The sequence below is a fragment of the Sinorhizobium sp. 22678 genome, from assembly GCF_052044265.1.
Lineage (GTDB): Bacteria > Pseudomonadota > Alphaproteobacteria > Rhizobiales > Rhizobiaceae > Sinorhizobium > Sinorhizobium meliloti_A.
The window spans coordinates 359,882-414,922 of record NZ_JBQEMS010000001.1; the positions used below are offsets into that span (position 1 = coordinate 359,882).

56 protein-coding genes, 1 tRNA gene and 1 pseudogene (1 of these 58 running past the window's edge) are annotated in these 55,041 nt (G+C 61.9%); 24 read left to right on the plus strand and 34 right to left on the minus strand.

The annotated features are described in order from the left end of the window. Nucleotides 1–107 precede the first annotated feature (107 nt). From ACTJKL_RS01850 to ACTJKL_RS01865, 4 genes are all read right to left on the minus strand, one after another. Nucleotides 108–341, minus strand: coding sequence for a hypothetical protein (locus ACTJKL_RS01850; RefSeq protein WP_411933730.1), 234 nt, complete (start codon nt 339–341; stop codon nt 108–110). A 124-nt stretch (nt 342–465) separates the two neighbouring features. Beyond that, nucleotides 466–1,647, minus strand: coding sequence for a YcaO-like family protein (locus ACTJKL_RS01855; protein ID WP_440852029.1), 1,182 nt, complete (start codon nt 1,645–1,647; stop codon nt 466–468). A gap of 28 nt (nt 1,648–1,675) precedes the next feature. Further along, a complete protein-coding gene (locus tag ACTJKL_RS01860) occupies nt 1,676–1,891 on the minus strand; it encodes a hypothetical protein (protein WP_100671978.1) in 216 nt (71 codons plus the stop codon). A 17-nt stretch (nt 1,892–1,908) separates the two neighbouring features. Then, nucleotides 1,909–3,735: an AfsR/SARP family transcriptional regulator gene (locus ACTJKL_RS01865; RefSeq protein ID WP_440852030.1), complete on the minus strand. Its 1,827-nt coding sequence runs from the start codon at nt 3,733–3,735 to the stop codon at nt 1,909–1,911. Nucleotides 3,736–4,284: 549 nt separating this feature from the next. Between ACTJKL_RS01865 and aac(3)-IV the strand changes: the two genes are divergently transcribed. Next, complete coding sequence (aac(3)-IV, locus tag ACTJKL_RS01870) at nt 4,285–5,094, plus strand: AAC(3)-IV family aminoglycoside N-acetyltransferase (RefSeq protein WP_440852031.1); 810 nt, start codon at nt 4,285–4,287, stop codon at nt 5,092–5,094. 47 nt (nt 5,095–5,141) lie between these two features. Here aac(3)-IV and ACTJKL_RS01875 read toward each other — a convergent pair whose 3' ends face one another. Further along, nucleotides 5,142–5,378: a hypothetical protein gene (locus ACTJKL_RS01875; protein ID WP_100671788.1), complete on the minus strand. Its 237-nt coding sequence runs from the start codon at nt 5,376–5,378 to the stop codon at nt 5,142–5,144. Between the two features lie 121 nt (nt 5,379–5,499). On the opposite strand from ACTJKL_RS01875, the gene ACTJKL_RS01880 reads away from it, so the two are divergent. The 3 genes from ACTJKL_RS01880 to ACTJKL_RS01890 all read left to right on the plus strand — a co-directional run bounded on the left by ACTJKL_RS01880 (nt 5,500) and on the right by ACTJKL_RS01890 (nt 8,119). Then, nucleotides 5,500–6,129, plus strand: a complete 630-nt coding sequence (locus ACTJKL_RS01880) for a hypothetical protein (protein WP_440852032.1) — start codon at nt 5,500–5,502, stop codon at nt 6,127–6,129. A 95-nt stretch (nt 6,130–6,224) separates the two neighbouring features. Then, nucleotides 6,225–6,809, plus strand: a complete 585-nt coding sequence (locus ACTJKL_RS01885) for a methyltransferase domain-containing protein (RefSeq protein WP_440852033.1) — start codon at nt 6,225–6,227, stop codon at nt 6,807–6,809. Nucleotides 6,810–7,780: 971 nt separating this feature from the next. Beyond that, nucleotides 7,781–8,119 carry a hypothetical protein gene (locus tag ACTJKL_RS01890; protein ID WP_198516694.1) on the plus strand — a complete coding sequence of 113 codons (339 nt, stop codon included), beginning with the start codon at nt 7,781–7,783 and terminating at the stop codon, nt 8,117–8,119. A 121-nt stretch (nt 8,120–8,240) separates the two neighbouring features. Here the strand turns inward: ACTJKL_RS01890 and ACTJKL_RS01895 are convergent, their stop codons facing one another. After that, the gene (locus ACTJKL_RS01895; protein ID WP_440852034.1) at nt 8,241–8,867 is read right to left on the minus strand and encodes a hypothetical protein; all 627 of its coding nucleotides are present in this window, start codon (nt 8,865–8,867) and stop codon (nt 8,241–8,243) included. Between the two features lie 644 nt (nt 8,868–9,511). On the opposite strand from ACTJKL_RS01895, the gene ACTJKL_RS01900 reads away from it, so the two are divergent. The 5 genes and pseudogenes from ACTJKL_RS01900 to ACTJKL_RS01920 all read left to right on the plus strand — a co-directional run bounded on the left by ACTJKL_RS01900 (nt 9,512) and on the right by ACTJKL_RS01920 (nt 14,698). After that, nucleotides 9,512–10,390 carry a helix-turn-helix domain-containing protein gene (locus ACTJKL_RS01900; RefSeq protein WP_440852035.1) on the plus strand — a complete coding sequence of 293 codons (879 nt, stop codon included), beginning with the start codon at nt 9,512–9,514 and terminating at the stop codon, nt 10,388–10,390. Between the two features lie 73 nt (nt 10,391–10,463). Next, nucleotides 10,464–11,456, plus strand: a complete 993-nt coding sequence (locus ACTJKL_RS01905) for a helix-turn-helix domain-containing protein (protein ID WP_440852186.1) — start codon at nt 10,464–10,466, stop codon at nt 11,454–11,456. A gap of 107 nt (nt 11,457–11,563) precedes the next feature. Then, nucleotides 11,564–13,099, plus strand: coding sequence for a DUF1254 domain-containing protein (locus tag ACTJKL_RS01910; protein WP_440852036.1), 1,536 nt, complete (start codon nt 11,564–11,566; stop codon nt 13,097–13,099). A gap of 407 nt (nt 13,100–13,506) precedes the next feature. Next, nucleotides 13,507–14,400, plus strand: a pseudogene (locus ACTJKL_RS01915) (DUF1254 domain-containing protein); the annotation flags it as partial. Further along, nucleotides 14,390–14,698 (plus strand): DUF1214 domain-containing protein, encoded by a 309-nt coding sequence (locus ACTJKL_RS01920; RefSeq protein ID WP_440852187.1) that lies wholly within the window; start codon nt 14,390–14,392, stop codon nt 14,696–14,698. The pseudogene ACTJKL_RS01915 and the gene ACTJKL_RS01920, both read left to right, overlap by 11 nt. A gap of 374 nt (nt 14,699–15,072) precedes the next feature. Here the strand turns inward: ACTJKL_RS01920 and ACTJKL_RS01925 are convergent, their stop codons facing one another. The 10 genes from ACTJKL_RS01925 to ACTJKL_RS01970 all read right to left on the minus strand — a co-directional run bounded on the left by ACTJKL_RS01925 (nt 15,073) and on the right by ACTJKL_RS01970 (nt 24,818). Continuing rightward, nucleotides 15,073–16,158, minus strand: coding sequence for a Gfo/Idh/MocA family protein (locus ACTJKL_RS01925; RefSeq protein WP_440852037.1), 1,086 nt, complete (start codon nt 16,156–16,158; stop codon nt 15,073–15,075). After that, nucleotides 16,155–16,607: a nuclear transport factor 2 family protein gene (locus ACTJKL_RS01930; protein WP_379938104.1), complete on the minus strand. Its 453-nt coding sequence runs from the start codon at nt 16,605–16,607 to the stop codon at nt 16,155–16,157. The genes ACTJKL_RS01925 and ACTJKL_RS01930 overlap by 4 nt, the downstream gene beginning before the upstream one ends. A 198-nt stretch (nt 16,608–16,805) precedes the next feature. After that, entirely contained in the window at nt 16,806–17,651 is an 846-nt protein-coding gene (locus tag ACTJKL_RS01935; RefSeq protein WP_127712776.1) for an SDR family NAD(P)-dependent oxidoreductase, read from the minus strand. A gap of 125 nt (nt 17,652–17,776) precedes the next feature. Beyond that, nucleotides 17,777–18,214: a DsrE family protein gene (locus tag ACTJKL_RS01940; RefSeq protein WP_440852038.1), complete on the minus strand. Its 438-nt coding sequence runs from the start codon at nt 18,212–18,214 to the stop codon at nt 17,777–17,779. Between the two features lie 127 nt (nt 18,215–18,341). After that, nucleotides 18,342–19,307 (minus strand): MBL fold metallo-hydrolase, encoded by a 966-nt coding sequence (locus ACTJKL_RS01945; protein ID WP_338282563.1) that lies wholly within the window; start codon nt 19,305–19,307, stop codon nt 18,342–18,344. 93 nt (nt 19,308–19,400) lie between these two features. Further along, a complete protein-coding gene (locus ACTJKL_RS01950) occupies nt 19,401–20,390 on the minus strand; it encodes an alpha/beta fold hydrolase (protein WP_440852039.1) in 990 nt (329 codons plus the stop codon). A gap of 88 nt (nt 20,391–20,478) precedes the next feature. Then, entirely contained in the window at nt 20,479–20,778 is a 300-nt protein-coding gene (locus tag ACTJKL_RS01955; protein ID WP_056584964.1) for a tautomerase family protein, read from the minus strand. Between the two features lie 46 nt (nt 20,779–20,824). Further along, nucleotides 20,825–21,823, minus strand: coding sequence for a zinc-dependent alcohol dehydrogenase family protein (locus ACTJKL_RS01960; RefSeq protein WP_100671802.1), 999 nt, complete (start codon nt 21,821–21,823; stop codon nt 20,825–20,827). Between the two features lie 171 nt (nt 21,824–21,994). Then, the gene (locus ACTJKL_RS01965; RefSeq protein WP_440852040.1) at nt 21,995–24,469 is read right to left on the minus strand and encodes an ATP-binding protein; all 2,475 of its coding nucleotides are present in this window, start codon (nt 24,467–24,469) and stop codon (nt 21,995–21,997) included. A 273-nt stretch (nt 24,470–24,742) separates the two neighbouring features. Further along, nucleotides 24,743–24,818: transfer RNA gene (locus tag ACTJKL_RS01970), tRNA-Ile, on the minus strand. Nucleotides 24,819–24,963: 145 nt separating this feature from the next. On the opposite strand from ACTJKL_RS01970, the gene ACTJKL_RS01975 reads away from it, so the two are divergent. After that, a complete protein-coding gene (locus ACTJKL_RS01975) occupies nt 24,964–25,752 on the plus strand; it encodes an SIMPL domain-containing protein (RefSeq protein WP_440852041.1) in 789 nt (262 codons plus the stop codon). Nucleotides 25,753–25,845: 93 nt separating this feature from the next. Here the strand turns inward: ACTJKL_RS01975 and ACTJKL_RS01980 are convergent, their stop codons facing one another. From ACTJKL_RS01980 to ACTJKL_RS02035, 12 genes are all read right to left on the minus strand, one after another. Then, a complete protein-coding gene (locus ACTJKL_RS01980) occupies nt 25,846–26,202 on the minus strand; it encodes a hypothetical protein (RefSeq protein WP_018095609.1) in 357 nt (118 codons plus the stop codon). Between the two features lie 259 nt (nt 26,203–26,461). Continuing rightward, entirely contained in the window at nt 26,462–26,866 is a 405-nt protein-coding gene (locus tag ACTJKL_RS01985) for a ketosteroid isomerase-related protein (RefSeq protein ID WP_411921652.1), read from the minus strand. Between the two features lie 94 nt (nt 26,867–26,960). Further along, a complete protein-coding gene (locus ACTJKL_RS01990; protein WP_324762103.1) occupies nt 26,961–27,383 on the minus strand; it encodes a secondary thiamine-phosphate synthase enzyme YjbQ in 423 nt (140 codons plus the stop codon). Nucleotides 27,384–27,506: 123 nt separating this feature from the next. Next, nucleotides 27,507–27,860 carry a DUF1428 domain-containing protein gene (locus ACTJKL_RS01995; protein ID WP_029956413.1) on the minus strand — a complete coding sequence of 118 codons (354 nt, stop codon included), beginning with the start codon at nt 27,858–27,860 and terminating at the stop codon, nt 27,507–27,509. A 95-nt stretch (nt 27,861–27,955) separates the two neighbouring features. Then, nucleotides 27,956–28,525 (minus strand): transglycosylase SLT domain-containing protein, encoded by a 570-nt coding sequence (locus tag ACTJKL_RS02000; protein WP_018095613.1) that lies wholly within the window; start codon nt 28,523–28,525, stop codon nt 27,956–27,958. Between the two features lie 201 nt (nt 28,526–28,726). Then, on the minus strand, nt 28,727–29,017 hold the full coding sequence (locus ACTJKL_RS02005; protein ID WP_003532955.1) for a GYD domain-containing protein: 291 nt from the start codon (nt 29,015–29,017) through the stop codon (nt 28,727–28,729). A 273-nt stretch (nt 29,018–29,290) separates the two neighbouring features. Further along, on the minus strand, nt 29,291–31,345 hold the full coding sequence (gene rpoD, locus ACTJKL_RS02010; RefSeq protein ID WP_018095614.1) for an RNA polymerase sigma factor RpoD: 2,055 nt from the start codon (nt 31,343–31,345) through the stop codon (nt 29,291–29,293). A gap of 438 nt (nt 31,346–31,783) precedes the next feature. After that, nucleotides 31,784–32,818 carry an L-threonine 3-dehydrogenase gene (gene tdh / locus ACTJKL_RS02015; protein WP_018095615.1) on the minus strand — a complete coding sequence of 345 codons (1,035 nt, stop codon included), beginning with the start codon at nt 32,816–32,818 and terminating at the stop codon, nt 31,784–31,786. 23 nt (nt 32,819–32,841) lie between these two features. Next, a complete protein-coding gene (locus tag ACTJKL_RS02020) occupies nt 32,842–34,029 on the minus strand; it encodes a glycine C-acetyltransferase (protein WP_440852042.1) in 1,188 nt (395 codons plus the stop codon). Nucleotides 34,030–34,168: 139 nt separating this feature from the next. Continuing rightward, nucleotides 34,169–36,079 (minus strand): DNA helicase RecQ, encoded by a 1,911-nt coding sequence (gene recQ, locus ACTJKL_RS02025; RefSeq protein ID WP_440852043.1) that lies wholly within the window; start codon nt 36,077–36,079, stop codon nt 34,169–34,171. A gap of 45 nt (nt 36,080–36,124) precedes the next feature. Next, nucleotides 36,125–38,128 (minus strand): DNA primase, encoded by a 2,004-nt coding sequence (gene dnaG, locus ACTJKL_RS02030; RefSeq protein ID WP_440852044.1) that lies wholly within the window; start codon nt 38,126–38,128, stop codon nt 36,125–36,127. Nucleotides 38,129–38,363: 235 nt separating this feature from the next. Then, a complete protein-coding gene (locus ACTJKL_RS02035) occupies nt 38,364–38,813 on the minus strand; it encodes a GatB/YqeY domain-containing protein (RefSeq protein WP_018095619.1) in 450 nt (149 codons plus the stop codon). 325 nt (nt 38,814–39,138) lie between these two features. Here ACTJKL_RS02035 and carA point away from each other — a divergent pair, with 325 nt between their 5' ends. After that, nucleotides 39,139–40,344: a glutamine-hydrolyzing carbamoyl-phosphate synthase small subunit gene (gene carA, locus ACTJKL_RS02040; RefSeq protein WP_440852045.1), complete on the plus strand. Its 1,206-nt coding sequence runs from the start codon at nt 39,139–39,141 to the stop codon at nt 40,342–40,344. 38 nt (nt 40,345–40,382) lie between these two features. On the opposite strand, the gene ACTJKL_RS02045 is transcribed toward carA, so the two are convergent. After that, nucleotides 40,383–41,273, minus strand: coding sequence for a LysR substrate-binding domain-containing protein (locus tag ACTJKL_RS02045; RefSeq protein ID WP_440852046.1), 891 nt, complete (start codon nt 41,271–41,273; stop codon nt 40,383–40,385). A 112-nt stretch (nt 41,274–41,385) separates the two neighbouring features. On the opposite strand from ACTJKL_RS02045, the gene ACTJKL_RS02050 reads away from it, so the two are divergent. Beyond that, on the plus strand, nt 41,386–42,147 hold the full coding sequence (locus tag ACTJKL_RS02050; protein WP_018095622.1) for an SDR family oxidoreductase: 762 nt from the start codon (nt 41,386–41,388) through the stop codon (nt 42,145–42,147). 24 nt (nt 42,148–42,171) lie between these two features. Further along, a complete protein-coding gene (locus ACTJKL_RS02055) occupies nt 42,172–43,038 on the plus strand; it encodes an NAD(P)-dependent oxidoreductase (protein ID WP_440852047.1) in 867 nt (288 codons plus the stop codon). A gap of 119 nt (nt 43,039–43,157) precedes the next feature. Here ACTJKL_RS02055 and ACTJKL_RS02060 read toward each other — a convergent pair whose 3' ends face one another. Beyond that, nucleotides 43,158–44,360: a pyridoxal phosphate-dependent aminotransferase gene (locus ACTJKL_RS02060; RefSeq protein WP_440852048.1), complete on the minus strand. Its 1,203-nt coding sequence runs from the start codon at nt 44,358–44,360 to the stop codon at nt 43,158–43,160. Nucleotides 44,361–44,750: 390 nt separating this feature from the next. On the opposite strand from ACTJKL_RS02060, the gene ACTJKL_RS02065 reads away from it, so the two are divergent. The 6 genes from ACTJKL_RS02065 (at nt 44,751) to ACTJKL_RS02090 (ending at nt 49,083) form a co-directional block, all read left to right on the plus strand. Continuing rightward, nucleotides 44,751–44,948 (plus strand): hypothetical protein, encoded by a 198-nt coding sequence (locus ACTJKL_RS02065; protein WP_018095625.1) that lies wholly within the window; start codon nt 44,751–44,753, stop codon nt 44,946–44,948. Beyond that, the gene (locus ACTJKL_RS02070) at nt 44,941–45,225 is read left to right on the plus strand and encodes a hypothetical protein (RefSeq protein WP_440852049.1); all 285 of its coding nucleotides are present in this window, start codon (nt 44,941–44,943) and stop codon (nt 45,223–45,225) included. The genes ACTJKL_RS02065 and ACTJKL_RS02070 overlap by 8 nt, the downstream gene beginning before the upstream one ends. Before the next feature lie 125 nt (nt 45,226–45,350). Then, the gene (locus ACTJKL_RS02075) at nt 45,351–46,541 is read left to right on the plus strand and encodes a PQQ-dependent sugar dehydrogenase (RefSeq protein ID WP_440852050.1); all 1,191 of its coding nucleotides are present in this window, start codon (nt 45,351–45,353) and stop codon (nt 46,539–46,541) included. Between the two features lie 186 nt (nt 46,542–46,727). Next, the gene (locus ACTJKL_RS02080; RefSeq protein ID WP_440852051.1) at nt 46,728–47,630 is read left to right on the plus strand and encodes a DMT family transporter; all 903 of its coding nucleotides are present in this window, start codon (nt 46,728–46,730) and stop codon (nt 47,628–47,630) included. Nucleotides 47,631–48,299: 669 nt separating this feature from the next. Beyond that, nucleotides 48,300–48,515 carry a cold-shock protein gene (locus ACTJKL_RS02085; protein ID WP_003532915.1) on the plus strand — a complete coding sequence of 72 codons (216 nt, stop codon included), beginning with the start codon at nt 48,300–48,302 and terminating at the stop codon, nt 48,513–48,515. A gap of 142 nt (nt 48,516–48,657) precedes the next feature. After that, nucleotides 48,658–49,083: a BA14K family protein gene (locus ACTJKL_RS02090; RefSeq protein WP_100671817.1), complete on the plus strand. Its 426-nt coding sequence runs from the start codon at nt 48,658–48,660 to the stop codon at nt 49,081–49,083. Nucleotides 49,084–49,151: 68 nt separating this feature from the next. Here the strand turns inward: ACTJKL_RS02090 and ACTJKL_RS02095 are convergent, their stop codons facing one another. Then, nucleotides 49,152–49,793, minus strand: coding sequence for an MBL fold metallo-hydrolase (locus ACTJKL_RS02095; RefSeq protein ID WP_275597559.1), 642 nt, complete (start codon nt 49,791–49,793; stop codon nt 49,152–49,154). Nucleotides 49,794–49,902: 109 nt separating this feature from the next. Further along, nucleotides 49,903–50,058: a hypothetical protein gene (locus ACTJKL_RS02100; protein ID WP_080636519.1), complete on the minus strand. Its 156-nt coding sequence runs from the start codon at nt 50,056–50,058 to the stop codon at nt 49,903–49,905. Nucleotides 50,059–50,276: 218 nt separating this feature from the next. Between ACTJKL_RS02100 and ACTJKL_RS02105 the strand changes: the two genes are divergently transcribed. The 5 genes from ACTJKL_RS02105 (at nt 50,277) to ACTJKL_RS02125 (ending at nt 54,493) form a co-directional block, all read left to right on the plus strand. Then, nucleotides 50,277–50,906 (plus strand): DUF1236 domain-containing protein, encoded by a 630-nt coding sequence (locus tag ACTJKL_RS02105; protein WP_275597558.1) that lies wholly within the window; start codon nt 50,277–50,279, stop codon nt 50,904–50,906. 324 nt (nt 50,907–51,230) lie between these two features. Further along, entirely contained in the window at nt 51,231–51,497 is a 267-nt protein-coding gene (locus tag ACTJKL_RS02110) for a hypothetical protein (protein WP_100671820.1), read from the plus strand. Nucleotides 51,498–51,681: 184 nt separating this feature from the next. After that, a complete protein-coding gene (locus ACTJKL_RS02115) occupies nt 51,682–52,158 on the plus strand; it encodes a MarR family winged helix-turn-helix transcriptional regulator (RefSeq protein WP_026168663.1) in 477 nt (158 codons plus the stop codon). Nucleotides 52,159–52,375: 217 nt separating this feature from the next. After that, nucleotides 52,376–53,077, plus strand: coding sequence for a response regulator (locus ACTJKL_RS02120; RefSeq protein ID WP_013844742.1), 702 nt, complete (start codon nt 52,376–52,378; stop codon nt 53,075–53,077). A 33-nt stretch (nt 53,078–53,110) separates the two neighbouring features. After that, nucleotides 53,111–54,493: an ATP-binding protein gene (locus tag ACTJKL_RS02125; protein WP_100671822.1), complete on the plus strand. Its 1,383-nt coding sequence runs from the start codon at nt 53,111–53,113 to the stop codon at nt 54,491–54,493. A gap of 12 nt (nt 54,494–54,505) precedes the next feature. Here the strand turns inward: ACTJKL_RS02125 and ACTJKL_RS02130 are convergent, their stop codons facing one another. After that, on the minus strand, nt 54,506–54,847 hold the full coding sequence (locus tag ACTJKL_RS02130) for a tRNA-binding protein (RefSeq protein WP_018095636.1): 342 nt from the start codon (nt 54,845–54,847) through the stop codon (nt 54,506–54,508). A 124-nt stretch (nt 54,848–54,971) separates the two neighbouring features. Next, nucleotides 54,972–55,041: the 3' end of a pyrroline-5-carboxylate reductase gene (gene proC, locus ACTJKL_RS02135; RefSeq protein ID WP_440852052.1), read on the minus strand. It continues 749 nt past the right edge of the window; 70 of the gene's 819 nt are visible here — the last part of the coding sequence; its start codon lies off the right edge, out of view; its stop codon occupies nt 54,972–54,974.

Genomic DNA, 55,041 nt, shown 5'->3' on the forward strand with positions numbered 1-55,041 from the left:
GGGGTCTTCCCGCGGCGCGCTTTTTCCCCGCCCGACCATAGATCGCCTCACCGTTTCGCTGAACGGCGAAGCCGACCTAGCTATTTGCGACGCGGCCCGCGCCGCTGCTATTGCAGCGAGTGAGTTCTGGCGTCGAAGCCCGCTGCCGCAATGACGAGCTCGCTGCGATCCCGCAATTCGTTGGCAACGGCCTGCAGCGCCATCTCGACGCAATATTCGACGGCCTGAGCGTCCAATGCGCGGGCGCTATCGCGAATGTGGCTCAGCATTCTGGCGATGCTCGCAAGTTCCGTTTCAGTATCCGTCAAGGACGAAGGATGATTATTCATTTGAACCCCCATTCCGTGCGCTTCCCTGACGGCGACTATAGACGAGTTCGGATTTTCCGCGCGTTGCACGAGCGTTGCACTCGCACCGGTAGAGTACCGGAGTGGACCTCGCCAAATGCTTTGCGGGTCTGCTCCTTTATGACGCGAGCGCTTTGGAAAGCGCGCGCGGACCGAATCGGCGCGCTCTTTCACCGTCAGGGTTTTCAAGATCGGGAACGAAGATCTTGACGACCGCGAACGGCAGAGCTTCACCCGACAGGCGCACCACAATTACTGATTGCACGCCTGCATCCTCTAGATGACCGATGGTGTGCCGCAGCAGCCCGTCCGGATCGCCGCCGGCATGCGGCGCCGCCGGCGCTTGCAGGCACGGCGCCGCGAGGAAGGCCCGGCGGGTCGAGTCCGGCAAAGGCCGGCTGAAGGTTTCGGGAAAGACGTCGTCCCGCGCGCCGCTCATGAAGGTGAGCCGCGACTGCGCCGCTTCGGTCACCGCTCTGATCGCCGCGCGAACGGCAAAGACATGCGCCCCGCAGCCGCTTGTCACATCGACGAAACGACCATCGTCCCTGATGGCGATGTCGGAGGGGCCGAGCAGTGCCAGAAAGCAGGGAATACCGATGTCGCTGGTGATGTCGAAAAGCCGGAGATCGAGACCTGCGGCTCTGATGCGCTCGACGAGACTATTCAGCGCTGCATCGCCGAACCCCTCGGGAGCAACGCACTTTCGGTAACGGCTCTCCGGTCCTGACACGCCCCACAGGACATGGGCGTCGCGCTCGATGCGCTCCAGCAGCCCGTGCAATGTCGCTTCCTGAATGGAATTTCCCGATGCGAGCCCATCCGACGACATCCAGAAACGCGAAGGCCGGGTACGGTCCAACTGCGCCGCGTCGAGCGGTACGAGCACCTCGCGGCCGGAGATCAGGTCGGAGCCGGGAGCCCAGAGCAGTTCTTCGTCCGGACCGATTTCCTCCTGCCCGGCCGCAATCAGCCCCGGAAGCGGGTTCACGGTCCACCCGGACGCCCGCAGGGAGCGCATCGTGGCCACTATGGTTTCGACGGCGGGTTCGCCGGCAACAACGCGCTCCAGCGCCTCCATGACGGCGGAAACCTTCGCCTCCGCATCCGTCAGCCCTTTGCCCTGTGCAACCACGATGGATCGCGCATTCGGCGTATAGGCGCACCAGACCGGGATTCCGGTCCTGTCCAGTCCCGTGTGCCTGGCGATGCGGGTTATGCCGAAACCGGAAAGCAGAGGCCTTACACGGTCGAAGGTCTCTTCCGGACTCAGCACACGATCGGAATATTCATTGCGCAAGTCGGCCCCACCCCCATGCCGGGACCGGTCACCCGTCGAAATGGCCCGAAAACACCTTGTCGGCGGAGGACACAGCCACTGCGAGGTCGACATTCTTGACGATCGTCCCCCCTTGTGCACGGAGCTTGTCCGCCGCGGCCAGGTCGCCCGTCACCTGATCGAGCGGCCTCACGGTTCCGCTCCCCAGGTCCGCCAGCCACAGACCCGGCTCGCCGGGAATCCCAATCACAACAACCTTCGCCATATCGCTATCCCTCATCCTCAAAACCCCGCCTTTTTCAGCCCCTCACGATAGAGGTCCTTCTGCCATTGTTCCTTTATCGGAACGACGGCAAGCCACTTGTCGACGTCGAATGTCGGATTGCTCTTCAACGCCCGCATCCGGTACGCCCGTGCTTTCTTCTGGTCGCCGAGCATCGCCCAGCTTGCCGCAAGCAGCCTGTCGCCGGGCGACTTGTCCTTCATTCTCTGAACGTAGCCGATCGCGTCCTCATAGTTTTCGAGGAAATAGCTGGCACCGGCAGCGCTCCAGAAATACGTGTCGGGCGCCAGCGGATTGAGCGAAAGCGCCTTGGCCAGCTTGTCCAGCGCGTCGCGCGGACGGGAGACATGAACGAGCGTGTCGGCGTGGCTGTAAAGCACGTCGGCATAATGCGGGCTCAGATTTTCGGCGAGATCCAGCGCCGCAAGGCTCTCGTCGAGATCACCCTGATAGAGTTTGACGACACCGAACTCGCGGTGTGCTCCGGGCAGGTCCTCATTGCTTTCGATCGCCCCCTTGGCGTGATGCTCCGCCACCGACAGAAGTTCCCGATCGCCGCGGGCCGTCAGGATCCACTCGATTGCATAGGTGCGCGCCATCCCGCTCAGCGCCGGAGCGAAATCCGGCTTGTGTTTGAGCGCGGCCCTGAAATCGCGGCGTGCCCTGCGGATTTCGGGAAGCCCCACGCTGGAGAGGTTTCGCAGGCCGGCGAGGTAGGCGTAATAGGCCTCCGGATGGGCCAGATAGTCGATACGCGCGGCACGGCCGGTCTCGACCTGCTCCGTCACCGCCCGGGCGACATGAAAGGCGATTTCCTGGCGTTGCTGGAGCAGACCGACCGGAGATATCGCAAACCGCTCCGCCCAGACGATCGCGTCGGACGGCAGAAATATGAGCTGCGTGAAAAGTCCCTGGTCCGACATGCGGCAGTCGAGCGCATAGGTGACGCCATGCTTTTCCAGGAACGCAGCCTTGTCCGCGGCATCCCGTATCCGCTCCGCCGTGTAAGGAGCAACGACCGACATCGATCGTTGCGCACATAGCCCGATCGTGATGTCCTCGACCACGGCCACGCTGACCGCGTGAAGCATCGGATCGCTGCCGAAGGCCGCCGGCGGAAGCAGAGCGACACGGGGTGCCGGCGCAACCGGCGGAGCACTCGCCTCCCTTGCGAACTCCCTGCCAAACGCAGCCTGCGGCAGCCGGGCCCTTTCCGGCTTGCCGCCCCCGATGACCAGCCCCCCGCCGGTCATCCGCTCCAGGATCGCACGCACGGCCGTATCCATCGGATCGAGCTCGAGGAGGTGCATGCACGCGCTGCGCCGCAGAGACCTGTCGGCAAACCGCTCTTCGCCGCCGAGAAGCGCCGCACGCATCACCTGCGTGAACAGTCGCCGCTGTTCTCCGACCCAATCCGCATAGCGGCCCGGCGGCACATCCGCGCTTGCCAGAAACCCGTCGCGCCAGAGCGCAAGCCCGGTGCGGAACGCCTCTTCCGAACGTTCCAGCGCCTCGAAACCGTCGACGTCGCAGGTAATCTCCCCCAGCGTAACCTCGGTTTCCGTCGCCGTAATGAGCGGCCCCGACTCCGCAGCAAGGTGGCGCATGCGCCACAATGTCGACCGCAGGTTCTTGAAAGCGACGCTCTTTTCCCGCTCGGGCCAGATCAGCATTGCGAGCTTTTCACGGGAAGCCGTTTTCTCCCCGGACACGCAGAGATAGGCGAGTATCAGCGACCCCCGCTCGGGACACGCCACAACCACGCCGCCGGAATCGACCAGCCGCAACTCCCCGAATGTCTGCAGACGATAATGCGGCCCCGCCACGAAAACCTCAAATGGCTCGAATAGTGGAAGCGCCGCCGGCGACCGGCGAGACCGTCGACATCTCGTTCACCAACCCTCTCCTGCCCCTTCGGCACGAACACCAAAGCGCACGCTGCAACCAACGTCGCCCCACGGCTCATCGCTGGAGAAAGAAGGACGGACGCCGAACAGACCGGCAATCTGTGCAGGCGCAGCCACCGATCGGCACGGTTCATGCCTCCGGATGTGCGGCTGCGACGCCCGGAGCCATACCTGCCCGTCCCTTTGTTCACTCCCAGCCCGATGCGGAAACGCATGCAGCCCAGATGCGAACATGCTCGAAAAGCCGGAACATGGCAACTCATTGCCGCTTATATCTGTTAAGGACGCAACCCAAGACGGCGTCCGCGGAGCTTCCGCATCGTTGTTCGCCGGCCGTTTTCATGCTATGTTCAACGGGATCGATCGAGGGTGCCGTAACCCCGCTGCAGATCGTTCGCCGGAGCGCGCTTGGCCCAAACAAGCGCGCTTTTTGCTGTCGCAATGCCAGCGGTTACCAATAGGCAATCCATGACTCAACAATATGAATGGCGGACTTCGGAAATCGTTGATCAACTCATTGCGCTCGGGGTAAAGCCTGGAGGCGTTCTGCTCGTTCACAGTTCCTTTCGCAGCATCAGGCCTGTCGAAGGCGGGCCGCTCGGCGTGATTGCCGCTCTGCGTGCCGCCATTGGCCCGGAGGGCACACTCGTCATGCCATCATGGTCGGGTCTTGACGACGAGCCGTTCGACCCCGCGACGACACCTGCAACATCCGATCTGGGAATACTCGCCGACACGTTCTGGCGTCTGGAGAATGTGACGCGCAGCGACCATCCGTTCGCGTTTGCGGCAGCCGGCCCGCTTGCCGCACGCATCACTTCAGACACTCTGCCCCTGCCCCCGCACGCTCCCGCAAGTCCTATAGGGCGTATCCACGAACTAGACGGGCAAGTGCTCCTCCTCGGCGTCGGGCACGATTCGGACACCACGCTGCATCTCGCCGAGCTGATGGCGAAGGTCCCCTATGGAGTGCCGAAACACTGTACCGTCCTCGATAACGGCAGGCCGATCCGCATCGACTATCGCGAGAACGATCACTGCTGCCAGAACTTCAACCTTGCCGACACCTGGCTGAGGCGAAAGGGCTTGCAGCGGGAGGGCCCGGTTGGCCATGCCCATGCTCGCCTGATCCGCTCGCGAGACATCGCGAGGATCGCCGCGGATCAACTGGCCCGCGATCCACTCGTCTTCCTGCATCCGGTAGAGGCAGGGTGCGACGAATGCGATGCGGCGCGCCAGTCGGCCGGCTGCGCTCGTGGCGGCAGCCTCGCCGGGTGATCAGCTCGGCCGTCTCCTACGGCAATGTCTGACGACATGGGACGGTTTTACGAAGCCGAGTATTTGACCGTTACGCCGCGCTGCCGAAAGTAGGCCTGCATCAGCTTCCTGCCAGAACGGTTGTTCTGCGCGAGCCTGCCCGGATCAAAGACGGCCTCTTTCAACCCCTCGCGCGTCAACGCTGCCTTGAGAGTCGCGATATGCGCGTCGATGTCGGCATTGTCCGCCTGGAGCGATTCATAAATGCGGTTTATCGCATCTGCGACGGTCGGTTCGCTCACCATTATACTCCTGTTGTTGTCTGGCTGGCGCTTACCATACTTTTTCGCTTGACCCTAGAGGACGCTCTGTCTCCGACAGCATGACGTCATTGACGATCTAAAGAAGGCGACCCATCTAAGCCTGATGCCGAAACACGACAACAGTCGCATAGAGCTGCTCAAGACGTGGGTGCTGCCGCCAGCGGCGACATTGGGTTCATCCGTCCGCATGAAGGGCATCCTTCTGGAAATTCGCGCGCGGCTTCCGTCTGCCACGAAGAAATCGCTCAATCTCGATGGTCGCGAGCTCACGCTTATGATGTCCGCAAGCGAGAAGGCTGCGTTCCACGCCGCATCGGCTGTCGTCGCCGAGGCGTTGGTAAACATCGAGACCCTTCCGGTGATACCGCGCGAGATCGAGGACATTCTCACGATCAAGACGAGCGAAAGACATCGCTGGCTGGCCGACGGACGCTTGCCGAGTGCTGGAACGCGAACGGTCAAGCTGCGCGGACGCGCCAGGAAGATAACGTTTCATGTCTTCGACCCGAGGATTGTCGGAGACATTCTCGATCGAGGCGTCGTCGAAGATTGGCGCGAGGAAGACGCGGCGGCTGCCGCCGAAAACCGCAGACGGGCTGCGTACAAGGCGAAGTTGACGCGATCGTTGAGAAACACCGCCAAGGGCGGATCGAATTCCGAAGCCGAACACGGAGACGTCGCCTCCAACCTGGTCGGATGGGAGGAGTTCGGACGCGATGGACTTCTTCGGTAATCGGCAACCGACCGGATTGCGCCCGGACGCGGTCACCCCTTCTTTATAATTGCCGTCGATGATGACCGACACGAATTGGGGCGAGCGATTTTTTGATGACCGACGTAACACTAGGCTTTTACGACACGAATGCCGAGGAATATGCTGCCAACGGGGGGGCCCCAAATCCGAGGTTGTTCACCTTCCTCGACCGTTGCAGGCCAAAGGGTAAAGTCCTGGAACTGGGAACCGGTGGCGGTGTCGATGCAGCCGCCATCATCGAAAGAGGCTTTGATCTGGACGCCACTGACGGCTCATCCGAACTCGCCGCCATCGCTTCGCGCCGCATCGGACGGCCGGTCAAGACAATGCTCTTCAATGAGCTGGATGCCATCGGGATTTATGACGGCGTATATGCTTGCGCTTCCCTGACCCATGTACGTCGATCCGACCTTCGCGGTGTGATCGAGAAAGTTTACCGGGCGATGATCGAAAACGGGGTCGTTTGGGCGAGCTTCAAAACAGGAGCCGAGGAAGGTCCGGACGCACTTGGTCGTCATTATAACTATCTATCGCAAGACGAGTTGATACGGCTCTGGCGTGCAGCGGCACCTTGGCGGGCGATTGAAACGGAAGCGTGGTTGGGCGGCGCTTACGACCGGAAGGCAACGGAATGGATGGCGATTACTGCCATGAAGTAAATCCGCTAAGGCCTGTCGAGATTCATTTTGAGTTTATGACTGGGTTGCTTCGTGCGCCACTGCATGTTTGCTTTGATCGTAACCGATCAATGGACAAAAACATGCAGCCGCTTAAAAGGCTACAGCGGAGGACTGCAACCTCTCCTCGTTCCTCATTCCTGTGCTTGTCACAGGGATCCAGCAGCGCCGCGTCTGCGGCGCGGGAAGCGTTCTTTCAGCCCAAGGACTTGGGCTGACTGGATTCCTGTGACAAGCACAGGAATGAGGGCCGGGGATGTGAGGCTACTACAGATGGCGAGCATGCGAGGGAATGGTCTAACTGTCACGCAATGAAAGGTTACGTCCGCATTTTCGCATCGAAGTGAAGCGGGACGCTGTATGCGGGCGTGACCCGCGACCTTCCGCGCCGCCTCGCTATCTTCACAATTTATGCACGCGTCGAGGGACCGCACCCTCTCCTCCCTCATCCCTGTGCTCGTCACAGGGATCCAGCAACGCCGCGTCTGCGGCGCGGAAGAGCCTTTCCAGCCCAAGGACTTGGTCTGGCTGGATTCCTGTGACAAGCACAGGAATGAGGGACCGGGATGTGCGGCTACTACAACCTCCGTTGCGAATATGCGAGGGAATGCTCAACCTGTCACGCAACGTCTACATTCTCGCATCGAAGCGAAGCGGGACGCTGTACAGGGGCGTGACCCGGGACCCTCCGCGCCGCCTCGCTATCTTCACGGTTTATAGAACGCGCCGAGGGACCGCACCCTCCCCGCTCTCATTCCTTTGCTCGTCAAAGGGATGAGAGCAGCGCCGCGTCCGCGGCGCGGAAAGAGCCTTTCCAGCCCAAGGACTTGGTCTGGCTGGATTCCTGTGACAAGCACAGGAATGAGGAAATCAAACAAGTGGCGGCAATGCGGGTGACTTCGGCCGCACACGGTGTAAGTTGGCAGCCATCTACCACCACGAAGAGAGCGCCAATGCCCCGTTTTCTAGCCGTGTATACCATGAAGCCCGAAGACCTCGCCGCCTTCCGCAGTCTGCCCAAGGCAGAGCAGGACGCGATCGACGCGGTCGGACTGGAACAGTGGGCAGCATGGGAGGACAGAAACGCCGCATCCATCCTCGATCGTGGTGGCATGGTGGGCAAGACGACACGCGTAACCAGGGACGGTATCGCCGATGCCGTGAACCCTTTTTGCGGCTACCTTGTCGTCGAAGCGGAAAGCATCGAGGCCGCGGCGCGGCTGTTCCAGGACCACCCGCACATCACAGTCTTCCCAGGAGACGGCGTAGATATCATGCCCTTTCTGACCTGACGCCTTCGGTCAGCTATTCAAGCGAGATTGTGCCCAAACGGAAACGCGTTGCCCATTCTTGATTGGTGGCGCCGGCTTGCTTTTCGGCACCGGGTGTATGCCGCGAGCGGCCCTGCCACCGTCAATTGCTTGCGAAGCAGTAGAAGAGGCCGTCTCCGCCGGTTCCCTTGAATGCCTCGTTCGAGCAGCCGCCCCTCGTCGAATGCGACGAATTCCAGGATTTCGCCGCATCGGAATCGTCAAGGCCCGTTCGGTCGCTGTGGCCGACGATCGCCGCGCCCTCCGCGCCGCCCATTGTCCAATTGCCGCAGGTTTCCGGTGCGGCAGTTCCATCTGGTTTCGAGCCAGTCAGGATGTCGTGGCGGTTGGGGCTGTCGCCACGGCCGGGAATGACTTCGCCTTTCTCGTTGAGAGCAGTCTGCTTCGTCACGTTGTTGCCGTCGCTGTGAAGGGAGGCGACATCGTCGGCGATCTTCTCGCCCTTGGCGTTGTACCAGGGACCGTTTCCGATCCGATCCCTGGCGTTCTCGGTGTCGGTGGATAGATAGGCTCTCCAGGTCTTGCCCGTCGAACCACTCGCCGTCGCCAAGGAATTGCAGTGTGCGTCGGCTCCGGCCAGTCCTCCGAGGTCGCCACCCCTGCCCGGATTTGCGCTGGTGACGAAGAAGCTCATGGAGGTGTCCTGGGCGTATGCCGACAGTGGAGAGCAGGCCAGGACGGCCACTGTGAATGCAAGCGCGCGGTTCATGGCGATTCTCCAGCATTTCGTCAGTGAAGCCTATTGCTGAAAACGGCTGGCGTAAAATCGAAATCCTGTGATTGGAACCGGCAACCGATAAGTGAGCCACGCAGCAGCTCAAAGGGCTACGGCGACCTTTGCGCGTCTCATAAGATGCGCGGCTGTAGGAAAGTTTTCGGGGACTGCAACGTCTCCTCGTTGCTCATCCTGTGCTCGTCACAGGGATGAGAGCAGCGCCGCGTCTGCGGCGCGGGAAAAGGTCTTTCAGCCCAAGGACTTGGTCTGGCTGGATTCCTGTGACACGCACAGGAATGAGGAAATGAAATTAGCCGCGGCGAGCGGCCTGAACCTCAGCAGGCCTCGAACCGGGGACTATTGCCGTCAAGTTCTCGCATTGCGATGCCGATGAACACTGGCCCCCCGGCAAACGCTCCTCTATGTTTCAATCCTGGGTCGTGAAACGATCGACGAAGCTGAAGTCGTGGAATGCTTGCACCCAGGCCGTTTGCGGTATGAAACTTCTCCGAAAAGAGGATTGTTTCGGAATGGAAGGAATTCTCCAGCCGGTCCCGCCCCCCTGGCATCGTATCGAGATATCGCAAGTCGAAGACCTGTCCGATGCCGTGCATGGTGCCGGAATGGAAGCTACACAGATGGCGCGTGGCAAGCTGTCAGGGAGCCTCATATTCTCCGAGCAGGATGGCGTGACATACAGCGGCGGCTTCATAGAAGGCCGTGTGGCGCTTCGCGGACCTCTCTCCCCGGACACTCTTTCTTTGGGGCTTGGCCTTTGGCTTCCCGGATCATCCTGGCACTCGTTTACCGAGGTCAAAACTGGAGACGTGGCCATATATCATGGAGGGGACGAACACGATTCTCTCTACGCGCCGGGTTCCATGTACGCCGTAGCGACGCTTTCCGCCGATCAGCTCGAGCAGGAAGCCGGAAAAAACGGAATGGTTCTGGACAGGGCTGCGCTGGGCGGAACTGGGATCCACAATCGATCCATGACGCCGGAGGTGGTAACGGCGCTTGCGGCGGAATTTAGCCGCATCCACACGGGCAACTTCGCACGGCCCGGTCTCGGGAAGATGCTGCTGAGAGCGCTCATCAATCATCTTGGTCGCCCCCCTTACAACCACGGACGCCGGGCCAACACACATCTTCATGCGAGGATCGTGGCGCGTGCCAGAGCCTACATAGTCGAACACCTTTCTGAGCCGATAGCCCTTGATGACATCGCCGCTGCCGCCTTCGCCTCGCGTCGTACGCTCTACCGCGCGTTCGCGGACATCCTCGACGACACTCCCCAAACATACGTCCGGCGTCTAAGGCTGCACAGAATAAGACGGGGCCTCGCGACTGATCGGGAACGAGCGTGCACCATCGCGGTCGTGGCAAATGAGTGGGGCATCAGCGAACTCGGCAGATTGGCGGGATGGTATCGCGAATTGTTCGGGGAACTGCCGAGCGAAACATTAGCAGCGTTCAAGCAGTCCGAATCCGCACAGGAAGGCTCGACAGCCCACTAGATTGGCAAAAGGCGCATAGAGGGAACGCTTCCTTCCTGCCATCCTCGTATTTTGGGGATGCAAATTGGAGAGCGTGGTCCATGGCCATGTCGCAGCCTTGAAGAAGCTAAGCGGTGATCCGTTCCCGGATGCAAAGGCCGATCATTGGCAGCGCTTCCCGTTGCAAGACATCGAAGGCCTTCGAAATGCAGTACTGGGCGCCGACCTGGACGCAGTGCAAATGGCGGGGCGCAAGATCGGCGGCAGTCTCGCCTTCAGCACATACGACGGCGTGATTCTCAGTTCGGGCTTTATCGCGGGGAATGCGATGGCGAGGGGTGTCCTGTCGGACGCTGCCGTCACCGTCGGAATTGTGCTCTCCCAGGTCGGTGGATTTCGAGTCTGTCTGCGACAGGCCCCGGAAGGAACGGTGGGTATTCTCCTTCCGGGTTGCGAAGTCGACGTCCTATGCGCACCAGGATCGATGTATGTAACGGCAACTCTTGATCTGCGCCGGCTGGAGGATGGTCTTGGCCGCAGGTTTCTGCAATCCGCGGTTCATTCCAAGCCATTGGCCCAGGAAAAACTCAAAGAGCTGAGAGAAGCGTTGCTCCGGGTGCACCTGGGAGAAGAAACAGAGGCCGGCGTCCACATAGGAAGCACGATGTTGCGGGCCGTAATTTCTCACTACGCAAACGATCGTGGGACGACCACCGCAAGCCGGCCTTCGTCCTATGAAACCATCGTTCGACTGGCGCAACAATATATCGACCGGCATCTCGCAAGTCCTATATCGATAACCGATATCACGACGGCGTGCGGATCGTCCCGTCGCACCCTTTACCGCGCCTTTCTCGAGGTGCTGGGCGATACGCCCAACCACTATCTGCGCAGGCTTCGGCTGCATAGAATTCGCCACGATCTGATGGCTGTCGATCAACTGGCGACCATATCGGCAAGCGCCAAAAAGTGGGGCATTGCCGAACACGGGCGCATGTCCGGCTGGTATCAGGAGCTTTTCGGCGAGAAGCCCAGCGCAACCGTAGCCGCACAATCCCTCCGCGCGATTTCACGGGCCTGGCTCTGAGATTGGCAAAAAACGCATAGCCGCCTGCGGGCGCGGGGGTGCATATTCTGCCCGAAAATCCGGCATGTCGGCATTGGAACACCAACCACAGCAGAAGGCCGAGTATCATGAAACGCACGACCGCATTTCCATCGATAGCCGCTGCATTCCTTGCGTTGGGACTGACCGGTTCGGCAGCGGCCGAAGAGGCACGCTTCGATCGACTGGCCAACCTACCGTTCGAGCAGAACCGTCCCACGGCCGAGACTGCCAGGACACTGAAGGACGAGCTTCTCTTTCAGCAGGCGACCCAAGCCTATATCTGGGCCTTACCGCTGATCAACACGCTGGGCATGAGGAGCGGAGCCGAGGACGTCTTTGGCACCGGCTACAACGTGATGCCCGTCTGGAAAGAGAGGCTTGACACCAAGACAATGGTGACGACGCCGAACTCCGACCTGATCTATGCGATGGCTTTCGTCGACATGGGCGAGACGGGTCCGATCGTATTTGAGGCACCTCCGAAACTTCAGGGCATCCTGCTTGACTTCTGGCAGCGGCCGATCCCGATGGACGGCGGCGAGTTTTTCGGCGACGTCGGCCTGCCCGGCCCCGATGCGGGCAAAGGCGGTACATTCGTCATCACGCCGCCTGGCTATGACGGACAGTTACCCAAAGATGCTTATATCTACCGCTCGGGCACCAATAACCTCTTCGTATTCCTACGCGCATTCTACGACGATCCGGACAATCTCGAGCCCACCAACAAACTGGTGGAACAGGTCAAGCTCTATCCGCTGAACCTCCCCGAGAGCGAGCGCAAGCCGATGCAATTTCCGAATGCTTCCGGCGTGAACGCGAACATGCTGCCGCGCTCGGATATCTCGGCGTTCGAGCAGTTGAAGTGGCTGATCGACCGTGAAGGCCAGAATCTGGCGGGACCGGACGGTCTTGGTCTCCTCGCCAATGTCGGCCTGATCGCGAAGGAACCCTTCTCGCCCTCTCCGCAGACGCGGGCAATCCTCAACACCGCAGCGGACGTCGGCTATAAGATGAGCCGCGCCATCGGCCTTAGCGAGGAGGTCGGCGGTAAGTCGCTCCTCGTCTGGCCAGATCGGCGCTGGACCAATCCGATAAACACCGCCGCCGAACCAGGACCGGAGAAGTCGATCGACCTATCCTGGGTGAACCGGGAACACGGCTTCACGGACATCGAGCACCGGGCATGGATGTTCACGGATTACTATTCAATCAGCCCCGGCATGGTGTCGCTGACGCCGGGCCGCGGTGCCTTCTACGCAATCGCCTTCAATGATGCGGACCGCACGCCGCTGTCGGGGGACAATTCCTACAAGGTGACGCTGCCGCCTGATGTACCGGCCGAGTTGTTCTGGTCGCTGACGCTCTACGAGGCGGAGAACGCATCGGGCCTTGCGACCGAGGAGCGGCGCTACCCGTCGCTCGGCTCTCGCGACAAACCGGTCGTCAATGCAGACGGCACGATCGACCTTTACGTCGGGCCGAAGGCTCCCGAAGGCAAGGAAGCCAACTGGCTGGCGACGGCTCCCGGCCGAGGCTTCTTCGCCATCCTTCGGCTCTACGGTCCAGGCGAGCGCGCCGTCGACTACAGCTGGAAGCCGGGCGATTTCGAGAAGATCAAATGACAAAATCCCGTTCCAGGCGAGACGGCTGCCACGGCCGAGAATGCTAGCAAAATCAAAGTTCGGCGGGCCGATTGGCCGGCCCCGGACCGGAAACCAACCTGCAGGAGAACGATCATGACCGTGCTTTCCAAATTCTGACATCGGCTCTTTTGGGATCGGCATTGTGCAGCGCATCGGCCGCATGGGCTGAGGAGGCGAACCCCTTCGAAGGCGATGCCGCAGTCAAAACCCGCATCGGCGAGTTGAACTTCCAGAGCGGATATCCATCCGCCGAGACGGTGAAAAAGCTGTATGACGAGATGGACTTCCAGCGCGCATCGCAAGCTTATCTCTGGGGCATCCCGGCGGTCGGTATGAACGAATGGCGTCGCGCCCACTACAGCGTGTTCGGCGGCAAGAGCGGCGAGATGCTCACCTATCTGGACTTCGCCGAAAAATTGGGAATCCTGACGCCGAACTACACGACGCCTTACATCGCCACCTTTATCGACTTGAAGGAAACTGGTCCTTTCGTCGTCGAAGTGCCTCCGGGGTTGATCGCGGGCATGATCCTCGACCCGTGGCAGCGGGTGCTTGCCGATCTCGGCGTCGTCGGCCCCGACATGGGCAAGGGTGGAAAATACCTGATCATGCCGCCCGGATACGGACCGGTGGAGGCACCCGGCTATTTCGTGGTGCAGGCCACGAGCCGCGACGTCTTCGCCGGCTTCCGGCTGCTCGATGCCGACAAGGAAAAGGCGATCGCCGAGATGATCCCGCAGATCAAGACCTACTCCTGGACTGTCGAAGGCACTGGCGAGCCGATGCCGGCACGCGCCGCCGGTGACAAGAAGTGGAGCCAGATGCCACCACGCGGCATGACCTACTGGGACAGTCTGAACGAAGTCATCCAGCGCAACCCCATCGACGATCGCGACCGGCTGATCCTGGCTCAATTGAAATTCCTCGGCCTCGAGAGAGGGCGGCCATTCAAGCCCGACGAAAGACAGAGCAAACTGCTCCAGGACGGGGTTCTGGTCGGCGAGGCGATGGCGAAGGCGAACACCACCGACAAAAGGGTGGAGCCTCCTTTCTGGGAGGGGACCAATTGGAAGCATGCTTTGGTCGTGGCGACCGATCAGAAGGCAAACACCTATGATCAGCTCGACGAGCGCGCCGCGTGGTTCTACGAGGCCGTCGTGATTTCGAAGGCGATGCTGACCCAGACTGTGGGCGTCGGACAGCGCTACATCGCGTCCTACAAGGACGCGGACGGGGCATGGCTCTCGGGCGAGAACACCTACAAACTTCATGTCCCGGCCAATCCGCCGGCAAAGAATTTCTGGTCGGTCACCGCCTACGACGAGGCGACGCGGCAGATGCCGGTCACCGAACAGGGACGGCCGGACATCTCATCGCGCAAGGAAGACATCGTCGCGAACGAGGACGGATCGGTGGACGTCTATTTCGGCCCGAAAGCCCCCCGAAGGCAAGGAGGCGAACTGGGTGCAGACCAACCCCGACAAGGGGTGGTTCGCCTACTTCCGCTTCTATGGCCCGACAGAGGCGTTCTTCGACAAGTCCTGGGCGCTGCCCGACATTGAGAAGGTCAACCCGTAAGTCGTGAACTGTCGCCCTTCCTGTTTGACCACCATCCAGGAAGGGCGCACGCGGTTGCAGCGCAACGAATTCTTTCGATACTGGAGAGACCAAGCGATCGGTTTGCAAAACCGTCCATAAGTGGTCGAACCCTTGTTTGCATTGGGCCAACGGCCGTGCTCAGCCCGAGCCGAATCCAGCTGCTCGTGGTTGGTGGCGACTTCCTGCGCCTTCTGGTAGCTCTCGATCAGCAACGCGTAGGGCGGAAAGATTTTCGTGTAGATTTCCGCCCACTGCTGGGTATTACCGCGATGCCATGCGCGCTGTTCGCCACGTCCCGGACCTGCAGGACTTCGGGTCCTCCCGGCTCGTACATAACCAATGCCCTCATCGTCTCAGACATCGCGCGCCACTCCTCCGCTGTGCTCAACCGCATGGATAAGGCGGTGCAACTTGACGGCATCCCCGAATGTCGGGCTCTGGCGCGTGCCTGAGGTAATGTCGGACGCGAAGAGTTCGTAGAGTTTCTTGACGTTCCCCGTGAGCACGTTTTCGTCGGCACCGAAGTCGTCCGGTACGGAGAGCGAATGCAAGGTCTCGCCGTCCTGAGCGCCCATGAGTCTGAATCCACCCAGGCCCACGTAGCCCACGGGGCTTGTCAGCAACAGGTCGCCCTTGCTTCCGTTGATCTCCAGGTGAAAATTGGTCGCACGCGACAGCCCGCCGCGGAAGTGACTGGTGATCAGCGCGCCATTGGCGAGCTTGCCGGTGAAGGCGATCTGATCGGCGACCTCGAACGGGACGACCTCCTGGCTCTCGGTCATCCTGATCGTCGGGCGGCGACTGACGAGGGTGCCGGAGACCGTCTGGAAATCCTCGCCCAGAGCGAAAATCAGAGCGTCGATCGTATGCGCGAACGGCACGTGCAGCATGCTCGCGCCCTGGGAGGGGTCGAGCGTGTAGCGGAACGCTTCCTCGATCTCTTCGCCCCACGTGATCCCCGAGCCGATGACCGTCGCGGAGAGAACCTCGCCGACATAGCCTTGGGAAACGAGCCTCCGCATATGCCGGATGGTGGGGTTTGCCCGGGTCTGGAGCCCGACCATCGCCGAGACACCTTTCTCCAAGGCGAGCGCGTTCATGGTTTCCGCATCGCGCAGGTTCATACCGAGGGGCCACTCCGAGAACACGGATTTCCCGGCTTCCAGGCCCGCCGTCACCAGCCCAAGATGTTCCGGCACCCTAACCGTGACCACGACTAGGTCGACCTCAGGATGATTGACGAGTTCCTCCGTCGACGAAACGGCATGGTCGAAACCGAACTTCTCGGCCGATGCCTTTGCGATCTCCATGCGGGTGTGGCTCACTGCGGAAAGTCGAAACTGCTCGAGGTCACGCAACGCGGGCACATGGGCGGTCGATGCCCAACCGCGGTCCGGATGGACGCCGATGATGCCGACTCCGATGGGGCCCTGGGTCATTGCAAACGCTCCTTGGGCGAGATTTCCAGAATGGTTCGGCGAAGCTCCAGCTTGGCTATGCGCCAGTGTCCGTCCAGAAACTCCCAGGTTTCGTAATAGTGGCCGTAGCCGTGCATGCTGGCGGGGCGTTCATCGTTCGCGGGCGGGAAGACCAAGTAGTCCTCCATCGACCAGATTGCGTCGACCAGACCTTCCGCGACGCGCTCCATCTCTGCGTTGTGGACGTGATGAATCGTGCGCGCGCCTTCAAGGTAGCTGGCACTTGTCGTGACGAATTCGTCGACCGACGTGAAGGCATGGATCGTATGACCATCGGGATCAACGAAACGGATGGTCGGCGCGTCGGCGAAAAGTTCCCGGAATTTCTCCCAGTGCTTGGTGTCGACATATCGGCAATAGCGGGCTTTCCTCATTGCGATCTCATCGAATGCCTGTGAATTATCCTGCATTTGCATTCTCCGTTCGGAGGCCTACATAAGGCGCTCGCTCTGGACGTTTGAGGTCGATTAGTCCTGAACTGTTGTCTGATCGTCCAAAATTCACGGATCACACTCCGGCCATGTTCAAGAAGGCGAGCTCTGTCGCGCATCGGGGGAAGCCGCACCCGAGGTGATTTTCGTACATGGAACCCACGTGTTGGAGCGTGTTCATCGGCACTCTTCCAGGAATTTCAGCGCCATGTGCCAAAGTCTCTCCGCGTTGGAGGGGTCGAGCGCGTAGCCGGGAACGCCCTCCAACTTCAGCTGAGGACGGCTCTGGACGATCGGTGCCTCAGCGCAGTTCTCGAAGTAGCGCCCGTTGGTGCCCTCGACCAATGGGGAGGCAGCGACGAAGACTGACGTCGCTGCCCCCTCCTCGGGTGTCTTGCGCAGGTGCTCTGGGGTGCGGAGCCCTCCGGTGTGGCGCTGAAGGTTTGTGGCGATCGCGCCGGGGTTGAGGGCGTTCGAGACGATCCCGTCGTCCTTCCAGTGCTGTTTGATCCCGACGGAGAGCAGCGTGCACGCGGTCTTCGACTGGGCATACGCCAGCAGCGGATCATAGGGAATAAAGCGAAAGTGGGGATCGTCCCAGAATACGGGTCCGAAGAGGCTGCCGCTCGAACTCACGGACACGACACGCGCGCCCTGGGCGTTGGCAAGGTGCCGGCGGAGGCCGAGGGTCAAGGCGAAGTGACCCAGGTAATTGGTCGCGAACTGCATCTCCCAGCCTTGAGAAGAGCGCCGAAGGTCCGGCAAAGCCATGATTCCCGCGTTGTTGATCAGCGCGTGGATCGGGCCCTCCCAGTCTTCGATGAAGCGGCCGACAGAGCGGAGATCGGCAAGGTCGAGCGACCGGACCGAAATGTCGGGATTGGCCGTCCTGATCCTGAGGTCTTGCGCGACTTCCTCGGCGGCCTCCGGGCGACGGACGGCGATGACGACGGACGCGCCGGCAGCGGCGAGCGCAGCCGTCGTCTCGATCCCGATACCGCTAGCGCCTCCCGTGACGATCATGGTCTTCCCATGGAGGTCGACGTCGCTCAAGACTTCCGACGCCGTCGAATGGAATCCGAATTGCGGGACTTGAAGCATGTGAGCCTCCTGCAGATCGAGCCGTCACCCGGACGGAGCGCGTGAAGTCACTCGGTGATTTTGACGAAACCCTGCTGCACGAGCTGGATCGTGCGCGCCATCGCGTCGAGGTTGATCTTGATGTGGGGAAGGAGGTCGGCGTTGCCCCATCCGTTGACCTTGGCGGTCGCCCCGCAGAGCTCGACCTTCACGCCGACATCTATGAGATCGGAGACGAGCTTCTTGTACGGGTTGCCCGTGGCGATGTTGCGGGAGGCGTTGTAGGCGGCATCGTCGAGGGTGACATGGCCGGCGTTGGCGTGGAAGACCACGATGATGTCGGATGCCGCCTTCCAGTTCGCGATGTCCGTTGTGATCAGTTGGAGATGGAACAGCGCCGCGGGAAGATCGCCTTCGAACTCGAGGCCTCCGATGCTATGGACGGATTTCACTTCCTTGAGCTCGACCGGAATGTCGATGAAGAGCGCGCTTTTCGCTTCGGACATGGCTGTCTCCTGAGGGTTCAGACTGCTGCGACGGTTTGATGCCGGGACGCCCCCGATGGGGGCGTCCCGTTGGCGCGCGGGAGGATGGGGAGGGACGCGCCAGGAAACGGTTATTGCGGGTCAGGCGTTACACGCCCTCGTAGACCAGCTTGGTGAAGAACGCCGGGTCGATTACGAATTTGCCCCACTTAGCGTCGAAAGCTGCAGTGGGCTTGGCGGCTACGGTCTCGTCTTTTGAACGCCCCTCGCGCTTGAGCGCCGCGACGTTTTCCCGGATGGCGACGAGCATGTCGCGGAAGGCCTGGAGCTCCGCCCGGTTACTCACGGGGTTTCCGTGGCCGGGAATGATGATGGTCTTATCGGTCGAGGCGGCCAGATTGGCGTCGGACGCGGCGATCATCCCGTCGATGCTGCCGCCCGTCGAGTGGTCGATAAAGGGGTAGATGCCGTTCCAGTAGGTGTCGCCAACATGGAGGACATCCGCTTCGCCGAACATCACGGAGATGTCGCCGTCCGTATGCGCCGGGCCGTAATACTTCATGTCCAGCGACTGGCCGTTCAGCTTGAGCGAATGCTCCTTCGCGAAGACATGCTTGGGCACGCCGATGGGCTCCAGGGCCAGGAAATTGTAGTCCCAGTCCTCGACCCTGTGCACCTGCGAGAGATATTTGCGGGTGTTCTCGTGGGCGATGATCTTGGCTCCACCCGCGCCAAGCCACGGGTTTCCGTCCGCGTGGTCGAAGTGCCAGTGGGTGTTGATGAGGTGGGTGACGGGCTCGGCGGAGATCGCCGCGAGCGTCTTCGTCATCTGCGTCTTGGAGACGCTGATGCCTGCGTCTACCATGACGAGGCCGTCTTTGCCGTCTAGGACCGCTATGTTGCCGCCGGAGCCTTCGAGGACGGTGACGTTTCCTCTCAGTTTGTGGGTGGCGATCTTGGCACTGGCGGCGCTATCCTTGATGAGGCTCACCAAGCCGCGCGCTTCGGCGTAGGCGGCGCGGGGACTCATCCAGCCACTGGTAGCCGCGAAGCCCGCCGCCCCGATGCAGCAAAGGCAAAATCCACGACGGGAGAGCATGTGTTCGGATTTCATGGCATACCTTTCCGCAGCCGGTCGCAGGCGAGCCGACGGCTATCCAGCTGAATTTGTGGGAGGTAGGGCAGACCTCGCGGCCTGCCCGGGTCGTCACGCTTTGATAAAGGCCAGCAGGTCGGCGTTAATCACGTCGGCATGCGTCGTGAACATTCCATGCGGATAGCCGTCGTAGACCTTGAGCTTGCCGTCCTTGAGCAGCTTCACGGACAACTCCGCGGAGTCCGCGATCGGAACGATCTGGTCGTCACTGCCGTGCATGACCAGAACGGGCACGTCGATGATCTGGAGGTCCTCCGTGAAGTCGGTCTCGGAAAAGACCTTGATGCATTCGTAGTGGGCGTTCGCTCCGCCCATCATCCCCTGTCGCCACCAGTTGCGAATGGTGCCTTCCGATATGGCTGCGCCGGGGCGGTTGAAGCCGTAGAACGGGCCGCTGGCGATATCGAGATAGAGCTGCGCGCGGTTCGCCGCCAAAGCAGCACGGTAACCGTCGAAGACCTCGATCGGAAGTCCGCCGGGGTTCTTAGCAGACTTGACCATAACGGGAGGAATGGCGGAAATCAGGACGGCCTTGGCGACCCGGCCCTTGCCGTGCCGGGCGACATACCTTGTGACTTCGCCGCCGCCCGTCGAGTGGCCGATGTGGATCGCGTCCCGGAGGTCGAGCGCTTCGGCAAGCGCCGCGACATCGGCGGCGTAGGTGTCCATATCGTTGCCGCCGGACGTCTGGCTGGAGCGTCCGTGCCCTCGCCGATCGTGGGCGATGACGCGGTAACCCTTACCCAGGAAGAAGAGCATCTGGTTGTCCCAGTCGTCGGCGGAAAGCGGCCAGCCGTGATGGAAAACGACGGGCTGCGCGTCCTTGGGACCCCAGTCCTTGTAGAAAATGTGCGTGCCGTCTTTGGTCGTGATGCTGTTCATGGTCTCGCTCCCTTCAAGGATTGGGGTGGTTGGATTCGACGAGGCCGTGGCGGCCAGTACTTCCAAAGGAAGCGTCGCTGCAAGTGCGACGACGGCGGTTCCTGTCAGGACTTCACGTCTGGTCGCCGTGAGCATCGGAAACGCTTCTCTGGTAATCATATCTCTTCCCTCAGTGGCGTGAACACGGCTCCGCTATCGGCCGGATTACGCCCCGCCGCTCTATTGTGGTCGCCGTTAGTGAATGGGATCAGCCCAGGACAGGTGCCGCCGCGGCCCATTCCTTTCGGGTCGTCGGCGTGCCGTCGATCATCTCAACCACCTCTTTGGACTTCGAAAGTGTCGTCATCAGCGATTTGGGCCCCTCGAACGGGCGGCCGCCAATGTGCCAACCGTCGGTGTGGAGCTCCTCGATCAGGACCCACACGACCTCGCGGAAGGCTTCCGAGCCTTCGAACTTGACCATGACGTCGGTCAGGGCCTTAGCCATGGCGTGCTTCTCTTCCGGCGTGAAGACGCCGTCAACCAGTTTCACATTGACAAATGGCATGACGTAATTCCTCCAAGCGTTTGGATGAGTTGGCGGTGGGTTCCGGCTACTCGGCGACGTCGACGACGATCTTCCCCCTGGCAGTCCGGTTCTCGATTTCGGCATATGCTTCGGCGACGGTTTCGAAGTTGAAGCGGCGCGCGTCGAGGAGAGGTGTGACCTTTCCGGCTTCGACGAGGCGCTTGGCCTCGCGCAGGATCGCTCCATGATGGGCGCGTCCTTCTCCGGTCAGGATCGGCAGCAGCGTGAAGACGCCTGAGTAGCTCGCAGCCCGGAAGGAGAGCGGAGCTAGTGAGTGGGTGCCCCACCCGAGGCAACTCACGACGTGTCCGAAGCGGCTCACCGCATTGAAAGCGGCGTCGATCCCGGACCCGCCCACGGTGTCGTAGACGACGTCGAAGCCGCGTCCGCCTGTATGGTCCTTCACATACTCCTCGGCGGTCTGATCGCGGTCGATTGCTGTAGCGCAGAGCTCCTCGATTTGGCTGTGCTTGGACGACTTGTCGACCGCGAAGACCTCGGCTCCCAAAGCGCGCGCGATCTGGATGGCGACATGGCCGACACCGCCGGCACCGATCACGAGCACCTTCTGCCGCGCCTTTACGTCCGCGCGATCCACGAGACCTTCCCACGCGGTTATGAAGACAAGCGGCAGCGCCGCCGCTTCGCGCATGGTCAGGTTGTCGGGCTTGGGTGCAAGCAGGTCGGCGTCGACGGTGACGAAGGTGGCCAGCGAACCCTGGAGACCACCGACACCGCCCGTCATTCCGAAAACCTCGTCGCCGGGCTTGAACGCGGCGACGCCGGGTCCTACGGCCTCGACGACGCCGGAGACGTCCATGCCGAGAATGGCCGGCAAGGGATGCCGCGCATGGGGAGCCTGGCCGCTCTTGATCTTGAGATCAAGCGGGTTGACGCTACTCGCCTTGACCCTCACCAGCACCTCGCCTGTCACCGGCGCTCGGCAGGCCATCCTGGTGCGAACGAAATGCGAGTTGTGTTCATTCAGGACGAGGGCGTCCATGGTGGTTGCGGTGGTCTTCATCTGCTTGCCTTTCATGCGGTCGGCGACTATGCGACGAGCAGAAGATGCAGACCGATACGTTGTTGGGCCAGTGAATCATGGTGAATTCTTGTGACAGCGCCCGCACAGCCCCACCTGAGGGGTCAGGCCATCCGCGAGAGCAACTCCCTGACGGAGGCTAGGTCGGCCGTTTCAAACCCCTCGGTGAAACGCGCGTAGACGCAGGCTAAGGTGGCACGCGCGTCGGCGGGGTATCCGTGCGTGGTCGCCCGCCAGCTTGGCCAGGCTCGTTGCCGCCCGAAGCTCCCAGGAGATCGCGTCCTGCCGCCGCGCCACTTCAAGAGCACGGAGATAGCAACGCTGGACGGCTTCGATATCGCCACCGCCGCGGAGCATCACATCGCCCTTCAAACGGTGGAGTTCGGAGACGCACCAGAGTTCCTCCCTCTCTTCGCTGGCGTTTATCGCCGCCTCGACTACCGTGCGGGCTTCGGCATGCTGTCCGAGCAAAGAGAGACCGTCGGCCAAAAAGCCTAGAAATCTCACATTGTAGAGATTGAAGAGTTTGACACGCGACAGTTCGGTCAGTCCGTTCCGCAACAGGGGAACGCCTCTGTCTGGGAGGCCCCGCTGTATCAACAACGTCGCCTTCCAGCACCGCCCAAACACTTCCCATGGACCGAGCGCGTTCGTCTTTGCAAGATCGATGAGTTCAATGACGGCCGTATCCGCTGCCGCAAAGTCACCCACATGGACCAGGATAGGACAGGACCAGCGCGCCAGGGCCTCACACAGCGAGATCGCATGGCCGGAGGCGCGGGCGGCTTCGACGGCGATATCTACTGCCGCGATCGCCTGGATTGGAAGCCCTTGTACCCAAAGCAGCTGAGCGGGCTGGATTTTCGCGGCGACCGACTGACCGAACCTGAAGCGAACCGACCCTGCGGAGGCGGTCTCGGCCGAGGTGTCGTGTGTCATCATCAGGTCTGCGTGACGGCGGGAACCGGGGAAGTCGCCGACACAAAACAGTGTCATGGAGAGCATTCGATCGCCGATGAAACGGTCAAGGCCGCTGCCGCCGAGCGCGACGAAACGTTCCGCGGTTCCCAGCGATTCTCTGTATTCGCCCATGCCCACCTGGGCCATCCACAGGCCCCAGAGGGCTTCGGCTTGGGCGTCGAGATCGCCGAACTCTTTCGATATCTCGAAAGCCTTCGCGAAGGCGGCGAGAGCTTGCGGGGCGAAACCGATTTTAAACACCTGCGACAACCCCAACGCTCTGTAGAGCTGCGTGATTTGTCGGGCTTGGTCGTCTCTTCGCTCTCCGGGCGCGATCCCAAGTAACGCGCGCTGAACGCTCGTCATGCATTCGTCGACAAGAGAAAGCTGGTACCAAATGGGAATTGCGGCCACTGTGACCGCAAGGCCGATCTCGACGTCGCCGCCCTCTGCGTAGGCCCAATCAAGAACTAAGCGAACGTTGTTGATATTGGACGCGTATTTCAGCATCCATTCTTCGTTCGGAAGGGTCTCGACCTCGTCCTGCGAGTGACTAAGGATTGTGCACAGATATTGCGCCAGATGGCGCACGAGGGCATCGGTCTCTCCTTCTTGCCGAAGTTTGTCCAAAGCGAACGCTCGTGTCGTGTCGAGAAGGCGGTACCTGACGCCTTTCCCTTGTGTGTCGACCGATACGAGGGACTTGGCGACGAGGTCCGCCAGGCGTGCCGGCACATCGGGCTGCGGGTTGTTTTGATCGGCGGCGACCGCCACGGCAGCTTCCCGTCCGAACTCTCCTCCTAATATCGCTAGGCGACGCAGGACCGTCTGCTCTCGAGCCGAAAGTGCTCCGTAGCTCCACTCGATCATAGCCGCCAAGGTTTGGTGACGGGGAAGAGCCGTGCGCCGCCCACCTGTCAGCAGTAGCAGGCGATCGTTCAGAAGTTCGGCAATGCCGCGCGTGCCGAATGCGTCGACCCGTGCCGCGGCGAGTTCGATTGCCAGAGCGATCCCGTCAAGCTGCCGACATATGTGCGCCACGACCGGAGCTTCGTCGTCATCGAAGGAATACCCGCTTCCGGAAGAGGCAGCCCGCTCCACGAACAGACGGATGGCTGGGTATTTCAATGCGTCGTCGGCGGTCAGGACGACTGCCGATGGCGGCATGTCGAGAGGTGGGAGCCTGTAAACACTTTCGCCCTCCACTCGCAACGCTTCGCGACTGGTTGCCAGAATCGCGACTTCCGGTGCTTCACGGAGCAATGTTTCCGCCAGTCGTGCGGCGTCCTCGAGGATGTGTTCGCAGCTGTCGAAAACGATCAGCATTCTCTTTCCGCGGAGAAAGCCGATCAGGCTCCTCGTCGGATCGTCCGATGTCTCTGTCAGCCGGAGTGCCGAGGCCAAGATAGACGGGAGCAGCTGCGGATTCGTTATCGGAGCCAGGTCAAGGAAACAAATGCCGTCTTTGTGCGATGACAGGAGCTGGGCTGCCACGCGAATGCCGACCGTCGTCTTGCCCATGCCGCCAGGCCCGACGATAGTGACAATCCGGAATCGTTGGAACCGCCCTTCCACGATCTTGATCGCTTCTTCGCGCCCGATCACCTGCGTAAGTTGCTTCGGAAGGTTGTTGTCGACTAATTCCCCTGCAGCAGGTTCGAGTGGCATTCGGGTGACCGGAGCAACGAACCGATAGCCTCTCGAGGGAACGGAGACGACGTAGCGGGGAGTTGCCTGGTCGTCGCCGCAGTTGATAGCCGGTTGGGGCGGAACTGGCGAGAGGGCTCGATATTGGAGGGAGTGCGGCCCCGCTTGCGGGTTATTGGCGAATGAAAAAGGGGCGGCCATCGAGCCGCCCTTTTCTTTGCCCGGAGGGTTTACCAAAAGGTTTCCAAATATTTTTGAAAAACCCCCATGTAACCCATTGAAAATAAAAGAAAATGGTGGGCCCGGAGGGACTCGAACCCCCAACCAAGCGGTTATGAGCCGCCGGCTCTAACCATTGAGCTACAGGCCCTGCCGTCGTCGCCGGCGGTTGCGGACCAATGGCAGTCCGCTGTGCAGGCTCTAGCGTAAAACCTTTTTGCCGACAAGCCATTGCCGCAATAGCTACACAATCGGTAAGCATGGAATCGAGGATAAACAACCGGAGAGAAACGTCCATGTTTTCTACACGCATTGCCCGTACCGTTCATGTCGCCGCAGTCGCAGCCGCATTTGCCGGCGCCTTTGCAGCCGCGGCGGCGGCGCAGGAGAGCACCGCCGGCAAGGGAGATGGCAAGGGGCGCCCGGACGGTGTCAGGGGCCGTCAGGCGGTGATCAAGGTCTCCGGCGAGGGCCGCTCGACGTCCGCTCCGGACATGGCGATTTTGCAGCTCAGCGTCGTCAAGGACGCCAAGACCGCGCGCGAAGCGCTCGATGCCAACAACAAGGCGATGGCGGACGTGCTCTCGGCATTGAAGCAGGCCGGGATCGCCGAGCGCGACCTGCAGACGAGCGGCTTCTCGATCAATCCGCAATATCACTATCCGCCGAACAATGACGGCGGTAATCGGCCGCCGGAACTGGTGGGCTATCAGGTCGTCAACGGTGTCGGCGTGCGCGTGCGGGATCTGGGACAGCTCGGCGAGATCCTGGACAAGTCCGTGACCCTCGGCGTCAATCAGGGCGGCGGCATCGAGTTCACCAACGACAAGCCGGATGCCGTGATCACGGAAGCCCGCAAGGCCGCGGTCGCCGACGCCATCAACAAGGCCAAGGTTCTGGCCGAGGCGGCGGGGGTCTCGCTCGGACGCGTGATCGAGATCGCGGAGCAGCCCTCCCGGCCCGAACCGATCCCCGTGGTCCGCAGCATGGCGAAGGAATTTGCCGCCGCCGATTCGGTTCCGATGGCGACCGGCGAGAATGCCTATAACGTCACCGTCAACGTGACGTTCGCCGTCAATCAGTAACGGGGTCCGAAGCGCAAAGCAAAGAGCCCCCACGCCAGGGCGTGAGGGCTCCATTTCCGTCGGCCGGAGGAGACGAGACGGAAATCCGGGGATTTACCAGCGGCCGATGACCGGGCATCCGCGTGCATTGGCGAAAATGATGGCCTGGCGGTGCCCATGGCGGCGGCCTTCGACGACGACGCGGCGACCTGTTACGTCGGCAACATAGGCGCGGCGGAGACCGCGATCGCGTGCCTTTTCGACGGCGAGGCCGGGTGCACAGCGGCCGCGACGGTCGCGGCGGTCATAGTGCCGGCGATCGCGCCAGTCGTCGTGGCGGTCATAGTCGCGGTAGTGGACGCCGCCGCCCGGACCCAATTCCAGGGTGAGCGACTGCGCCGAGGCCGTGGAAACCAGACCGGTCAATCCGATCACTGCAGCGACGGCGGCGTTAACGAGGAACTTTTTCATTGCTTTTCTCCGGTGTGACGAAGCGGTTCTGGTTGACGATTGAGGCAAACATAGGCCCGCCAAACTGAACGGCACCGGAACCCTCCGTTCATGCAGTATTCAGGTTGATCACGCCCCCGACGCGCCATGAATCGCTCCAAACCCCCGGTACATTCCGGCAGGGTAAGTTATTGATCCGACAGGCTAAGGAGCGATTCCAGAAACGTGTATAAAGGTTCTTCGTCCGGACGTGCGTTGGCGTCAGACGGTTAAGACGGGCTCACCCCGCCAGCTCGCGCTCGAAGAGGCGGCTGTTGCGATAGTGGCTGAGTCGCGCAATGAGACCGTCCTCGATCTCGAAGACGAAGACGCTCGCAATGGAATAGGCCTGACCGGAGGCTTCGGGAAAGCCGGCCATCGTCTCGCGATAGGTACCGCGCGCGGTCGTATCCGCCGCCACCCGCTCACCGGCGGCGTCCCGCATCAACACGACGTCGCCGAAGCTCTCGTCGAAATGGCGGAAATAATTCATCACCCAGCTCCTGAGCGCGCCGGCGCCGAGGGTTCGCTCCCCGGTGGGCGAGTCGAACGCGACGTCCTCGCCGACGAGACGCGAAAGCGTGTCGAAGTCGCGGTCGTTCAGGGCTTCGATGAAACGGCTGGCTATCGTCTGGGCGTCTGTCATTTTCTCCTCCGAATTGTCCCCCGCTTCACTCTACCGCAATGCGCCGGCCGCGCGGAAAGAGAAAATGGTAGCGCCCGCCCGCGCCTGCGCCTCGTCAGCTGCCGAGATGCAGGACGATCTCGCGGCGGTGCGGCCGGTCGCGGTGTTCGAAGAGATAAAGCCCCTGCCAGGTGCCAAGCGCCAGGCGTCCCTGCATGACGGGAATGCCGAGCGAAACCTGTGTGAGTGCCGCCTTGATATGGGCCGGCATGTCGTCCGGCCCCTCCATCGTATGGACGATCCAGCTCATCGAGCGATCGGAGGACGGCGGTACCAGCCGGTGGAAAAAGGCATGGAGGTCTCGCTTCACGTCCGGATCGGCGTTCTCCTGGATGATCAGCGAAGCGGAAGTATGACGGACGAAAACCGTGAGCAATCCTTCATCCACGCCGGACGCACGCACGAAGTCGCCGGCCGCGGCCGTGAACTCGTAGAGCCCCTGCCCTTTCGTAGATATGGCGATGACGGTCTGCGCCATTCTCTCCTCCGCGAGCTTCCGGGCGCTGCTGTGACCCCGCATGTCCATTGACGTACGGGGCCTGTCTAGCATCCGGTTCGCTCCATGACTTACGGGATCGTACCGCAGGCTGCAACGCCGTTTCTATAGTTCGAGGAAAGCCTCGAACCCGCCATAGATCATGCGCTTTCCATCGAAGATGGACTTCCATTCGTCGCCCTGCAGTCTCGGATCCGCCATCACCTTGGCGACGATCGCGTCCCGGTCCTGACGCGACCGGTAGACGATCCACGAGAAGACGACGGTCTCGTCGTCCTTTGCCTGAACCGCGCGCGGGAATGATGTGAGTTCGCCATAGGGCACGTCGTCTGCGAGGCATTCGACGTAATTGAGCGCGCCATGCTCCTTCCACACCGCACCCGCCGCGCTCGCCAGCTTCTTGTAGGCCTCTATGTTGGCCGTCGGCACTGCAACGAGAAAACCGTCCACATACGCCATTTTCGTCTCCTCCACGTTGACATCACAAGGACGATCGAAGAGCGCAGGATCCGACAGGGGGACGACATTTTGATGGCTGCCGTCATCCGCTCGCGTCAGGAGCCGCAGCCGCGCAGCTGGCGCGCGTAGTTCGCAGCCATGCCGGATGCTCTCTTGGCGCCTGCCTTTGCCGTATCGCTCCAGTTGCCGCGGGCGTAGCCGCTGTGGCCGTGGTAATAGGCGATATAGAGCCGGTAGGTATCGTTGAGAGCGATGCCGTTCCGCTGATGGCTCTGATTGTGATACCAGGCGATAAAGCGGATCGCGTCGCCGAAATCCGATCGGCGCGCCGTCCACCGGCCAGTCTCGGACTGATAGCGCGCCCAGGTGCCGTCAAGCGCCTGCGAGTAGCCGTAGGCCGACGAGACCCTTGTCCACGGGATGAAGCCGAAGAGTTTCGTGCGAGGCGGCCTGGCATTATGGCGGAAGCCTGACTCGGCATAGATCGTCGCCATCAACACCGGGACCGGCACGCCGTATTCGCGCTCTGCCGCGTAGGCAGCCCTGCGCCAATTGTTGAAAAGACCATCTCGCTGCTCGAAAACCGCACAGGCGTTCCGGGTCTCTCTCGGCACCGTCCCGCAGCCGGCCAACAACAGGAGGACGACGACAAAAACGCAACGCATCGCGGAACCTCTCGTTTGCGAGAGGTTGATAAGACGTAAATCTTAAGGATCGGTTTTTATGCGTAGGCGAAGTGGGCTACCCCTCTCCTCGGGTTAGAATCCGAGCTCCCCCGCAGGCGGGGAGCGGGCGAACGTGTCCGTTCGCCCCTTGCGGGGAGAAGGCGCCGGCAGGCAGATGAGCGGCGATCCGGAAGCGCTCGATCAGAGCGTACCGATCAGTTCGCGGTAGGCGGCCTCCGGGAAGGCCTTCAGCGTGCGCGTACGCACATTGCCGTTCATGCCGAGCGTGATAGCGAAGCGCGCAGCGACTGCGTCGTCGGGCGCTTCGCAGATCGCAACCATGTCGTGTTCGCCCATCGTCAGATAGAAATCCTTGAAGGAACCGCCCATTTCCTCGAGCTGCCTCCTTGCCGCATCGAGCCGCTTCGGCGACTCGCGCACGTTCCTGATACCCAGCTCGGTCCAATTGAGAAGCAGAACGTAAGTCGTCATCTCACACCTCCCGCAAAGCATCCCGCCTTCGGCCGATGGCGCTTAAGGATGCCCTGTATCTGAAGAATACCGGAGCGCATTCGCGCACTCATATGCGGCCTCGGAACGCCAAGTTCCCGGCGATGGGAGGGAGCGACCTTCTCTGCCGCAACGCGCAAAGTATAAAGCATTTCGAGGACAACGAGGTACGGTTTTGCGCCACGCCCGGCGCACAAACAAAAGCCGGGCGCTGGATCCAGGCCCGGCTTCGTTACTTCGTGGAAGGTCCTGGGATCAGCTGTCCAGGAACGAGCGCAACTTGCGCGAACGGCTCGGATGCTTGAGCTTGCGCAGCGCCTTCGCTTCGATCTGCCGGATGCGTTCGCGGGTGACCGAGAACTGCTGGCCGACTTCTTCCAGCGTATGGTCGGTGTTCATGCCGATGCCGAAACGCATGCGCAGCACGCGCTCCTCGCGGGGCGTGAGCGAGGCGAGCACGCGCGTCGTCGTCTCGCGCAGGTTCGCCTGAATGGCCGCGTCGATCGGCAACAGCGCATTCTTGTCCTCGATGAAATCGCCGAGATGCGAATCTTCCTCGTCGCCGACCGGCGTTTCGAGCGAGATCGGCTCCTTGGCGATCTTCAGGACCTTGCGCACCTTTTCGAGCGGCATTGCGAGCTTTTCCGCCAGCTCCTCGGGCGTCGGCTCGCGGCCGATCTCGTGCAGCATCTGGCGAGAGGTGCGCACGATCTTGTTGATCGTCTCGATCATGTGCACCGGAATGCGGATCGTGCGGGCCTGGTCGGCGATCGAACGGGTGATCGCCTGCCGGATCCACCACGTCGCATAGGTCGAGAACTTGTAACCGCGGCGATACTCGAACTTGTCGACCGCCTTCATCAGACCGATATTGCCTTCCTGGATCAGATCGAGGAACTGCAGGCCACGATTCGTGTACTTCTTGGCGATAGAGATCACCAGACGAAGGTTGGCCTCGACCATCTCCTTCTTGGCGATACGCGCTTCACGTTCGCCCTTCTGGACCATGGATACGATGCGGCGGAACTCGGCAATGGAAATGCCGGTCTCGGTGGCAAGGTTCTGGATCTCCTGGCGGATGTCGCGGATCGTCTGGTTTTCGGCCCTGGCAAACTCCTTCCAGCCCTTGCCGGCGAGATTGCTGATCGACTTCATCCAGTTCGGATCGAGTTCGGCGCCGGAATACTGCTCCAGGAACGCCTCACGCTTGACGCCATAGGATTCGGCCAGGCGCAGGAGGCGGCCCTCGTTCTGCGTCAGGCGCTTGGAGATGTCGTAGAGCTGCTCGACCAGAGCGTCGATGCGGTTCTGGTTGAGCGACAGCGACTTCACGGCCTTGATCAGCTCGTCCTTCAGCTCCTTGTAGCGGCGCTCCTGCGCCGGCGACAGAGTGCCGGTCGCGGCAAGGCGCGCTTCCACCTGCTGGTCCTGCAGCTTACGGAGCTTCTTGTACGTTTCGGCGATGACGTCGAGCGTCTCCATCACCTGCGGACGCAGTTCCGCTTCCATCGCGGCGAGCGAGAGGTTCGACTCGTCGTCGTCCTCCTCTTCTTCTTCGGATGGCTGGCCTTCGCCGCCGACATTGGTGATGTCGTCGTCGTTCGCCGCAGCGCGGGTCTTGCGTACCTTTTCCTTCTCTTCCGCAGCCTTGCGGTCGGCTTCGATCTTTTCCGGGCTCTGGAACTGCGGTGCAGCCTTTGCCTCGGGGCCGGAATAGGTCGTCTCGAGATCGATGATCTCGCGCAGAAGGGTCTGACCCTCGTTCAGCTCGTCGCGCCAGATGATCAACGCCTGGAAGGTAAGCGGACTCTCGCAAAGCCCGGCAATCATCGTTTCGCGGCCGGCCTCGATCCGCTTGGCAATGGCAATTTCGCCTTCGCGCGAGAGAAGCTCCACGGAGCCCATCTCGCGCAGATACATGCGCACCGGATCGTCGGTGCGATCGGTCGGCTCCTTCTTCTTGCTGGCTGCAAGCGCAGTGCCGCTGGCAGGCGCGAGTTCGCCGCCTTCGCTTTCGCCCTCGTCGGCGCCGTCATCGTCGTCGCTGGCGGCAGCCTCCTCGGCTTCCTCGTCCTCGATGACGTTGATGCCCATGTCGGAAAGCATGGACATCGTGTCTTCGATCTGCTCGGAAGTCACTTCTTCGGAGGGCAGAACGGAGTTGAGCTCGTCCATGGTCACATAGCCGCGCTTCTTGGCGGCCTTGATCATCTTCTTGACAGCATCGTCGGAAAGATCGAGAAGCGGACCGTCCGGTGCACCTTCACGTTCAACGTCGGCTTCTTCGTTTTCTTTGACTTTTGTTGCCATTTATTCGTCGCTTTCCTTGTCGCAACCGGCCGGCGCCCGGTAATCAATGCTACTCGGAGGTCCGGGCACGCCGCGTACCCGCCACCGATTATTTCCCCTGACGTAACGGGATGATATTTAATTCCTGATTAACCACGACAGCGATCGCGGTGAACGGGCAAGCTTCGACAGTCCTGCCACTGAAACGTCCCTGGCATGATTTCCTATCCGCCGTACCATGTCGCCATTTCTGCTTGAAATGGTGATTCCCAGAATTTTTGATCCCGTCAAGCATTTCCGGTGAAAAACCGCGCAAATCGGCAAAAAACGCTCATGGACGGGATTTTGCGCTGTTTATCAGCTTTCGCTCAACATGTAGGAGCGCCCCAAAGAAAGACAAGGGTTGCGCGATTTTTCCGGAAGAATCCTGATGGCAGTCGATCGCGACCGCGACTCCGTCTACCAGTCCATCACCACCTTGCCGGAATTGCCCGAGCGCATCGCCTCGAAGCCGTCGCGAAAATCGTCGATGCCGATCCGGTGAGTGATTATCGGCGAGAGGTCGAGCCCGCCCTGGACGAAGGCGATCATCTTGTACCAGGTCTCGAACATTTCGCGGCCATAGATGCCCTTGAGGTTGAGCATCTTGAAGATGACCTTGTTCCAGTCGATTTCGAAGCCCGCCGGTGCAATGCCGAGGATCGCGATCTTGCCGCCATTGTTCATCTTGTCGATCATATCGCGGAACGCGGGCGCGGCGCCCGACATTTCCAGCCCGACATCGAAGCCCTCGGTCATGCCGATCACCCGCATGACGTCGGCAAGATTTTCCTTCGAAGCGTCGACGACGTGGTCGATGCCGAGCTTGCGCGCGAGATCCAGACGAACGGGGTTGATGTCGGTAATCACCACCTTGCGGGCACCGCAACGCTTGGCCACCATCGCCCCCATGATGCCGATCGGCCCGGCACCGGTGACCAGAACGTCCTCGCCGACGAGATCGAAGGAGAGCGCCGTATGCACGGCGTTGCCGAAGGGGTCGAAGATTGCGGCGATCTCGTCCGGCACGTCGTCGGGGATCGACACGACATTATATTCGGGAAGGCAGACGAACTCGGCGAAGGAGCCGGGGCGATTGACGCCGACGCCGAGCGTGTTGCGGCAGAGATGCCCCCTGCCCGCGCGGCAATTGCGGCATTTGCCGCAGACGATGTGACCTTCTCCGGAAACGCGCTCGCCGACATGATGCTTGCTGACGGCCGGCCCGACCTCGACGACCTCGCCCATGAATTCGTGTCCGACGACCATCGGCACCGGGATCGTCTTCTCCGCCCATTGATCCCAATTCCAGATGTGGACGTCGGTGCCGCAAATTGCCGATTTCCTGACACGGATCAGGACGTCGTTCGGGCCGACTTCCGGCACCGGCACGCGCTCCATCCAGAGGCCGACCTCCGGCTTCGTCTTGACGAGTGCCTTCATCATGTTGGTCATCGCTCGATCCTCGCCTGTGCCAATTAGATCACCTCCAGTTCGCGGCCCACCTCCTCGAAGACCGCGATGGCACGGCGGACATCCGTTTCGCTGTGCGCCGCGGACATCTGCGTGCGGATGCGGGCCTGCCCCTTCGGCACCACCGGGAAGGAGAAGCCCACGACGTAGACGCCCTTCTTCAGCATGCGCGCCGCCATCTCCTGTGCGAGCGCCGCATCTCCAAGCATGACCGGAATGATCGGATGGCCCTCGCCGGCAAGCGTGAAGCCTAGCCTGGACATCTCGCTCCGGAAGAGCGCCGCGTTTGCGTAAAGACGGTTGCGCAGAGCGTCGCCGTCTTCGATCAGCTCGAAAACCTTGAGAGAAGCGGCCGCGATCACGGGCGCGAGCGTATTGGAAAAGAGATAGGGCCGCGAACGCTGGCGCAACCACTCGACGACATCGGCCTTCGCCGAGGTATACCCGCCCGAAGCGCCGCCGAGCGCCTTGCCGAGCGTACCGGTAATGATATCGACCCGTCCCTCGACGCCGCAATGCTCGGCGGAGCCGCGCCCATGCTTGCCGACGAAACCGACCGCATGGCTGTCGTCCACCATGACCATGACGTGGTATTTCTCAGCCAGATCGCAAACGCCCTGGAGATTGGCGATGATGCCGTCCATCGAAAAGACGCCGTCGGTGGCGATCATCTTGAAACGGCTGCCTTCCGCCTTCTTCAGCTCCTCTTCCAATGCTGCCATGTCGTTGTTGGCATAGCGGAAGCGCCTCGCCTTGGAGAGGCGCACTCCATCGATGATGGAGGCATGGTTCAGCGCATCGGAGATGATCGCGTCGTCCTCGCCGAGCAGCGTCTCGAACAAACCGCCATTGGCGTCGAAACAGGAGGAATAGAGGATCGTGTCCTCCATGCCCAGGAAGGAGGATATGCGCGCTTCGAGCTCCTTGTGCTCCTCCTGCGTGCCGCAGATGAAGCGCACAGACGCCATGCCGTAGCCGTAACGGTCGAGCGCGCTCTTCGCGGCTTCCGCAAGCTCCTCGCTGTCGGCGAGGCCGAGATAGTTGTTGGCGCAGAAATTCAGGACGCGCTCGCCGGAAGCGACTTCAATCTCGCCCGACTGCTTGGAGGTGATGACCCGCTCGGACTTATAGAGCCCGGCCTGCCTGAGGCTTTCGAGTTCCGAACGGAGATGGGAGAGGAAGGCCGTGGTCATGGGTTGCGTGCTTTCGAGACAAGAACTTCATTTCACCAGTCTAGACGACTAGCACGATGGCACTGCTCATGGAATCGGTTTCGATGCTGCGCCCACGCCCGCACCGGGACGAGGGCGGTTCCATCATCCCGCTTCGACTTCAGCCCTCGAACGCCTCGATCACGGCGAGAAACGCTTCGCCATATCTCTCCCGCTTGCTCTCGCCGATACCGGGAACGTCGAGCAATTCGTCGAAATCGCGCGGACGCCGCTTGGCGAGAGCGATCAAGGTCGTATCCGGAAAGACGACATAGGGCGGCACGTCCATCTCTCGGGCGAGAGAGAGGCGCTCGGACCGGAGCCGCTCGAACAGTTCGAGATCGGATCCCGCGAGGTCCGATCGTTCGCCGGTCGCCTTCGACCCGCGTGCGGCTTTGGCCTTGCCGGAACTCGGACGGTCCTTGCGGAAGAGCACCTGCCGTTCGCGGCGAAAGACGCTGCGGGCCTCGGGCTCGAGCTTAAACGCTCCGAAGGCGCCGTGGTCCACGGAGATCAGCCCGGCGGCGAGCAGTTGCCGGAAAATCGACTGCCAGGTGCGCGCCGGCAGGTCCTTGCCGGCCCCGAAGACCGGCATGTCGACATGGCCGAAGCGCTCCGTCTTCTCGTTCACGCTGCCCGTAAGCACATCGATCAGATGGCCGGTTCCGAAGCGCTCTCCGGTCCGGTAGACGGCGGCAAGCGCCTTGATCGCCGCTTCCGTGCCGTCCCAGGTCTCGACCGGCTTCAGGCAGGTGTCGCAATGCCCGCAGCCGCCCGGATGAGCCTCACCGAAATGCGCGAGGATGGCCTGGCGTCGGCAGCCTGCCGTCTCGCAAATGGCAAGCAGCGAATTGAGTTTCGCCCGCTCGATGCGCTTGATTTCCTCGGGCGCCCCGCCCTCGTCGATCATCCGCCGGCGCTGAATTACGTCGGCCATGCCATAGGCCATCCACACTTCGGAAGGCAGGCCATCGCGACCCGCCCTCCCCGTCTCCTGGTAGTAGGCCTCGACCGAGCCCGGGAGATCGAGATGGGCGACGTAGCGCACATCCGGCTTGTCGATCCCCATGCCGAAGGCGACGGTTGCGACGAGGCACAGATTCTCCTCCTTCAGGAATGCATCCTGATGGGCGTCGCGCGCCGCCCGCTCCATGCCGGCATGATAGGGAAGTGCACGGATGCCCTGTGCATCGAGCCATTCCGCCGTATCCTCGACCTTCGCGCGCGACAGGCAATAGACGATGCCGCTTGCATCCTTGAAGCGCGACAGGAAGCGCAGCAATTGCTGGCGAGGCTGATCGCGTTCCACGATCTCATAGGCGATATTCGGTCGGTCGAAGCTGGAGGTGAAAACGCGCGCGCCGCCGAGTGCCAACCGCTCGATCATATCGTCGCGCGTATGGGGATCCGCGGTGGCGGTAAGCGCAATGCGCGGCACGCCGGGAAAGCGCTCGGCGAGGCAGCCGAGACCGCGATATTCCGGGCGGAAGTCATGTCCCCATTGCGATACGCAATGGGCCTCGTCGATCGCGAAAAGGGCGATGTCGGCATCGGCGATCATTTCGGCGAAGCCATCGGTGACGGCGCGCTCCGGCGTCACGTAGAGGAGATCGAGTTCGTCTCTCGAAAGAGCGCGGCGGACCGCGATCGCCTCGTCCCGCGTCAATGAAGAGTTGAGTGCCGCGGCCCGGATGCCGAGCTGCTTCAGCGCCTCCACCTGATCGCGCATCAGGGCGATCAGCGGCGAAACGACGATGCCGACGCCCCGGCGGCAGAGCGCCGGGATCTGGAAGCAGAGCGATTTTCCCGCCCCCGTCGGAAAGAGCACGACGGCGTCGCCACCGGCAACCACATGGTCGACGACCGCCTGCTGTTGACCGCGGAAGGTGGAATAACCGTAGATACGCTTCAGGAGATCGAGGGGATTGCTGAGGCCTTCCGTTTCGAACAGGCGGGCGGTGTTGTGGCTTTCGGGCATGGAATCGCTTTCATCGGGAGCACGCAGTATGGAGTCGCGGCTGATTGAAGGCAAACCGGCTCGGGCCGCTGCTCAACCTGCCCGTCGTGAGAGTATCGGCTAACGAGCCGCCGGGCCTTTGACGCGTCCGGAAAGCACGCCGAAGCCTTCGATGATCGCTTCGAGCTTGTCCATCCGGTGAAGCTCGAGCTGCACCTCCTCCATGGCGCGCACGAGCCGCTGACCCTGCTCCACGTCTTCGGACGCCGTGGCTTCCGCGATCTCGCGCTCGAGTTCCCGCTTCTGCCAGAGCAGCGCCTTCGTCCGCCGATGAAGCGTCAGGGCCTGAAGGTAACCTTCGCGTGCATCCTCCGGAGCCGCCGCCGCCGTTGCGGTCCAGAGCCGCGCATAACGCACCTGCCGGTCCAGAGCGGCGATCAGCGTGGAGAATCCCTCCGCCTCGAGCCGCTCCATGAGGGTTTCCCGCGTGAGCCGCAATCCGTTCGCCGCCGCCGCGTTCAGAACCGCAGCCCAGCAGCGCTGCAGATCACGGTGGTCGAACTCGATCGTGGCAATCTCGTCATACTCGTCGAACAGCAATTGCGGATGATTGACGATCGTCAATGCAAGCACGCTCTCGCGAAGTACCGGCGGGCGAAGCGAGCCGCGGGCCTTCAGCATCTGATTGAGTTTGGAACTGCCGGCGGTCCCAGCTTCCACGGCCGCGCCCATGACCGGGTTGGGAGCCGGCGACCAGCCCCTGCCACCCTGCCTGCCCCCCTGCCTCCCGGCTCGCTCGAACGGCCGCTTTTCGCCTCTGAACGGCGCGCTCCCCTGAAGAAACGCATTCAGGCGGTCGCGTATGTCCTGCCCATAATGGCGGCGCACGCTCTCGTCGGCGATTACCGAGGTCACCTGCCGCAGCCGCGCTTCGAGTTCGGCGCGTTTTTCCGGCGTGTCGAAATCGCCGCCCTGCACCTCGCGCTGCCAGACCATCTCGGCGAGCGAGCGGGCATTGGCGAGCACCTTGTCGAAGGGCTCGCGTCCGTCATGGCGCACCACATCGTCCGGGTCCTTGCCCTCCGGCAACAGGGCAAAGCGCACGGACCGGCCCGGCTTCAAATGGGGCAGCGCGAGATCGACGGCCCGATGGGCGGCGCGCACGCCGGCGCCGTCGCCGTCGAAGCAGAGCACCGGCTGGGTCGTCATCTTCCATAAGAGATCGAGCTGATTTTCGGTCAGCGCCGTGCCGAGCGGCGCAACGGCATTTTCTATCCCCGCCTGATGAAGCGCGATCACGTCCATATAGCCTTCGACGGCAATGATCGTGCCTGCGCCGTCGGCACCCTGCGAAGCCCGCCGGGCGCGGGCGAAATTGAAGAGCACATTGCCCTTGTGAAAGAGCTCGGTCTCGTTGGAGTTCAGATATTTTGCCGGGGCGTCCGGCGACATGGCGCGGCCGCCGAAGGCGATCACCTTTTCTCGGGCGGACGGGATCGGGAACATGATCCTGTCGCGGAAGCGGTCGTAGGAAACCGGAATGCCGTCGCCGTGCACGACGAGGCCGCAGGCCTCGATCTGCTCCTTGCCGATACCCTTTCCGGCGAGAAACTCCTTCAGCGCATTGCGGCTGTCGGGTGCAAAGCCGAGACGGAACGTCTCGATCGTGCGGCCGGTCAGTCCGCGCTCGCGCAGATACGCGCGCGCCTTCGCCCCGTTCGCCGTCTGAAGCTGATCCTGAAAAAACTGCGTCGCCAGTTCCATGACGTCGAGCAGGCTCGTACGTTCCCGCTCGCGCTGCTCGGCCTGCGGGTCCGGCTGCGGCATCGGGACGCCCGCCAAATCGGCGATCTGCTGCACGGCTTCCGGAAAACTCAGGCCCTCGAGCTCGGTCAGGAAGCGGAAATGATCGCCGGAAACGCCGCAGCCGAAGCAATGATAGCGGCCCTTGCGATCCTCGCAGTGGAAGCTCGGAGATTTCTCGCCGTGGAACGGGCAACAGGCCCAATAATCGCCGCGCGGAACATTGGTCTTGCGCCGGTCCCAGGTGACGCGCTTGCCGATCACGTCCGAAATGGGGACGCGGTCGCGTATCTCGTCGAGGAAGGACGGTGAAAAGCGCATGGTTACCTCTACCGCATGTCGCCCGAGCCCGTGCAGCGGCTTCGGGCAACGACATGCATGCAAACCTCCATATAAGCGGCATGGCCGAAGGAAGCCACAGGCAGCCTGCGCCTTGCCCGCTATTCACAGGCACGGGCTCGAGCCAAGGAGGTAACGCTTGTCGGCCGGCGCGGCGCGGGTCGTTTGCCGTCAGCGGCCTTAAGGAATGCACGCCCGCCGGAGCGGGCGCTGCGGCTTACTTCAGGAGGTCCTTGACCACCCCGGAGGCCTTGCCGAAGTCCATCTTGCCGGGATAACGCTCCTTCAGGGCGTTCATGCACTTGCCCATGTCGCGCAGCCCGTGCGCACCGATTTCCGCGACGGTCTTGGCGCAGACTTCCTTGACCTTTTCCTCGGAAAGCTGCTCCGGCAGAAACTGGTTGATGATGGCGATTTCCTGCCGCTCCTGCTCGGCAAGCTCCGGCCGGCCGCCCTCGTCATAGACTCGGGCCGATTCCTCGCGCTGCTTGATCATCTTCGCGAGGATCTGCAGGATCTCGTCGTCGCCGACCGGGTCCTTGCCGTGGCCGCGATTGGCGATGTCGCGGTCCTTGATCGCAGCCTGGATGAGCCGGACGGTCGAGATGCGCCGGGTATCCTTGGCCTTGAGGGCTTCTTTCAGTGCATTGGCGAAATGCTCGCGCATGTCTTAACTCCATGTCGAAACCGACCCCAGGGCTCTATCTGCGGGGCCGGTTCGATGCGTCCATTTGTCATCGTCTTAAACCAGTGCGGCAGGCACAATCAAACGTCTTTGGCAACCGATTGAATTATAACGCATTTTATTTCGGAACAATTCACAGCGTCTGGTTGACCTTGCCAGAGCCTTTGGCTATTTTCCGGCACCTGCACGTACATCGGCATGAACTTTCTCCCGCGGGGTTTCCGCGCGCCATGCCGCATGCGATCTGAAATGGCCCTGAACCGACCGGCTTTCAAGCCTCGCTTTCGGCCACAACGGGATAGAGACGATGACCGCGACACCCGCATGGACAATCCAGAAACCCACTGCCCTGCTCGTTCTGGCCGACGGCACGGTGATCGAAGGCAAGGGCATCGGCGCGACCGGTAAGGTTCAGGCCGAGGTCTGTTTCAACACGGCGTTGACCGGGTACCAGGAAATCCTGACCGATCCCTCCTATCTCGGCCAGATCGTCACGTTCACCTTCCCGCATATCGGCAATATCGGCGCCAATGACGAGGACATCGAGGATCTTACGCCTGCCGCCCGCAACGGTGCCGTCGGCGTCATCTTCAAGGCCGACATCACCGAGCCCTCCAACTACCGCGCCGCCAAGCACCTCGACGCCTGGCTGAAGGCGCGCGGCATCATCGGGCTCTGCGGCATCGACACGCGGGCGCTGACGGCCTGGATCCGCGAAAACGGCATGCCCAACGGCGTCATCGCCCACGACCCGGCAGGCGTCTTCGACGTCGAGGCGCTGAAGGTCGAGGCAAAGGCCTGGAGCGGCCTCGAAGGCCTCGACCTCGCCAAGGTTGCCACGTCCGGGCAGTCCTATCGCTGGAACGAGAAGCCGTGGGTCTGGAACGAGGGCTACTCGACGCTGGGCGAGACCGACGCCGCTTATCACGTCGTGGCTCTCGACTACGGCGTCAAGCGCAACATCCTGCGCCTCTTCGCCGGTCTGAACTGCCGTGTCACCGTCGTTCCGGCGCAGACGAGCGCCGAGGAAGTCCTCGCGCTCAAGCCGGACGGCATCTTCCTGTCGAACGGCCCGGGCGACCCGGCCGCGACGGGCGAATATGCCGTGCCGGTCATTCAGGACCTTCTCAAGACGGATATCCCGGTCTTCGGCATATGCCTCGGCCACCAGATGCTGGCACTGGCGCTCGGTGCCAAGACCGAGAAGATGCACCAGGGACACCACGGCGCCAACCACCCGGTCAAGGACCACACCACCGGCAAGGTTGAGATCGTTTCGATGAACCACGGCTTCGCGGTCGATGCGAACTCGCTTCCGCAAGGCGTTGAACAGACTCACATCTCGCTCTTCGACGGCACCAATTGCGGCCTGCGCGTCGGCGGCAGGCCGATCTTCTCCGTCCAGCATCACCCGGAAGCATCGCCAGGCCCGCAGGACAGCCACTACCTCTTCCGCCGCTTCCTGAATCTCATTCGCGAGAAGAAAGGCGAACCGGCACTCGCCGAGCGCTGAGTTCTTCTCAAGGCCCGCCTCGTGCGGGCCTTCTTGCATCAGCCGTCGACGAGACGCTCGGCGATGAAATCGACCGTTGCCCGTACGGAGGGGAGCTGCCCGCGCCGGTGCGGCATCAAGATCGTCGTCATCACTTTGCCGGCGGTCCACTCCGGAAGAATGCGGACAAGCGTGCCGCTTTCGATCTCCTGCTGGCAAAGCTTGCCGGGCAAGGTGGTGATGCCGAGACCCGCGAGCGCAGCTTCTCGCAGGACGCGGGATTCGTCGGCCACGAAACGCGGCCTCGGCGAGACCGCCACGGTCGCCCCATCGGCGCGCTCCATCACCCAGCCTTCGGACGCCAGCGACGTGAGCAGCCCATCATGACGATCGAGGTCCTCCGGGCGTTCGGGAGTGCCGTTCCCTCGCAAATAGAGCGGTGAGGCGACGATCAGCTTAGCCTGAAATCCGACACGGCGCTGGACGAGGCCCGAATCCGGCAGCGGTGCGAAATGGTCTCGCACGGCAAGATCGAAGCCTTCCTGGATGACGTCGACAAAGCGGTCCGTCGCATGCAGCGTCACCCGCAGTTTCGGATAGGCAAGTGCGAGCTGCGGCAAGAGCGGCGCCAGGGACAGCTGCGCGGTCGGCACCGAAGCCGTGATCCTCACCGTGCCGCTCGGTTCGGCAAGTCTGCCCCTGACGATATTCTCCGCCGCCTCCGCCTCAATCATCATCGCCGCCGCGTGGCGATAGAAATCCTTGCCGGTTTCGGTCACAGCGAAATGACGCGACGTGCGGTTGATCAACCGGGCGCCGAGATCCTTTTCCAGTTCGGCCACGCGCTTGCTGAGCGTGGATTTCGGCAGGTTCAGCGCTCGCGCGGCCGGCGCGAAACCCCCGTGGTCCACGACGTGAACAAAGAACGTGAAATCGTTGAGATTGGCCATGGCTTTCTATCATCCACAAGCGTGAACGATAGATCCACGCAGAGCCATCTAGCACAAGTTCGTCCACAGATGCATCTGTTGGTCATCATTATTGAACCGAAAGGAAACGAACATGGGCAACTATCAGGGAAAGAAGGCGATCGTCATCGGCGGGACCCATGGCATGGGCCTGGCGACCGTGAGACGGCTTGTCGAAGGCGGCGCCGAGGTACTGCTCACGGGCCGCAATGAGAGCAACCTCGCCCGCATCAGGGAAGAGTTCGGCCCGCGCGTGCATGCACTGCGCTCGGACATCGCCGATCTCAACGAAATCGCCGTGCTCGGTGCGACCGTCGGTCAGACGCTCGGAGCGATCGATCTCCTGCACATCAATGCCGGCGTCTCTGAGCTCGAGCCCTTCGATCAGGTGAGCGAGGCCTCCTATGACCGCCAGTTTGCCGTCAACACCAAGGGCGCCTTCTTCACCGTGCAGCGGCTGACGCCTCTGATCCGCGAAGGCGGATCGATCGTCTTCACCTCCTCCGTCGCCGACGAGGGTGGCCATCCGGGCATGAGCGTCTATAGCGCGAGCAAGGCGGCACTCGTCTCCTTCGCATCCGTGCTCGCCGCCGAGCTTCTGCCGCGCGGTATCCGGGTCAACAGCGTCAGCCCCGGCTTCATCGACACGCCGACCAAGGGCGTCGCCGGCATCACCGAAGCCGAGCGCGCCGAGTTCAAGACGCTCGGCGACAACATCACGCCGATGAAGCGCAACGGCACCGCGGATGAAGTGGCACGCGCCGTGCTCTTCCTCGCCTTCGAGGCGACCTTCACGACCGGGGCGAAACTCGCCGTCGACGGCGGCCTGGGCCAGAAGCTCTCGACCGCCGCCTGAATGATTTCGAGAAAGGTACGATCCATGAGCAGCATTTCAGTTCTCGGCATGGGCGCCATGGGGACGGCGCTTGCACGCACGCTTCTCAAGAACGGCCATAGCGTCACGGTCTGGAACCGGACGCGATCGCGCGCCGAGCCGCTTGCCGGTGCCGGTGCGAAGATCGCGGCAAGCCCGGCCGAAGCGATTGCAGCGAGCGAACTCGCCATCCTCTGCCTCGTCGATTACCCCGCCGCACGGGCGGTCCTGGAACAGGCGGAGGAGGCGCTTGCCGGCCGTGACCTCCTCAACCTGACCAACGGCACGCCGGGTGACGCCAGGGAACTCGGCACGTGGCTGGCGGGCAAGGCAGCGATCTATCTCGACGGGGGGATCATGGCGATCCCGCCGATGATCGGCGGGGCCGGCGCCCTGATCCTTTACAGCGGCTCGCATGCGCTATTCGATCGGCACAGTTCGGCCCTCGAGGCCCTTGCCGAAAGCCGTCACCTTGGCGAAGACGAGGGATTGGCTTCGCTCTACGACATAGCGCTGCTGTCAGGCATGTACGGGCTCTTCTCGGGCTTCCTGCACGCGAGCGCGCTGGTGACCAGCGCCGGAGGCAAGGCCGTCGACTTCCTGCCGCTGCTCCTGCCTTGGATCGAGGCGATGAGCGGTACCCTGCCCGACCTCGCCGGCAAGATCGATAGCGGCATGCACGGCCGCGATGTCGTCTCCAACATCGCCATGCAGAAGATCGCGCTCGGGAACATCGTGAGGGCAAGCGAAGAACAGGGCGTCGCCCCCGATTTCATGCAACCCATGTTGCGGCTGGCGGGCGACCGCGTCGACAGTGGGGGCCACGGCGACGACATCTCCGCCGTCGTCGAAGTGATCCGGAAGCGAAAGTGATTCTGTTTCAACGGGCTAGGACTGCTGCTTGAATCGGACTGGCAGATCGCTGAATCAAGCTCTGAACGTGAAAAAGCCCGCCGTTGCAGCGGGCTCTTTCATGTGGGTCTGCAGGAGCATTACCTGCAGGCGGCGCAAAAGCGCTGGATGCGGCGGCAAGCCTCCTCCAGCAGCGCCTCGGAGGTCGCGTAGGAGATGCGGAAGTTCGGGCCGAGGCCGAAGGCCGAGCCGTGGACCACAGCCACGCCTTCCGTCTCCAAAAGCTCGGAGACGAAATCCTCATCCGTTTCGATGACCTTGCCCGAGGGCGCGGTCTTGCCGATCAACCCGGCGCAGGACGGATAGACGTAGAAGGCGCCTTCCGGCGTCGGGCAGGAAATGCCCTTGGCCTGGTTCAGCATCGAGACGACGAGATCGCGGCGGCCCTGGAAGATCTCCTTGTTGCGCCCGATGAAGTCCTGCGGGCCGTTGAGCGCCTCGACGGCCGCCCACTGCGCGATCGAGGCGGCGCCCGAAGTCTGCTGGCCCTGGATCATGTCCATCGCCTTGATCAGATGAAGCGGCCCGGCCGCGTAGCCGATGCGCCAGCCGGTCATCGCGTAGGCCTTGGAGACGCCGTTCATCGTCAGCGTGCGTTCGTAGAGGCCGGGCTCGACTTCGACGGGGGTCGCAAATTTGAAGTCGCCATAGGTCAGGTGCTCGTACATGTCGTCCGTCAGAACCCAGACATGCGGATGCTTCATGAGGACGTCCGTGAGCGCCTTGAGCTCCTCATGCGAATAGGCCGCGCCCGAGGGGTTGGACGGCGAGTTGAAGACGAACCACTTGGTCTTCGGCGTGATCGCGCGGTCGAGATCCTCGGCCTTGAGCTTGAAATTGTTCTCCTGCTTGGTCGAGACGAAGACGGGTGTGCCGCCGCACAGCGCCACCATTTCCGGATAGGAGACCCAGTACGGCGCCGGGATCACGACTTCGTCGTCCGGGTTGAGCGTCGCCATGAAGGCGTTGAAGAGAATCTGCTTTCCGCCGGTGCCGACGATCGTCTGCGCCGCGGTGTAGTCGAGATTGTTCTCGCGCTTGAACTTCTTCGCGATGGCTTCGCGCAGTTCCGGAATGCCGGAAACCGGCGTGTACTTCGTCTCGCCGCGATCGATCGCGTCGATCGCGGCCTTCTTGATGTTGTCAGGCGTGTCGAAGTCCGGCTCCCCTGCGCCGAGGCCGATGACATCGCGGCCTTTCGCTTTCAACTCGCGGGCTTTCTGCGAAACAGCGATGGTGGCGGACGGCTTTACACGGGAAAGGGCATCGGCAAGGAAGGCCATGGTGTGTTTCCTGATCGTTTCGAGACGGCGTGAGACGCTACGGAACGGAAAACCGGGGTTCCCTAGCGGTTAGGTCTATGTCGAAAGACGCCCGGTCTTGCAAGCGCCTCAGGCGAAAAACGGCGGCAAGTCAGCGCAAAATGCGTCACCATGACAAAGTTTCATGGGTGCGATCAAAGCAATCGATCGAAACCGGATTGCCACGGGCGGCTGCCGGCGCACCATCGGTCGACGCGCCTCCGCCCGGATACTCCCGCGCTTTTTCGCGACCGAGACGTGCCTTTTTTTCGCCACAACAACTGTCTCAGCGCGCCGCAATTCCGTCCCGCAAGAGCCGATTTCCAAGCGCCAATTCGCGATGCGGATGCATCGGCATCTTGGGGGTATGCTATGTTTCTCGATGATGAAGTCGCCGCCTCGCGCACCCGCCGCAACGAGGCACGCTGGGGTTTCTATATCGCGCTCGCCGCACTTGCGGCCTGCATCGTGATGGTCCTCGGATTGATGACGCAGGTGACGACGCAAGCCGACATCGGGCAGCAGCCCGCGACGGCCCACGTCCAGTCCGAAGCCGCGCGCCATGGCTGACAACGATAACGGGTCGCAGCCGAACGCCGACCTCTTTGCACGACTGTCGGCGGTCCAGACAATCCTCGTTGCGATTGTCGCCCTATTCGCCCTTGCCGGCCTGATGCTCGTCGGCAAAGGCTTCTACGTGAAGGCGAAAGACGAGGTCGCGCAGTATCTGCTCCAGCAAAACTCCGGAGGACGACATCGTCCGGCGACGGAAGGCGAACCCCAGCCGACGCGCCTCGAGGCGATCCGAGAAGCGCCGGGACCGCTCACCACAGGATCGGTGCGATAAAGCCGTTTTGATCCGATTTGACTTGAAGGCCGGTGCGTGCCGCTCCAGTTTGCGCGTTGCTCGCGCGTTCGGACCTCCGAGACGGCACGATGCATTTGCTCAGACGGACGGACCGGAGGAATGCAATGCGGCACTCGCGCTGGAATACTGGCGGCTCAAGGGACATCGGAACATTGTTTACATTCTCGGCGGCGGCTGCAGTCTCGCTCTTTCTGGCCTTCGCCTCTTCCCCTGCCGCTGCGCAGGAGAGGCGCGAATTTTCCACGCAGACAGGAACCGTTCTCGTCGAGACGCTTGCCTCGGGGCTGGAGCATCCCTGGGCGGTCGAAGCCATGCCTGACGGGGCGCTGATCGTCACCGAACGACCCGGCCGGCTGCGCATCCTGCGCGACGGCAAGCTGTCGGCTGCGATCAAAGGGGTGCCGAAAGCGGCCGCACACGGCCAGGGCGGTCTTCTGGACGTCGCCCTCGATCGGCAATTTGCGACCAACAGGACTCTCTATCTCACTCTTTCCGTCCGCGGTGATGGTGGTTACGGCACCGTTCTCGTGCGGGCGGCTCTTTCGCAGGACGAACAGAGCCTGAGGGATGTGAAGGAGATCTTCCGGATGAACAGGTTCACCCGGAAGGGGCAGCACTTCGGCTCGCGCATCGCCATCGACAAGGACGGCAGCCTGTTCTTCGGCATCGGCGATCGCGGCGAAGGCGAGCGCGCCCAGGACCCGCGCGACCATGCCGGTTCGATCCTCCACATCAACGCCGACGGCAGCATTCCCGCCTCCAATCCCTATCGCGGCGGCACCGGCGGCCTGGCCGAGATCTGGTCCATAGGGCACCGCAACCCCCAGGGTATCGCCTTCGATCCCGAAGACGGCAAGCTTTTGACCGTCGAGCACGGCGCGCGCGGCGGCGACGAGGTGAACAACCCGCAGCCCGGCAGAAACTACGGCTGGCCGGTGATCACCTTCGGCAAGGATTATTCCGGAGTGGAGATCGGTGAGGGCACCGCGAAGGAAGGTCTTGAGCAGCCGCTCTTCTATTGGGACCCATCGATCGCGCCCGGCGCGATCGCCGTTTATCGCGGCCAAATGTTTCCGGAGTGGAACGGCGACCTTTTGATCGCGGCACTGAAGTACCAGTTGCTTGCCCGCCTGGACCGCGACGAGACCGGCGCCGTGACCAACGAGGAACGGCTGTTCGACGGCGAATTCGGCCGCATCCGCGACGTCATCGTCGCTTCCGACGGGGCACTGATCATGGTCACCGACGAGGAGGACGGCGCAGTGCTCAGGGTCTCCAAAGCTCCGACGCAATGAGTCCGCTACGGAACGGCTGCCCAGCCTGACGGCGACACGGAGCGGCTTGCCCGAAAAAAACGCAACTGATAGAGCGAGGTCGCAATCACCTGAGCAGCATGGCTTCGGAGTGATTCTCGAAAGTCGCGGAATATGGCGCGAAGATCGCGCGCCTCCCGTGAGCAGGACCACGACCCGGAGCCAGCGGTGACTCGCATTCAAGCCAATCTCTTCCTCCTGTTCTCCGGTGCAATCTGGGGTGCGGGCTTCGTAGCGCAGTCGACGGCGATGGACGCGATCGGACCGCTCTGGTTCATCGGCCTGCGCTTTGCGATCGCGACACTCGTGGCACTGCCCCTGGCGCTCCTTGAAAACAGGCAGGCCGCTGCGCCCTTGCCGCGCAACGCCATGCGCAACTTCGTCTTCGTCGGACTGGCGCTTTTCGGCGGAGCCGTCACGCAACAATACGGCCTCCTCACCACCACCGTCACCAATTCCGGCTTCCTGACCGGGCTCTACGTGGTATTCGTCCCGGTACTGACTGTCGTCTTCCTGCGCCGCCGGCCGCACTGGGTCATCTGGCCGGCCGCCCTGCTCGCGGCTTTCGGCATCTTTCTCCTGAGTGGCGGCGCGCTTTCGGCGCTGACCGGCGGAGACATGCTGACGATCGTCTGTGCCCTGTTCTGGGCGGTTCAGCTGATGTTGGTCGGCTTATTCGCTCCGGCCACGGGCCGGCCGATGCTCCTGTCGACGACGCAGTTCGCCGTCTGTGCCGTTGCAGGCTGCGCACTGGCCGGGCTGCTCGAGCCGCTGAGCCTTGACGCGATCAGCGGCGCCCTCCCGCAGATCCTCTACGCCGGGATCTTCTCGAGCGGCATCGCGTTCATCTGCCAAGTCGTCGGCCAACGCTATACGACGGCGCCGCAGGCTGCCATCTTCCTCTCGAGCGAAGCGCTCTTCGCCGCCCTGTTCGGGGTGCTGCTGCTCGGAGAGACCATCACTCCGGTCGGCTACGTCGGCTGCGCCGTCATCTTCCTGGCCATGCTTGCGGTCGAGCTCGTGCCGGAACTGACGAAGAAACGCGGCGAGGCCGCCGAAGCTGCTGTCTGAACAGCGGTTTCTGCTGGCCGTTCCGTGCAATTTCTCCGCGCGGTTCGCATCGGGGTTAATACTACTAATACTCTCGGAAACCCCTCAATTTTGCTTGGAACTGTGAATTGCGCTTGAGTCGGCAATATATCCTGCAGTTTTTCTGTAGGCCTGCAGGCCATGGCCCCTCGCACCCGTGCGCTGCGTGAACGACGAGCGATATCAGGCGCTTGGACCGAGAAACCAGGCTGCACAAAGTTGCGGCATACCCATGAGCGACGCAATTTGGCGCAAATGATCCAGCCGCATCCCGATCCTTGGTTGAAAAGCTTTGAATTCAACAGCTTGCGATGCTTTTTGAACAGGCGAGTCAAAACGACCAACTGACCTCTTTTTGAGCAATGAGAAGACGCAATACCTCGTCAGAAAAGTTTTGCTTGCCAATTCAAAATAAACCCATCACTCTTACTGTGTTCGGGCAATCTGCGAACACGGGAAGATCTTGAATAAAAGCGGGCCGGAGACGCAACCCACTCCGGGCGGCCAACGGGGGGAGGCTGTTATTCCTTCCTGCGGCTGGTCGCGATAACCAGGACCCTTTCCTCAATTGTCGAGAACTGCCCCCACGCCCATACCGGGCAAAACTGCAATGCTGCCCGCAACGCGGGTGGAGAGAAAAGGACCTGACGCATGGCCGAGACTGGCACTGTAAAATTCTTCAACACAGACAAGGGCTTTGGCTTCATCAAGCCTGAGAACGGTGGCGCGGACATCTTCGTGCATATTTCTGCCGTGCAGGCCTCGGGCCTCAGCGGCCTCACGGAAAACCAGAAGGTATCCTTCGACACCGAGCCGGATCGCCGCGGCAAGGGACCGAAGGCGGTCAACCTGCAGATCGTCGGCTAACGCTGTTCTCTGCTGAAAGTTAAGTTCGAGCCCGGCAGTTTTGCCGGGTTTTTTGTTCAGGCTCCGTTCAGTTTGGCTTATATAGACTTTGTTCATCATGAAATCCGGAAACCATCCGGTCGCATGCATAGGATTGAAGCCCATGAACAAATTCATCAAAGCAGCCGTCCTGTCGGTCGCCGCGGCCGCCATCGTTATCCCGACCTTCGGCACCGCCCAGGCAGGGCACCGCCATCGCAATAACGACGATGCATGGGTAGCGGGCGCCGTCGGCTTGGCCGCAGGCGCGCTCATCGGCAGCGCGATCGCTTCGCCGCCGCCGCCGCGCTATTATGGCGAGCGGGTCTATATCGATCCGGAGCCCGACTATTACGAGCCCCGCCCCGTCTATCGTCCGCGCCCGGTTTATCGGCCCGTCTATCGTCCTGTGGCGGTCGAGACCTACGGCCTCGAGCCCTGGACACCGGCTTGGTATCGCTATTGCTCGCAGCGCTATCGCTCGTTCGATCCGGACACCGGAACCTTCGTCGGCTATGACGGCCGCAGCCATTTCTGCAACGCCGGCTGAAAACGCGTATGAACCGAAAGGGCGCATGACTGGAAAAGTCATGCGCCCTTTTCTATTCGCACCGCTCGTCAAAGACCGCGGAGAAACGGATTGCTGCGTCGCTCTTCACCGATCTGCCCGCCCGGTCCGTGGCCGCAGATGAAGCCCACATTGTCCCCGAGCGGCAGTATCTTGTCCCGGATCGAATCCAGAAGCTGCTGATGATTGCCGCCCGGCAGGTCGGTGCGGCCGATGGAGCCGTGAAAAAGCACGTCGCCGACATGGGCGAAGTTTTGTGCCCGGTTGAAATAGACCACATGACCGGGCGCGTGGCCGGGGCAATGCAAGACCTCGAAGACGTGGTTGCCGAAGGAGACGGTATCGCCCTCTTCAAGCCAGCGGTCCGGTACGACGTTCTGAACCTTCATCGCGAGGCCGAAGCGCTCCGCCTGATCCTCCAGCCGTTCTAGCAGCGGAAGGTCGTCCTTGTGGGGTCCGACAATGTCGAGCCCCAGTGCTTCTTTCAATTCCTTGGCGCCGCCGGCGTGATCGATGTGACCATGTGTGAGCCAGATAGCCTTCAACGCGATGCCGTTCTCGCGGATCGTCTGCAGGATGATGTCGACGTCGCCGCCGGGATCGACGACCACGCCTTCCTTGGTCTCGCTATCGAACAGGACCGTACAGTTCTGCTCGAAATGCGTTACCGGGATAATGCCTGCCTGTAACATCGGACCATGCCTCGCTCTTGCTCGTGAGGTAGCCTGGAAGTGAGAAGCCCTTCCCGATCCAGGCCGTTTTCCCAGCTATAGCGATAAGCGAGCGGTATGACAGCGCAAATCAGCGCAGGGCCACGATTTCCGAAGCCGGCGGCGAATAGTGCACCGTCGCGAGCAACAGCACCGAAACCACGAGCTTGGCTGTCACGACGACCACCACCAGCGGACGCAACCGTTTGGCGGCAAGCTTGGCATCGTCCGAAATCTCACCTTGCATCTCGTCACTCCCGGCTTGGAGCCATCCTGTGTCGGATAGAAATCGATAATTCAGCCGCGCCTTGCCGGCCAACAATAGAGCGAAGACTTCGTCGGCTTCCTTCAGTCCGGGCAACGCTTGGCGACGGCAATATGTTTCATCCCTGCATTTCGTGATGTGACGGGGGGAACATCCCTGCAGCGCGGCGCGTTCTGGCCTGCAAATGAAGGAGCAAGATGATGAAGACCCTCTCTCCAACTCTGTTCAAAGCGGCCCCGCTCAGAGCGGCTTTGGCAGCCGGCGCGATGCTCGCCGCCATTCCCGCAGCCCATGCCGAAATGAGCGCAACGACGCTGACGGACCTCAATGTGCGTGCGGGACCCGGCCCGCAATATCCTGCGGTCGGTGTCGCCACGCGCGGCAGTGCTGCCGTGCTCGACGGCTGCATGGAGGGAAGCAACTGGTGCCGCATCGACGTCAACGGCTTGCGCGGCTGGGCTTACGCCCGTTACCTGGCCACGGACATGGGCGGTACGACAGCCGTCATCCAGGAACGCCGCACGGAGCTCTCGGTCCCGACGGTCGCCTATGAGGGCGAGACCGTGGTGGCGCCGTCCGAACCGCTCGAACTGGTGGGTCCGGTCGAGCAGGTCGAAGCGGTGACTCCGCCTCCTACGGTCCGCACCTATATCACCGAGAACCCGGTCGACACCGTCTATGTAGATGGAGAGGCCGTCGTCGGTGCCACGCTGCCGAACACGGTGGCCGTCCAGCCAATTCCCGACTACGAGTATCAGTACGTGACCATTAATGGCCAGCCCGTCCTTGTCGATCCGGGGACAAGAAGGGTTGTCTACGTCTATCGCTAATCGTCAGGCGAAAAGCGGGAAAGCACAGTGGCGCAGCGTCAATTTAAGAACGCTGCGTCATGGCGAATCACCCGTCGGAAGCGCGCCGGCAGGAGAGAGCACGAGCGATGCCGCTTCGAGGATCCTCGTGCGCTCGCGCGCGCCCGAAATAAATTCCCGAAACAACTCAAGCGACTATCCCACAGGCCCGCTTCCGGATCGCCGCCTGTGGCCAACACCAGTGGTGGCAAAATTGACAATTCTCCCCGTCGCCTTCAACCTTCCCGTGCCGGATTGTCCGGTATGTCGCGGCTCTGGATGAGGGGTCGCAGGACGGAGGGATCGATGGAAGCATTAGTGCCTATCATTACCCAGTTGATTGCGGGGGCAGCTGGCGGAAACGCCGCCAGCGCCATGCTGAAGCAGCAGGCATTCGGAGTCGTGGCACGCACGATCGTCGGTGCCATCGGCGGCCTCGGCGGCGGGTTCCTGATCCAGATGCTTGGCGGAGAGGCCGCCGCGACCGGTCTGGCCATGCAGGCAATCGGCGCTCTCGTCGGCGGCGGCGTTCTCAACGGCATTGTCGGGCAGTTCGTCGGCAAGCAGGCGTGAGTCTTCAGGCGACATCCATCGTAATGCAAAAGGCGGCTGCGGCCGCCTTTTCTGCGTGTCGCCGAGGCGCCATGTGCGTGTCTTCGCCCTGAATGAATGCGACTCGATGGAAATATGTCAACCAAACTGACATATATTGCGGTATGTTTCGCTAACGGCATTTCGATTGAAAGGATATGACCGCGTGGTCGGCCAGATCAGGAACAAGAGCGTAAGCGACAGCGCTGGCGAAGATGTGGACACGATAGATTTCGAGATCATCGAGTTGCTTTTCTTTGCCTATCGCGACTTCACCGGCGACCCGGACGCCATTCTCGAGAAGAGCGGATTCGGCCGCGCGCATCATCGCGTCGTGCATTTCGTGAACCGCGAACCCGGCATGACGGTCGCGGACCTTCTCGAAACGCTGAAGATCACCAAGCAGAGCCTTGCCCGTGTCCTCAAGCAGTTGATCGATTCCGGCTATATCCGGCAGGTAACCGGTCCCGAAGACCGGCGGCAGCGCATGCTCTACACGACGCCGGAAGGCCAGGCCCTGGCGCGGGCGCTTGCCGAACCACAGTCCCGCCGCATAGCGGATGCATTGGCAAGGGCCGGACCGGGTGCGCGGGAAACCGTGAAGCGGTTTCTCGCCAACATGATGAACGACGTTGCGGGCTGATTCACTGTGCGGCGCTGCAGGGAAGCCGCCCGAGAGTCACACAACGATTCAAAATGTTACGCGACCTGTGCGCGTCTGATTGGACGTCGGCTCGTCGTTCGTGGCAGAACGGGTAGCCCCTTGAATGAGAATGGGAGACCGCGGCGCCTGTGCTGCACGGTCTCCGGCATTTTTGGCGCAGCCTTTCCGGCTTGACGGGCAATGAGGGTAGCGAAAGATGATAGCAAAGGCGACAGTCTCCGACGATGCGGCGCATCTTCTGGTCGTCGACGATGACCGGCGCATCCGCGACCTGCTCAACCGCTATCTGGTCGAACAGGGATTTCGCGTAACGACGGCAGCCGATGCCGACGAGGCCCGGCGAAAGCTGATAGGAATCGATTTCGATCTTCTGGTCGTCGACGTGATGATGCCGGGGGAAAGCGGCATCGCTCTGACGCAAAGTCTCAGGCAGATCAAGTCGGTGCCGATCATCATGCTGACGGCGCTGGCGGAGGCGAATTCGCGTATCGAAGGGCTGGAGGCGGGCGCCGACGATTACCTGCCGAAGCCTTTCGAGCCGCGCGAACTCGTGCTCCGCATCAACAATATTCTGCGCCGCAACCAGCCGACACAGACACATAAGGTCGATCAGGTTATTTTCGGGCCCTACACCTTCTCGGTCGTGCGCAAGGAACTGCGCCGCGGAGCCGACCATATCCGCCTCACCGACCGTGAGCAGGAGATCATGACGCTGTTTTCGCAGCGCGCCGGCGAAACCATTCCGCGCCACGAGCTGATCGGCGACGACGCCGAGGTCGGCGAGCGGACGATAGACGTGCAGATAAACCGGCTAAGGCGTAAAATCGAGGACGATCCTTCCAACCCCGTCTGGCTGCAGACCGTTCGCGGCATCGGTTACCGGCTGAGCGTTGACTGACGATGGGCAGAAACGAGTGCCGGATCAAGGGCCATGGCAAGCTTTGACGGTTTGAAGCGCGAAGGAACGACACCCGCGGACGGCGGCTGGAAGCGCGTGGTCCGCTGGCTGCGGCGCCGGCTGCCGATGGGTCTTTACGCGCGCTCGCTTCTGATCGTCGTCATCCCGATGGTGCTGCTGCAGTCCGTGGTCGCCTTCGTGTTCATGGAGCGGCACTGGCAACTCGTCACCCAGCGCCTCTCCTCGGCGGTGACCAACGACATCGCCGCCATCGTCGACCTGATCACGACCTTCCCGCGGGAGGGCGATATCGACCAGATCGTCCGCATCGCCCGCGATCAGCTCGACCTCAACATAACCGTCGAGCCCGGCGGAGAGCTGCCGCCGCCACGCCCCAAGCCCTTCTTCGAAATCCTCGACCAGATCCTCAGCGAGGAGATTTCGGACCAGATCCGGCGTCCCTTCTGGATCGATACGGTCGGCAATTCGAAGATCGTGGAAATTCGTATCAAGCTCGAAGACGACCGCATTCTCAGGGTCTATGCCCGCCGCAACCAGGCCTATGCATCGAACACACACATCTTCCTCGTATGGATGGTCGGCGCGTCCCTCGTCCTGCTGACGATCGCGATTCTCTTCCTGCGCGGGCAGATCAGGCCGATCCTGGCGCTCGCAAGCGCAGCGGAGAGCTTCGGCAAGGGACAGAAGATCGACGATTTCGCACCGCGGGGTGCCAATGAAATTCGGCGGGCCGGTCTCGCCTTCATCCTGATGCGCGAGCGGATCGAGCGCCAGATCGAACAGCGCACCGCGATGCTGACCGGTGTCAGCCACGACTTGAGGACGATCCTGACCCGGTTCAAGCTGCAGCTGGCACTTGTGGGCAACAATCCGGACCTCGAAAGCCTCAACCAGGACGTGGAGGACATGCAGAACATGCTGGAAGGCTACCTCGCCTTCGCCCGAGGAGACGCGGAAGAGGATGTCGGCCAGCTGAAACTCAGCGATCTGATGGCGCGGCTTTCGGCGGAGGCGGAGTTGTACGGCAAGACGCTGACGACCGAGATCCAGGGCGAGAACGAGATTCACGTGAGGCCGAACGCCTTCACGCGGCTCATCTCCAATCTCGCATCCAACGCCTATCGCTATGCGAACACCGTGCATATCGAGGCCCGCCAGAGCGCGAAATGGCTGACCATCACAGTCGATGACGACGGCCCGGGCATTCCCGAGCGGTCACGCGAAGACGTGTTCAAACCGTTCTTCCGCCTGGACGAAGCCCGCAATCTCGACAGTTCCGGCACCGGCCTCGGCCTTGCCGTTGCCCGCGACATCGCCCGCAGCCATGGCGGCAATGTCACGCTCGCAGACAGCCCCCTCGGCGGCCTGCGCGCGACGGTGCGTGTGCCGACGTAAATACGGGGACGATCACATCAGCTTCTTGCCGTTCGGCACCGGCTTGTCGGTGGATGCGAGCACGATCGCACCGGCCTCGTCTTCGAAGCCGAGCGTGAGCACCTCGGAACGGACGGGGCCGATCTGGCGCGGCGGGAAATTGACGACACCCAGAACCTGCCTGCCGACGAGTTCCTCGGGCTTGTAGTGCGCCGTGATTTGCGCGGAGGATTTCCTGATGCCGATGTCAGGGCCGAAATCGATCTTGAGCTTGATTGCCGGCTTGCGCGCCTCGGGAAAGGGTTCCGCTTCCACGATTGTACCGACACGTATGTCGACGCGTTCGAAATCGGCATAGGAAATGATTTCGGTCATGAATGTTCCCCGGATCACGTCGATGGGTCGATGGGTCGATGGGCCAATTCGACGTACGACCGGAAACGTGAACGATTGCGACAACTTCAGAGTGAACTGCGAGACGCGCCGTTCTCGCCTGGAATTACCCGGCCAGTTCTTCCGCGCGCTTGCGCGCCGCCTCAATGGCCCGGTCGAAGAGCGGCTGCATGCCG

Excerpts from the sequence above, each read along its gene's own strand:
- ACTJKL_RS02055 (WP_440852047.1), top strand. The coding sequence starts at position 42,172 with ATGAGCAGCATTTCAGTTCTCGGCATGGGCGCCATGGGGACGGCGCTT.
- ACTJKL_RS02095 (WP_275597559.1), bottom strand. The coding sequence starts at position 49,793 with ATGTTACAGGCAGGCATTATCCCGGTAACGCATTTCGAGCAGAACTGT.
- ACTJKL_RS02000 (WP_018095613.1), bottom strand. The coding sequence starts at position 28,525 with ATGCGTTGCGTTTTTGTCGTCGTCCTCCTGTTGTTGGCCGGCTGCGGG.
- ACTJKL_RS02130 (WP_018095636.1), bottom strand. The coding sequence starts at position 54,847 with ATGACCGAAATCATTTCCTATGCCGATTTCGAACGCGTCGACATACGT.
- ACTJKL_RS02100 (WP_080636519.1), bottom strand. The coding sequence starts at position 50,058 with ATGCAAGGTGAGATTTCGGACGATGCCAAGCTTGCCGCCAAACGGTTG.
- ACTJKL_RS01910 (WP_440852036.1), top strand. The coding sequence starts at position 11,564 with ATGAAACGCACGACCGCATTTCCATCGATAGCCGCTGCATTCCTTGCG.
- ACTJKL_RS02085 (WP_003532915.1), top strand. The coding sequence starts at position 48,300 with ATGGCCGAGACTGGCACTGTAAAATTCTTCAACACAGACAAGGGCTTT.
- ACTJKL_RS02020 (WP_440852042.1), bottom strand. The coding sequence starts at position 34,029 with ATGACCACGGCCTTCCTCTCCCATCTCCGTTCGGAACTCGAAAGCCTC.
- ACTJKL_RS01850 (WP_411933730.1), bottom strand. The coding sequence starts at position 341 with ATGGGGGTTCAAATGAATAATCATCCTTCGTCCTTGACGGATACTGAA.
- ACTJKL_RS02065 (WP_018095625.1), top strand. The coding sequence starts at position 44,751 with ATGTTTCTCGATGATGAAGTCGCCGCCTCGCGCACCCGCCGCAACGAG.
- ACTJKL_RS02105 (WP_275597558.1), top strand. The coding sequence starts at position 50,277 with ATGAAGACCCTCTCTCCAACTCTGTTCAAAGCGGCCCCGCTCAGAGCG.
- ACTJKL_RS01930 (WP_379938104.1), bottom strand. The coding sequence starts at position 16,607 with ATGCAGGATAATTCACAGGCATTCGATGAGATCGCAATGAGGAAAGCC.
- ACTJKL_RS01935 (WP_127712776.1), bottom strand. The coding sequence starts at position 17,651 with ATGATCGTCACGGGAGGCGCTAGCGGTATCGGGATCGAGACGACGGCT.
- ACTJKL_RS01860 (WP_100671978.1), bottom strand. The coding sequence starts at position 1,891 with ATGGCGAAGGTTGTTGTGATTGGGATTCCCGGCGAGCCGGGTCTGTGG.
- ACTJKL_RS02060 (WP_440852048.1), bottom strand. The coding sequence starts at position 44,360 with ATGGCCTTCCTTGCCGATGCCCTTTCCCGTGTAAAGCCGTCCGCCACC.
- ACTJKL_RS02050 (WP_018095622.1), top strand. The coding sequence starts at position 41,386 with ATGGGCAACTATCAGGGAAAGAAGGCGATCGTCATCGGCGGGACCCAT.
- ACTJKL_RS01965 (WP_440852040.1), bottom strand. The coding sequence starts at position 24,469 with ATGCCACTCGAACCTGCTGCAGGGGAATTAGTCGACAACAACCTTCCG.
- ACTJKL_RS01880 (WP_440852032.1), top strand. The coding sequence starts at position 5,500 with ATGCCGAAACACGACAACAGTCGCATAGAGCTGCTCAAGACGTGGGTG.
- ACTJKL_RS02090 (WP_100671817.1), top strand. The coding sequence starts at position 48,658 with ATGAACAAATTCATCAAAGCAGCCGTCCTGTCGGTCGCCGCGGCCGCC.
- rpoD (WP_018095614.1), bottom strand. The coding sequence starts at position 31,345 with ATGGCAACAAAAGTCAAAGAAAACGAAGAAGCCGACGTTGAACGTGAA.
- ACTJKL_RS02035 (WP_018095619.1), bottom strand. The coding sequence starts at position 38,813 with ATGCGCGAGCATTTCGCCAATGCACTGAAAGAAGCCCTCAAGGCCAAG.
- ACTJKL_RS01900 (WP_440852035.1), top strand. The coding sequence starts at position 9,512 with ATGGCGCGTGGCAAGCTGTCAGGGAGCCTCATATTCTCCGAGCAGGAT.
- ACTJKL_RS01985 (WP_411921652.1), bottom strand. The coding sequence starts at position 26,866 with ATGACAGACGCCCAGACGATAGCCAGCCGTTTCATCGAAGCCCTGAAC.
- ACTJKL_RS02110 (WP_100671820.1), top strand. The coding sequence starts at position 51,231 with ATGGAAGCATTAGTGCCTATCATTACCCAGTTGATTGCGGGGGCAGCT.
- ACTJKL_RS01895 (WP_440852034.1), bottom strand. The coding sequence starts at position 8,867 with ATGAACCGCGCGCTTGCATTCACAGTGGCCGTCCTGGCCTGCTCTCCA.
- ACTJKL_RS01960 (WP_100671802.1), bottom strand. The coding sequence starts at position 21,823 with ATGAAGACCACCGCAACCACCATGGACGCCCTCGTCCTGAATGAACAC.
- ACTJKL_RS01955 (WP_056584964.1), bottom strand. The coding sequence starts at position 20,778 with ATGCCATTTGTCAATGTGAAACTGGTTGACGGCGTCTTCACGCCGGAA.
- ACTJKL_RS01885 (WP_440852033.1), top strand. The coding sequence starts at position 6,225 with ATGACCGACGTAACACTAGGCTTTTACGACACGAATGCCGAGGAATAT.
- ACTJKL_RS01940 (WP_440852038.1), bottom strand. The coding sequence starts at position 18,214 with ATGTCCGAAGCGAAAAGCGCGCTCTTCATCGACATTCCGGTCGAGCTC.
- ACTJKL_RS01990 (WP_324762103.1), bottom strand. The coding sequence starts at position 27,383 with ATGGCGCAGACCGTCATCGCCATATCTACGAAAGGGCAGGGGCTCTAC.
- ACTJKL_RS01980 (WP_018095609.1), bottom strand. The coding sequence starts at position 26,202 with ATGAAAAAGTTCCTCGTTAACGCCGCCGTCGCTGCAGTGATCGGATTG.
- ACTJKL_RS01890 (WP_198516694.1), top strand. The coding sequence starts at position 7,781 with ATGCCCCGTTTTCTAGCCGTGTATACCATGAAGCCCGAAGACCTCGCC.
- ACTJKL_RS02075 (WP_440852050.1), top strand. The coding sequence starts at position 45,351 with ATGCGGCACTCGCGCTGGAATACTGGCGGCTCAAGGGACATCGGAACA.
- ACTJKL_RS01925 (WP_440852037.1), bottom strand. The coding sequence starts at position 16,158 with ATGACCCAGGGCCCCATCGGAGTCGGCATCATCGGCGTCCATCCGGAC.
- ACTJKL_RS02045 (WP_440852046.1), bottom strand. The coding sequence starts at position 41,273 with ATGGCCAATCTCAACGATTTCACGTTCTTTGTTCACGTCGTGGACCAC.
- ACTJKL_RS01950 (WP_440852039.1), bottom strand. The coding sequence starts at position 20,390 with ATGATTACCAGAGAAGCGTTTCCGATGCTCACGGCGACCAGACGTGAA.
- ACTJKL_RS02070 (WP_440852049.1), top strand. The coding sequence starts at position 44,941 with ATGGCTGACAACGATAACGGGTCGCAGCCGAACGCCGACCTCTTTGCA.
- ACTJKL_RS02120 (WP_013844742.1), top strand. The coding sequence starts at position 52,376 with ATGATAGCAAAGGCGACAGTCTCCGACGATGCGGCGCATCTTCTGGTC.
- ACTJKL_RS01995 (WP_029956413.1), bottom strand. The coding sequence starts at position 27,860 with ATGGCGTATGTGGACGGTTTTCTCGTTGCAGTGCCGACGGCCAACATA.
- ACTJKL_RS01875 (WP_100671788.1), bottom strand. The coding sequence starts at position 5,378 with ATGGTGAGCGAACCGACCGTCGCAGATGCGATAAACCGCATTTATGAA.
- ACTJKL_RS02125 (WP_100671822.1), top strand. The coding sequence starts at position 53,111 with ATGGCAAGCTTTGACGGTTTGAAGCGCGAAGGAACGACACCCGCGGAC.
- ACTJKL_RS01975 (WP_440852041.1), top strand. The coding sequence starts at position 24,964 with ATGTTTTCTACACGCATTGCCCGTACCGTTCATGTCGCCGCAGTCGCA.
- ACTJKL_RS01920 (WP_440852187.1), top strand. The coding sequence starts at position 14,390 with ATGTCCCGGCCAATCCGCCGGCAAAGAATTTCTGGTCGGTCACCGCCT.
- tdh (WP_018095615.1), bottom strand. The coding sequence starts at position 32,818 with ATGACCAACATGATGAAGGCACTCGTCAAGACGAAGCCGGAGGTCGGC.
- carA (WP_440852045.1), top strand. The coding sequence starts at position 39,139 with ATGACCGCGACACCCGCATGGACAATCCAGAAACCCACTGCCCTGCTC.
- dnaG (WP_440852044.1), bottom strand. The coding sequence starts at position 38,128 with ATGCGCTTTTCACCGTCCTTCCTCGACGAGATACGCGACCGCGTCCCC.
- ACTJKL_RS02005 (WP_003532955.1), bottom strand. The coding sequence starts at position 29,017 with ATGACGACTTACGTTCTGCTTCTCAATTGGACCGAGCTGGGTATCAGG.
- ACTJKL_RS01945 (WP_338282563.1), bottom strand. The coding sequence starts at position 19,307 with ATGAAATCCGAACACATGCTCTCCCGTCGTGGATTTTGCCTTTGCTGC.